Annotated in this window: 30 protein-coding genes and 11 pseudogenes (1 of these 41 cut by a window edge); 19 read left to right on the plus strand and 22 right to left on the minus strand. The window is 53.3% G+C overall.

The annotated features are described in order from the left end of the window. Both umuC (FS690_RS15490) and umuC (FS690_RS15495) read left to right on the plus strand, forming a co-directional pair. Positions 1-117: pseudogene (gene umuC / locus FS690_RS15490) on the plus strand (translesion error-prone DNA polymerase V subunit UmuC); its annotated part reaches 924 nt to the left of the window's first position; the annotation flags it as partial. Between the two features lie 46 nt (positions 118-163). Next, positions 164-1,204 (plus strand): annotated as a pseudogene (gene umuC, locus FS690_RS15495) (translesion error-prone DNA polymerase V subunit UmuC); the annotation flags it as partial. 139 nt (positions 1,205-1,343) lie between these two features. Here the strand turns inward: umuC (FS690_RS15495) and cobA are convergent. From cobA to FS690_RS18675, 9 genes and pseudogenes are all read right to left on the minus strand, one after another. Further along, a complete protein-coding gene (gene cobA, locus FS690_RS15500) occupies positions 1,344-2,174 on the minus strand; it encodes a uroporphyrinogen-III C-methyltransferase (RefSeq protein WP_065647956.1) in 831 nt (276 codons plus the stop codon). Beyond that, positions 2,171-4,792, minus strand: a complete 2,622-nt coding sequence (locus FS690_RS15505) for a nitrate reductase (RefSeq protein WP_065647955.1) — start codon at positions 4,790-4,792, stop codon at positions 2,171-2,173. The genes cobA and FS690_RS15505 overlap by 4 nt, the downstream gene beginning before the upstream one ends. Next, positions 4,789-8,862, minus strand: coding sequence for a nitrite reductase large subunit NirB (gene nirB, locus FS690_RS15510; RefSeq protein WP_075050706.1), 4,074 nt, complete (start codon positions 8,860-8,862; stop codon positions 4,789-4,791). Before nirB ends, FS690_RS15505 begins: the two co-directional genes overlap by 4 nt. A 10-nt stretch (positions 8,863-8,872) precedes the next feature. Beyond that, positions 8,873-9,661 (minus strand): ABC transporter ATP-binding protein, encoded by a 789-nt coding sequence (locus tag FS690_RS15515; protein ID WP_065647954.1) that lies wholly within the window; start codon positions 9,659-9,661, stop codon positions 8,873-8,875. Positions 9,662-9,671: 10 nt separating this feature from the next. Continuing rightward, on the minus strand, positions 9,672-10,544 hold the full coding sequence (ntrB, locus tag FS690_RS15520; RefSeq protein WP_065647953.1) for a nitrate ABC transporter permease: 873 nt from the start codon (positions 10,542-10,544) through the stop codon (positions 9,672-9,674). After that, the gene (locus FS690_RS15525; RefSeq protein ID WP_065647952.1) at positions 10,544-11,806 is read right to left on the minus strand and encodes a CmpA/NrtA family ABC transporter substrate-binding protein; all 1,263 of its coding nucleotides are present in this window, start codon (positions 11,804-11,806) and stop codon (positions 10,544-10,546) included. The genes ntrB and FS690_RS15525 overlap by 1 nt, the downstream gene beginning before the upstream one ends. Positions 11,807-12,068: 262 nt before the next feature. Next, entirely contained in the window at positions 12,069-13,292 is a 1,224-nt protein-coding gene (locus tag FS690_RS15530; RefSeq protein ID WP_145339872.1) for a nitrate regulatory protein, read from the minus strand. 567 nt (positions 13,293-13,859) lie between these two features. Next, positions 13,860-14,119: pseudogene (locus tag FS690_RS18575) on the minus strand (ABC transporter permease); the annotation flags it as partial. Further along, complete coding sequence (locus FS690_RS18675; protein ID WP_342039321.1) at positions 14,082-14,318, minus strand: ATP-binding cassette domain-containing protein; 237 nt, start codon at positions 14,316-14,318, stop codon at positions 14,082-14,084. The pseudogene FS690_RS18575 and the gene FS690_RS18675, both read right to left, overlap by 38 nt. A 373-nt stretch (positions 14,319-14,691) precedes the next feature. Between FS690_RS18675 and FS690_RS15545 the strand changes: the two are divergent. Continuing rightward, positions 14,692-15,021 (plus strand): annotated as a pseudogene (locus FS690_RS15545) (hypothetical protein); the annotation flags it as partial. Between the two features lie 712 nt (positions 15,022-15,733). Next, a pseudogene (locus tag FS690_RS15555) lies at positions 15,734-16,282 on the plus strand (DUF4113 domain-containing protein); the annotation flags it as partial. A gap of 191 nt (positions 16,283-16,473) precedes the next feature. Here FS690_RS15555 and FS690_RS15560 read toward each other — a convergent pair. The 3 genes from FS690_RS15560 to FS690_RS15570 all read right to left on the minus strand — a co-directional run bounded on the left by FS690_RS15560 (position 16,474) and on the right by FS690_RS15570 (position 17,631). Continuing rightward, entirely contained in the window at positions 16,474-16,773 is a 300-nt protein-coding gene (locus FS690_RS15560; RefSeq protein WP_145339873.1) for an XRE family transcriptional regulator, read from the minus strand. After that, positions 16,770-17,129 (minus strand): type II toxin-antitoxin system RelE/ParE family toxin, encoded by a 360-nt coding sequence (locus tag FS690_RS15565; protein ID WP_065647947.1) that lies wholly within the window; start codon positions 17,127-17,129, stop codon positions 16,770-16,772. The genes FS690_RS15560 and FS690_RS15565 overlap by 4 nt, the downstream gene beginning before the upstream one ends. A 229-nt stretch (positions 17,130-17,358) precedes the next feature. Next, the gene (locus FS690_RS15570) at positions 17,359-17,631 is read right to left on the minus strand and encodes an antitoxin (RefSeq protein WP_065647946.1); all 273 of its coding nucleotides are present in this window, start codon (positions 17,629-17,631) and stop codon (positions 17,359-17,361) included. Positions 17,632-17,821: 190 nt separating this feature from the next. Here FS690_RS15570 and FS690_RS15575 point away from each other — a divergent pair, with 190 nt between their 5' ends. After that, positions 17,822-19,159, plus strand: coding sequence for a hypothetical protein (locus FS690_RS15575; RefSeq protein ID WP_255471506.1), 1,338 nt, complete (start codon positions 17,822-17,824; stop codon positions 19,157-19,159). Beyond that, positions 19,156-19,794, plus strand: a complete 639-nt coding sequence (locus FS690_RS15580) for a LysE family translocator (RefSeq protein ID WP_065647944.1) — start codon at positions 19,156-19,158, stop codon at positions 19,792-19,794. The genes FS690_RS15575 and FS690_RS15580 overlap by 4 nt, the downstream gene beginning before the upstream one ends. Here the strand turns inward: FS690_RS15580 and FS690_RS15585 are convergent. Then, positions 19,765-20,583, minus strand: coding sequence for an AraC family transcriptional regulator (locus tag FS690_RS15585; RefSeq protein WP_145339874.1), 819 nt, complete (start codon positions 20,581-20,583; stop codon positions 19,765-19,767). The two genes, FS690_RS15580 and FS690_RS15585, sit on opposite strands and share 30 nt — an antisense overlap. A 988-nt stretch (positions 20,584-21,571) precedes the next feature. Between FS690_RS15585 and FS690_RS15590 the strand changes: the two genes are divergently transcribed. The 4 genes and pseudogenes from FS690_RS15590 to FS690_RS15605 all read left to right on the plus strand — a co-directional run. After that, positions 21,572-22,780 (plus strand): AAA family ATPase, encoded by a 1,209-nt coding sequence (locus tag FS690_RS15590; protein ID WP_065647942.1) that lies wholly within the window; start codon positions 21,572-21,574, stop codon positions 22,778-22,780. Beyond that, entirely contained in the window at positions 22,777-23,751 is a 975-nt protein-coding gene (locus FS690_RS15595) for a ParB/RepB/Spo0J family partition protein (protein WP_065647941.1), read from the plus strand. The genes FS690_RS15590 and FS690_RS15595 overlap by 4 nt, the downstream gene beginning before the upstream one ends. Before the next feature lie 1,253 nt (positions 23,752-25,004). Further along, positions 25,005-26,033: a RepB family plasmid replication initiator protein gene (locus FS690_RS15600; RefSeq protein ID WP_145339875.1), complete on the plus strand. Its 1,029-nt coding sequence runs from the start codon at positions 25,005-25,007 to the stop codon at positions 26,031-26,033. A 765-nt stretch (positions 26,034-26,798) separates the two neighbouring features. Further along, positions 26,799-27,434 (plus strand): annotated as a pseudogene (locus FS690_RS15605) (IS3 family transposase); the annotation flags it as partial. Positions 27,435-27,486: 52 nt separating this feature from the next. Here FS690_RS15605 and FS690_RS15610 read toward each other — a convergent pair. Then, a pseudogene (locus FS690_RS15610) lies at positions 27,487-28,181 on the minus strand (IS1 family transposase). A gap of 318 nt (positions 28,182-28,499) precedes the next feature. Here FS690_RS15610 and FS690_RS15615 point away from each other — a divergent pair. Both FS690_RS15615 and FS690_RS15620 read left to right on the plus strand, forming a co-directional pair. After that, positions 28,500-29,795 carry an MFS transporter gene (locus FS690_RS15615; protein WP_065648041.1) on the plus strand — a complete coding sequence of 432 codons (1,296 nt, stop codon included), beginning with the start codon at positions 28,500-28,502 and terminating at the stop codon, positions 29,793-29,795. 47 nt (positions 29,796-29,842) lie between these two features. Next, positions 29,843-30,607, plus strand: coding sequence for a substrate-binding domain-containing protein (locus FS690_RS15620; RefSeq protein WP_370512315.1), 765 nt, complete (start codon positions 29,843-29,845; stop codon positions 30,605-30,607). Here the strand turns inward: FS690_RS15620 and FS690_RS15625 are convergent. Beyond that, the gene (locus FS690_RS15625; protein WP_094111216.1) at positions 30,582-31,481 is read right to left on the minus strand and encodes a LysR family transcriptional regulator; all 900 of its coding nucleotides are present in this window, start codon (positions 31,479-31,481) and stop codon (positions 30,582-30,584) included. The genes FS690_RS15620 and FS690_RS15625 overlap by 26 nt on opposite strands. Positions 31,482-31,729: 248 nt before the next feature. Between FS690_RS15625 and FS690_RS15630 the strand changes: the two genes are divergently transcribed. Continuing rightward, on the plus strand, positions 31,730-33,181 hold the full coding sequence (locus FS690_RS15630) for a sugar porter family MFS transporter (RefSeq protein WP_065647936.1): 1,452 nt from the start codon (positions 31,730-31,732) through the stop codon (positions 33,179-33,181). A gap of 4 nt (positions 33,182-33,185) precedes the next feature. Here the strand turns inward: FS690_RS15630 and FS690_RS15635 are convergent, their stop codons facing one another. Further along, complete coding sequence (locus FS690_RS15635; RefSeq protein WP_071882943.1) at positions 33,186-33,356, minus strand: DUF2256 domain-containing protein; 171 nt, start codon at positions 33,354-33,356, stop codon at positions 33,186-33,188. A gap of 263 nt (positions 33,357-33,619) precedes the next feature. Here FS690_RS15635 and FS690_RS18680 point away from each other — a divergent pair. Beyond that, positions 33,620-33,772: pseudogene (locus tag FS690_RS18680) on the plus strand (Rpn family recombination-promoting nuclease/putative transposase); the annotation flags it as partial. A gap of 110 nt (positions 33,773-33,882) precedes the next feature. Further along, positions 33,883-34,068, plus strand: coding sequence for a hypothetical protein (locus tag FS690_RS18685; protein WP_065647935.1), 186 nt, complete (start codon positions 33,883-33,885; stop codon positions 34,066-34,068). A gap of 765 nt (positions 34,069-34,833) precedes the next feature. Here the strand turns inward: FS690_RS18685 and FS690_RS15645 are convergent. Together FS690_RS15645 and FS690_RS15650 are read right to left on the minus strand one after the other, a co-directional pair. Then, positions 34,834-36,171 carry a cytochrome c gene (locus tag FS690_RS15645; RefSeq protein WP_065647934.1) on the minus strand — a complete coding sequence of 446 codons (1,338 nt, stop codon included), beginning with the start codon at positions 36,169-36,171 and terminating at the stop codon, positions 34,834-34,836. Continuing rightward, positions 36,164-36,808 (minus strand): annotated as a pseudogene (locus FS690_RS15650) (GMC oxidoreductase); the annotation flags it as partial. The gene FS690_RS15645 and the pseudogene FS690_RS15650, both read right to left, overlap by 8 nt. On the opposite strand from FS690_RS15650, the gene FS690_RS15655 reads away from it, so the two are divergent. Beyond that, positions 36,800-37,309 (plus strand): DNA-binding protein, encoded by a 510-nt coding sequence (locus FS690_RS15655; RefSeq protein WP_065647933.1) that lies wholly within the window; start codon positions 36,800-36,802, stop codon positions 37,307-37,309. The pseudogene FS690_RS15650 and the gene FS690_RS15655 sit on opposite strands and share 9 nt — an antisense overlap. A 32-nt stretch (positions 37,310-37,341) precedes the next feature. After that, positions 37,342-37,482: a hypothetical protein gene (locus tag FS690_RS18395; protein ID WP_167350660.1), complete on the plus strand. Its 141-nt coding sequence runs from the start codon at positions 37,342-37,344 to the stop codon at positions 37,480-37,482. A 510-nt stretch (positions 37,483-37,992) separates the two neighbouring features. Here the strand turns inward: FS690_RS18395 and FS690_RS15665 are convergent. Then, the gene (locus tag FS690_RS15665; RefSeq protein WP_065647931.1) at positions 37,993-38,496 is read right to left on the minus strand and encodes a cytochrome b; all 504 of its coding nucleotides are present in this window, start codon (positions 38,494-38,496) and stop codon (positions 37,993-37,995) included. Positions 38,497-39,304: 808 nt separating this feature from the next. Continuing rightward, positions 39,305-39,562: a DUF2614 family zinc ribbon-containing protein gene (locus FS690_RS18690; protein WP_145339876.1), complete on the minus strand. Its 258-nt coding sequence runs from the start codon at positions 39,560-39,562 to the stop codon at positions 39,305-39,307. Between the two features lie 64 nt (positions 39,563-39,626). Here FS690_RS18690 and FS690_RS15675 point away from each other — a divergent pair. Continuing rightward, positions 39,627-40,323, plus strand: a pseudogene (locus FS690_RS15675) (IS1 family transposase). Between the two features lie 10 nt (positions 40,324-40,333). On the opposite strand, the gene FS690_RS15680 reads toward FS690_RS15675, so the two are convergent. After that, a complete protein-coding gene (locus FS690_RS15680) occupies positions 40,334-40,588 on the minus strand; it encodes a hypothetical protein (RefSeq protein WP_145339877.1) in 255 nt (84 codons plus the stop codon). Between the two features lie 69 nt (positions 40,589-40,657). Further along, positions 40,658-41,467, minus strand: coding sequence for a glycoside hydrolase family 75 protein (locus tag FS690_RS15685; RefSeq protein WP_145339878.1), 810 nt, complete (start codon positions 41,465-41,467; stop codon positions 40,658-40,660). A 347-nt stretch (positions 41,468-41,814) separates the two neighbouring features. Here FS690_RS15685 and FS690_RS15695 point away from each other — a divergent pair. Beyond that, a pseudogene (locus FS690_RS15695) lies at positions 41,815-42,400 on the plus strand (IS1 family transposase); the annotation flags it as partial.

Below are 42,400 nucleotides of genomic sequence, written 5' to 3' on the forward strand. Positions count from 1 at the left end.
GGAAATGTGTGGTTTGCCGGACAGGGAATTAACACTGAGTGGAAAATGAAGCGTGAAATGCTTAGCCCTGCCTGGACCACGCGCTGGTCAGACATTCCTAAAGCACGTGTGCTCTGAGACGATTATTAATTAAGCAGTTGAAACTGTATTCCACATAAACCATAGTCTCAGCCAGCGTGTGATGACTGCTCTGGAAGAGCTGACGCCTCGTGTCGAGCAGTACAGTATTGATGAAATGTTTCTCGTTCTGACGGGAATAAACGGATGCGAAGACTTTGAGCACTTCGGCCGGCGCCTGCTCGCGCATGTGCTGGCCACAACCGGACTGACCGTCGGCGTGGGCATGCGGCCGACAAAAACCCTAGCGAAATCAGCGCAGTAGGCCAGTAAAGAGTGGAAGCAGTTCCGCGCCGTGCTCGCACTTACGCCGGGCAATCCGAAACGCACCGAAACACTGCTGGCCAATCAGCCCGTGGAGGAAGTCTGGGGCGTTGGCCAGCGCATCGGTAAAAGACTGAACGTCATGGGCATCAGCAGTGCCCTGCAGCTGGCGCGTGCGCACCCTGCCCTCATTCGCAAAGCCTTCAACGTGGTGCTGGAGAGAGCCGTACGCGAACTGAACGGCGAGTCATGCATTCCGATCGAGGAGCTACCGCCAGCCAAGCAGCAGATTTGCTGTTCAAGATCCTTTGGCGAACGCATCACCTCAAAAGTGGCCATGCAGCAGGAGCTGTGTCAGTACGCCACGCGTGCGGCTGAGAAGCTCCTATGCGAACGACAGTTTTGCAGGCGCATCAGTGTCTTTATCAGAACCTCGCCACATGCTGTTAACGAGGTGTTTTACGGCAACACGGCCGGTGAAAAGCTGACGCTGCCCACGCAGGATACGCGCGACATCATTGAAGTGGCCATGCGCAGTTTGGACCGCATCTGGCTGGAAGGCCGCCGGTACATGAAAGCCGGTATTATGCTTGATGAGTTCACGCTAGACGGCGTGAGTCAGCTTAACCTCTTTGACGACGTACAGCCGCGGGCTAACAGCGCACAGCTGATGAAGGTACTCGACGGCATCAACCAGTCCGGGCTGGGTCACGTGTGGTTTGCAGGACAGGGAACTAATACTGAATGGAGAATGAAGCGGGAAATGCTCAGCCCTTCCTGGACTACACGCTGGTCAGATATTCCTGTTGCACGTATATTGTAACCCGACCTGATAAGCTAAATGGCTATTTCTAGGGTTGAATGTGTATTCCACATAATAAGCGCTGGGTGTAATATTGGTTTTGACCGTCTCATCCCCTACCCGAAAAAATCGTGTCCTCCTTCCTTCGGTACGATAAGCATCAGTGCGCTGCAATATCACTTAACGCCAACTCCCCCTCATGAGCTGCGATTAGATCGGTACGGTAATAGCGCACCACGTCGCCCACAATCAGTAACGACGGCGACACCGGTTTTTGCTGATCAACAGTTTCGGGCAACCCGGCCAGCGTGGTGATCAGCACCCGCTGGTTCTGACGCGTACCGTTCTCAATAATCGCCACCGGCGTTGCCTCTCTGCGGCCATATTCCTGCAACCGGGCGCTAATCACGCTGCTCCAGCTCAACCCCATGTAAAAAACCAGCGTCTGATTGGTCGCGGTCAGCGCCGCCGCATCCAGCTGTGGTTCGCCGCTGCGCCCGTGTCCAGTGATAAAGCGCAATGACTGGGCACAGTCACGGTGCGTCAGCGGAATGCCGCTGGCAGCCGCACAGCCCACTGCGGCGGTAATACCGGGCACCACTTCGCAGACAATATTCGCCTGCTGCAGGCTGACCATCTCTTCACCGCCACGGCCAAAGATAAAGGGATCGCCGCCTTTTAAACGCACGACATTGCGCCCGCTGGCAGCCAGGTCCACCAGCAGTTGATTAATCTGAGCCTGCTTCAGGCCATGATGACCCGGCTGTTTACCCACGTCGATACAGAGTGCACTGCTGGCGACTTCCGCCATCACCGCTTCGCTGACCAGGCGATCATAGACCACGACATCCGCACGTTGCAGCAGGCGCAGCGCCTTGACTGTCAGTAGATCCACATCCCCCGGTCCGGCCCCTACCAGCCAGACTTTGCCAGGGCTGGACGCGTTGTCCGGCGCCAGCAGTTTATCTAAGGGGTTGATCGCGTCCATCATTCTTCCTCCGGTACAGCAACAGAAAGCAAAAGGTGTTTTAGCTCCGGCAGGCATGAGCCGCAGTTGGTACCACAGCTGAGTGCGTTACCCAGTGCCTGGGTGCTGTGACAGCCCTGTTTAATCGCCTGTAAGATGGTGTTTTCCCCGACGCCAAAGCAGCTACAGATCGTCCGGCCAGCCACGGCACGTTGTGCCGATTGTCCCGCCAGCAGAGCATGCCGGTCCGCCGCATTCACAGGTGCCAGGCGAAAAGCCTGCGCAACCCAGTCATGATTGATCTCGGGTAAAGACGCGCCTGCATAAAAGACCAGGTGCAGCTCACCGTTACGCCAGGCCAGCAGGCGGTAAAGCGGTTCCGCCGCATGAGCGGTTTGCAGTTGCAGCCCGGCCAGCGGGATCGTTGCCATGAGCCACTGTTCTGGCGAACCGTCTCCAGCCACGCTAAAGCGTTGCACGCCCTCATAGGGTGTTCGCGCCCAGTAGCGCAGCGCATCAGGCGGGCTTGCGTCGCGCTGCCAGAGCCAGCCCTGCCAGCTGGCGTTGAGCGGGTGGATACGCACAGCGGTTTGTTTAAATGCAGGCTGTGCCGAGACTGGACAGCGGGTTGAAGCCACCAGTCCGCCAACCGTGCCCTGCAGGCTGAACTGTCGGTTCCAGTGCATAGGGACAAAGATCTCACCGCGCCGCAGACCGCTGTCCAGCGTCACACGCACCGTCATCCAGCCCGCATCGGACTGCACCCGTGCCAGTGCGCCCGCGCATAGGCCATAGCGTTGTGCGTCCTGCGGATGCAGGGCTGCAAATGGCTCATCACAGTGCTGCATGAGCCGGGGAACCAGGCCGGTACGCGTCATGGTGTGCCACTGATCGCGGATCCGTCCGCTGTTCATTAATAACGGGTAAGCCGTTTCGCACACCACTGGCTGCGGCGTGGCCGGTGGCAACAGGTGGGCTTTACCATCAGGATGGTAAAAGTGCCGGTCGCTAAACAGCCGGGCGCAGCCCTCGGGATAACGAGCGTTGATTGGCCACTGTACCGGCTTCATCGCATCCCACTGTGCGTCGCTCATACCGGCCAGACCGCTGATATCAAAGGCGCGCTGGCCGTTATTCTCAAACCCCGACAACGCCGCATGTTCGCGGAAGATGGCTGCCGGATGCGGCCAGGTAAAGCCTTCATGAAAGCCCAGACGCTGGGCGACCTGCGCGAGTAACCACCAGTCCGGTTTAGCTTCTCCGGCCGGAGGCATAAACGCGCGCTGACGGGAAATCCGGCGTTCAGAATTGGTCACGGTGCCGTTCTTTTCCCCCCAGCCCTGCGCGGGTAGCAAAATATGCGCAAAGGCGGTGGTATCCGTTTGCGCCAGCACGTCTGACACAATTACCAGCGGACAGGCAGCCAGCGCCCGGGCAATGCGATTGCCTTCTGGCATCGAAACCGCCGGATTGGTGCCCATAATCCACACAGCTTTGATTGCTCCACGGTCAATGGCGTCAAACAGATCAACCGCCGTCAGGCCGGGCTCACGCGCCATACGCGGACTGCGCCAGAAACGCTGTAAACGGTCGCAATCTTCTGCGGTGAAACTCATATGCGCCGCCAGTTGGTTGGCCAGCCCCCCTACTTCCCGCCCGCCCATCGCATTCGGCTGTCCGGTCAGCGAAAACGGGCCGCAGCCGGGTCGGCCAATCTTGCCGCTCAGCAGGTGCGCATTGAGAATAGCATTGTTGTTGTCACTGCCGCTTTGTGACTGGTTAATGCCCATGCACCATAAGGTCAGTACGCGCTCATGCCGGGCGAACAACTGGTAGAACGCAGCGATCACCTCCTGGCTGATATCACAATGGGCTGCCACCGCCGCACCATCCCACTGCCACGCGGCCCGTAAGGTTGTGTCTACACCGTCCAGATGCGGCAGCATCGTGGCGTCAATGCCGTCATGCTGTTCCAGCCAGTGCAGCAGGCCCGAGAACAGGGCCGGATCGCTGCCCGGCCGGAGCGGTAAATGCAGATCGGCGAATTCACAACTGGCCGTGCGGCGCGGATCGATAACCACAACCTGCATCTCAGGGCGCTGCGCTTTTGCCTGTTTCAGGCGCTGAAACAGCACCGGATGGGCCCAGGCGGCGTTCGAGCCGACAAGAATGACTACCTCGGCCTCATCCAGATCCTCGTAACAGCACGGTACGGCATCCGCCCCAAATGCCCGTTTATAGCCTGTCACCGCGGAGGCCATACACAGGCGTGAATTGGTATCGATGTTGGCGACGCCGAGAAAGCCTTTCATCAGCTTGTTAGCCACATAGTAATCTTCCGTGAGCAACTGGCCGGAACCGTAGAAAGCCACTGCCTCCGGGCCATGCGCATCGATAATCCTGCGCAAACCATCAGCCGCGGCATCCAGTGCCGTCTCCATGCTGACCCGCTGGTGATGAAGCTGAGGATGCAGCAACCGTCCGGCCTGTGTCAGGGTTTCGCCCAGTGCCGCGCCCTTTACGCATAGCCGCCCGGCATTCGCCGGATGACGGGTATCGCCACTGACCTGAGGCGACGCGCTCTGCGGCTGCGTGACCTCGACGCCGCAGCCCACCCCGCAATAAGCGCAGGTAGTTTTCATGATGCCTGCGCCATCAGGTTAAGCGGACGGTTTGCGACCCAGACCTGGCCGTCCTCCAGTTTAACCGGCCAGCAACGCAGCTGATGCTGGGGATTATCAAGGCTCTGTCCGTCACGCAGGCGTACACGCTGTTTGTAAAGCGGCGAGATCACCACCGGCTCCCCCGCAACATCACCAAGGATACCGCGTGACAGTACGCTGGCTTCGCTGCCCGGCTCACGATCCTCCAGCGCATAACAGTCATCACCCATGCGGAATAAGGCAATACGGACGCTGCCAAGACGGGCTCCGATGCCGGCCTCTGGCGGAATGGCCTCCAGTGGGCAGATTTCGCTCCAGGGTTCGGCGGGCAGATGCATCAGGGGAATACCACTGGCCTTGTGTGGCTGGCGCTGTCCGCGCACGCGTGCATAGTGCAGCGTTTCATCCGGCTGGTCGCTGTTCACTGTGGCGGTAAACAGCGCACGTCGCGAGGGATCGGCCAGCGTGGTCTGCCATTCGCATTGCCAGGTGTCCACCACCTGTTGCATTTCCTGTTCCAGCGTGGCGGCGATCCCCAGGCTGTCATGAATCACCACCTCACGCAGGTAGTCCAGCCCGCCCTCCATGTTATCCATCCAGACGCTGGTACGCTGCAGGCGATCCGCCGTGCGCACGTAGAACATCAGAAGCCGGTCGACGTACTGGATTAGCGTGTCATCGTCCAGATCGCTGGCAAACAGTTCCGCATGGCGCGGCTTCATGCCGCCATTGCCGCAGACGTACAGGTTCCAGCCGTTTTCCGTGGCGATGACCCCGATATCTTTACTTTGTGCTTCCGCACATTCGCGGGTGCAGCCGGACACCGCCATCTTGATCTTATGCGGTGCGCGCAGGCCCTTATACCGGTTCTCCAGCGCGATGGCGAAGGCGGTAGAATCCTGCACGCCATAACGGCACCAGGTCGAGCCGACGCAGGATTTCACCGTACGCAGAGATTTTCCGTAGGCATGACCGGTTTCAAAACCGGCTTCCAGCAGGGTTTCCCAGATAGCAGGCAGCTGGTCCAGCCGCGCACCAAACAGATCGATACGCTGGCCGCCGGTAATTTTGGTATAGAGATCGTAACGCACGGCCACTTCGCCGATAGCAATCAGGCCCTGTGGCGTGATCTCGCCCCCCGGCACGCGCGGTACGACCGAATAGGTGCCATCTTTCTGGATATTGGCAAAGTAACGGTCATTCGTGTCCTGTAACGGTAAATGTGCCGGTTTCAGCAGGTAATCGTTCCAGCACGAGGCCAGTAGCGACCCCACCAGCGGTTTGCATACCTCGCAACCACAACCCCGTCCGTGGCTGGCCAGCAGATCGTCAAAGGTTTTGATGCCATTAATACGGATCAGGTGATACAGCTCCTGACGAGAATAGGCGAAGTGCTCACAGATGTCTTTTTTAACAGCGACGCCCAGGTTTTCCAGCTGAAGCTCCATCACCTGTTTTACCAGCGCGGCGCAGCCGCCACAGCCTGTTGCGGCTTTGGTGCAGCTTTTTATACTGGCCATATCGCCACAGCCACTCTGCACTGCATGGCAGATATCGCCTTTACTGACGTTATGGCAGGAACACACCTGGGCACTGTCCGGCAGCGCAGCGACGCCCAACCCTTTGGCCGGCGCGCCATTCAACGCAGGCAAAATCAGCGCTTCCGCTGCCGTCGGCAGCGGCATGGCGTTTAACATCATTTGCAGGAGCGTGGCATAGTCGCTGCTGTCTCCCACCAGCACGCCGCCCAGCAGTCGTGCATTGTCGGCGCTAACCACGATCTTCTTGTAAATGCCTTTTGGCCCGTTGGCCCAGTGGTAGCTCAGGCTGCCCGGCGTTTTGCCGTGCGCATCGCCAAAGGAGGCGACTTCTACGCCCAGCAGCTTCAGTTTAGTGCTCATGTCGGCACCGGTGAACTGCGCCGGTTCGGCCGCCAGATGCCCGGCCAGCACACGCGCCATCTGGTAGCCAGGCGCTACCAGGCCAAAAATCTGCCCGTTCCACAACGCGCATTCGCCGATAGCATAAATGTCGCTGTCACTCGTCTGGCATTGATCATTGATGGTAATGCCGCCGCGCGGCCCCACGCTGATGTCGACGCTCCGGGCCAGCTCATCACGCGGGCGGATACCGGCAGAGAACAGCACCAGATCTGTGGCCAGCTCGCCGCCATCGGCAAAGTGCAGCACCAGACTGCCGTCAGGCTGGGTGGCAATCTGTTCGGTCTGCTTCGAGGTATGCACCGTCACGCCCAGCGAGTCGATCTTTTGCCGCAGCATCAGCGCCCCGCCGTCATCCAGTTGCACGGCCATCAGGCGCGGCGCAAACTCAACCACGTGCGTCTCCAGCCCCAGCTGCTTCAGCGCATTGGCGGCTTCCAGCCCCAGCAGCCCGCCGCCGATCACCACGCCGCGCTGACTCTGGCGGGCACAAGCTGCGATGGCATCCAGATCGTCCAGCGTGCGGTAGACAAAGCAGCGCCCGGCGTCATGGCCGGGTACCGGTGGTACAAAGGCGCGGGAGCCGGTGGCCAACACCAGCTTATCCCAGGCCAGCTCACGTCCCGCGCTGTCACGCAGGCTGCGCTGCTGGCGATCGATCGCCTCTACCCGGCAACCGCTGCGCAGTTCAATTGCGTTCCGGGTAAAAAAATCCTCGCTCACCAGCGACAACTCTGTTGCCGTTTTACCGGTGAAATACTCAGAAAGGTGAACCCGATCGTAAGCCTGATAGCGCTCTTCGCCGTAGACCACAATGTGATAATGCTGATGCAGGTTACGGGCGACCAGCTGCTCCAGAAAATGGTGGCTGACCATGCCGTGACCCACCACGGCTAATACAGGTTTCGTTTGGCTCATCACAGGGTTTCCTGCAGCCAGCGGCTGCGTTTCAGGTTCATCAAGGCCGAACAGCGTATTCACAGAAACCGGTCCGGCATTATGGAGTTGGTTCAGCAGCGCGCCACTTTGCTGGCAGTCGCCATACAGCAGCACGCCGTTCAGTCGGCCGTCTTTGAGGAACAGGCGGCGATAGTGCCCGGCGATCGGGTCAAAACTGGTGACAGACGGGGCTTCGCGAACGTCACCAGCGCTAAACAGGGAAATGCCGCTGACTTTGAGACGGGTGCCCGTGGCCGCACTGTAGAAATCTCCCTGAGGCCGATCGGCCAGTTGCGCCGCCAGAATCTTTGCCTGGGCCAGACAGGGCGCGACCAGACCGAAGGTCTCGCCGCTGATTTCACAACATTCGCCTACGGCATAAATTCCGGCGTGCGCAGTGCGCAACTGGCGATCCACCAGAATGCCGCGCTGACAGGGAATACCGGCGGCCTGCGCCAGGGCGATCGCCGGCTGGACACCAATGGCCATCACCACCTGCTGCGCAGCCAGCGCACGGCCATCATGGAGGATCACGCTATCCGTCCGGACCGCCGCAAGGCTGGCATTCAGTTCACAGCGAATGTCGCGCGCCCGGAGCTGAGCCAGCAGTAATTCCCCTGCCCTGATATCCAGCTGTCTGTCCAGCAAACGTGACTGACGATGAATCAGCGTGACCTGACGTCCCTGCGCCTGAAGTCCGGCGGCGGCTTCAATACCCAGATAGCCCCCACCGACCACCACTACCGGACCGTGCCCGGCCAGCAAAGTGTTCACATCCTGCAGCGTGCGAAACGTGCTGACATGCGGCAGGTCGCTGCCTGGAACAGACGGCCTGCAGGGCTGCGATCCGGTCGCCAGTACCAGGCGGTCCCAGTGCAGCAGGCGCTGGTCGGTGCGTAAGGTCCGCTCAGCAATATTCACCTGTTCCACCGTCTCTCCCACCCGCAATGTTATGCCGTGACGGTGATACCAGTCAGGGTCGTGGATCAGCGTTTGCTCAACGGTGGTTTCTCCGGCCAGCAGCGGCGACAACAGCACACGGTTATAGTTGCCGTGCGGCTCACGGCCAATCACAGTGATGTCGTAACGCATCGGCGCCAGCTGCAACAGAGTTTCTACCATGTGCATGCCCGCCATCCCGTTACCCGCAACCAGCAGCCGTTGTCTCATGGTGTCGTCCTTATGCCGCCGAAGTCTGTTTTTCGTAGAGAAAATGCAGCACTTTCTGGCGCAGCTGGTGATAACGCACGTCATCCGCCAGCGCCACGCGTGAACGCGGCCGGACCAGGTCGATCGTCAGGATATCGCCCACCTGCGCCGCCGGACCGTTGGTCATCATCAGTACCCGATCGGACAGCAACACGGCTTCATCCACATCATGGGTAATCAGGACGATGGTGGTGTTCAGCGCCTGCTGGATGCGCATGACGCTGTCCTGCAGATGCGCGCGCGTTAAGGCATCCAGCGCACCGAAGGGTTCGTCGAGCAGCAGCACGCGAGGTTTCATTGCCAGCGCGCGGGCGATACCGACACGCTGCTTCATGCCGCCGGAGATCTCGCTGGGGCGTTTATGCATGGCATGACTCATTTGCACTTGGTTCAGGTTGTGCTCGATCCAGTCACGCATTTCCGCCTTGTTCATCTTGCCTTTAAACACCTGCTCCACCGCCAGCTCAACGTTCTGATACGCCGTCAGCCAGGGCAACAGCGAGTGGTTTTGAAACACAACGGCGCGCTCAGGGCCGGGGCCGGTGACTTCGCGGTTATCGCATAACAGGACGCCGCTGGTAGGTCGGGTTAAACCGGCTATCAGGTTGAGCAGCGTGGATTTACCACAGCCGGAGTGGCCGATCAGGCTCAGGGTTTCCCCCTGATGAATATCAAAGCTGACATTATCGAGCGCCAGAAAATCGCCGCCGGAAGTGGTAAAACGCTGGCTGACCTGCTGTACACGAATGATAGGTTGCATAGTGTTCCCCTTATTTATCCCAGCTAAAGCGACGCGCCAGCAGCATCAGTCCCTGCTCCAGTAGCAGGCCGACGACGCCAATCAGCAAAATGGCAATCAGGATGTTTTCAACATTGAGGTTGTTCCATTCGTTCCAGATCCAGAAGCCGATCCCCAGGCCTCCCGTCAGCATTTCGGCAGCCACGATCACCAGCCAGGCGATACCAATCGACAGGCGGACCCCGGTCAGCACCGCAGGCAGAACGGCGGGAAACAGGATGCGGCGCAGGATGGTCCATTCCGACAGTTGCAGCACGCGCGCCACATTGAGGTAATCCTGTGGAATGCGCTGTACACCTTCTGCGGTATTAATAATCATCGGCCAGATAGAACAGATAAAAATGGTCCAGCTGGAGGCCGGTTCGGCGCGCTGGAACAGCAGCAGGCCGATAGGCAGCCAGGCTAGCGGGCTGACCGGACGCAGTAGCGCGATAACCGGATTGAACATGCGTGCCACAAAGGCAAAACGCCCCAGCAGAAAGCCTGCGGGAATCCCTACCAGCGCGGCCAGACCAAAGCCGATAGCGACGCGCTGCAGCGAGGCCAGCACATTCCAGCCGATGCCCTGATCGTTGGGGCCGTTGTTATATAACGGATCGGCGAACAGGATTTTCGCCGCTTCCCAGGTGGCGTACGGGCCGGGAAAGCCTTTGCTGGAAAGGGCCGCGATCTGCCAGATCAGAAGCAGAAGCATCACACCGCACAGCGCGGGAATGGCACGCTGCAAAATCGGACGCAGGCGCGCAGGCGAGCGCATCTTTTTTGGCGTGACCTGAAGGGGCACCACCGTGGCCCGGGTGGGCAGCGTCTCAGGCTGCGTCAGGGAGCGAGTCTGGCTTTTCATCACGACCTCTCTTTGTGGTTAATGGCAAAGCTGGCGGCGTAAACGGCAGGATTCGTGCCATCCCACACCTTGCCGTCGATCAGGGTGCTGCTGCGCATCTCACTGCCGGGCAACGTGATGTTGCCGACGGCGCTCGCTGCCTGTTTGTAGATATCAATTCGGTTGATCTGCTTTGCGACGCCCAGATAGTCCGGATCCTCGGTCAGCATTCCCCAGCGCTTCAGCTGGGTGAGGAACCACATGCCATCGGACAGATACGGGAAACTGACGCTGCCGTCATGGAAGAAGCGCATCGCATGCGGGTCCTGCCATTTCTGTCCCAGCCCGTTTTCGTACTGGCCGAGCATGCGACCCTGCAGAATCTCAGGTTTGGTGTTGATCCAGGCGCGTCCGGCCAGCACCTGCGCCGTTTCGCGGCGGTTATCATCGGAGGCATCGATCCAGCGTGCCGCCTCCAGGACAGCCGCCGTCAGCGCGCGCGCCGTATTGGGATTCTCTTTCACCCACGCGGCGCGGGTGCCAAGAATTTTTTCGGGGTGATCGGGCCAAATCTGCTGACTGGTAGCGACGGTAAAACCAATATCATCACTGATGGCGCGCTGATTCCACGGCTCGCCCACGCAGAAGCCGCTCATATTGCCAATCTTCATATTCATCACCATCTGCGGCGGCGGTACGACGACAGTGCGCACGTCATCAAATGGATTGATGCCGGCATTCGCCAGCCAGTAGTAGAGCCACATCGCGTGGGTACTGGTCGGAAAGGTATGCGCAAAGGTGAGACTGCCTTTGGCCTTGCTGTCGATGGTCTTTTTCAGGCTGGCGGCATCGGTGACCTTTTGCGCTTTAAGCTGGCTCGACAGGGAGATTGCCTGGCCATTGTTATTGAGCGTCATCAGGTTCGCCATCGCATGCTGAGGGCCGGCAACGCCCAGTTGCAGGCCATAGATCATGCTGTACAGGACGTGTGCCGCATCGAGCTCACCGGAGATCAGTTTGTCGCGGACGGCTGCCCAACTGGCTTCTTTACTGGGCTGTAGCATCAGACCATATTTTTTGTCGAAGCCTTTCACCGAGGCCATGACGACCGGCGCACAGTCGGTCAGTGGAATAAATCCCACCCGCACGGTGGCTTTTTCTGGCGCATCGGAACCCGCCGCCCATACGGCGTTGCGCAATCCCGGCAACAGCCACAGCCCGCCAGCGGCGGCGCTGGATAACAGCAGTTGACGTCGAGACAGTGAAACTGGCGATTTGCTCATTTTTTGCCACCCTCAGGAAATAAAAAAAGGCGTCCTCTCCACTGCTTTCACAGGGAGATGGACGCCTTTATCCAAAAGCACTCGCTTTACCGCCGTTGGCAAAGCAAATGCATACACTTAATAGGGTAAAGCAAACTGCATGCCAGCTTTGAAACGGCCCTGCGCGTGGCGATCAGGGCTTTCGCCGGGCTGCTTTCTTAACCGATTTTGCACGTTTGTGACGCAGACCACGCACAAGCATTGTGCAGCTAACGCTTTAGAGTTATCTCTTCATTGTGGCTGCCACCGTGACGATCGCCTGGGCGATTTCCGGTAGCCGTTTATTCTGATCCATCGCGCTTTTACGCAGCCGTTGCCAAGCGTGCTCTTCACTCAGCCCATGCTGCTGCATCAGCCAGGTTTTGGCCTGGTCGAGCAGTTTCCGCTCTTCCAGCGTGGCGCGCAGGGTGGCCAGCTCATTGGCCTGATGCTGTAAACGCTGAGACTGCTCCGTGATCAACGACAGCAGTGAACGACCTAGCTGGGGTGCCAGCCCGTCGCTGTTCAGCGCACCGGACTCGGTGGGCAGCCAGTCCACACCGGAGACATATAAAGTAAAATCGCAGCCTGACTGCGCCACATGCAGAGGTTCAGCTGCCTGATGCTGTGCCAGTGCGATCGCCTCACGGCAGCGCAACATCAGCGTGGCTGACAGCCGATCCTCCAGCAATTTCATTTGGTCGATGCGCTGTGACAGCAGCGAAAACCAGTGCAGCGCGCCACTGTCGTCCCGCCGACCGTCGGTACAGGCAATGCGTCGCAGTCGTTCAATTTCACGACTGGCCTGCGCCAGCGGCTGCCAGTGGTGTAAAACCGCCTCATCGGCAAACTGCTGGAAGGTCGAAAAGCTTTGTTCCTCTGCTTCAATTAAGGCCACCATGGCGCTGCGCTGCTCCGCGCTGAATTGTCCGGCAGCAAAGCCGGCCGCTCCCAGGGCGCGTTCCTGTCCCGTCAGCTCTTTGCCCTGCATAAAGCTGAACAGCGCAATGAGCGCGCGGGTAATGTCAGGATGGCTGGCGGTGTCGGCGGCCTCAAAGACCAGGTTCAGTAAGCTACGGATAATGGTACTGAACGCCGCAACGGCCTGCGCGTGCGCGATCTGCTGTTGCGTAATCTGCTGGCGCAACGCCGGTAATCCGGCCAGGGCCTGCAGCGCGGCGGCGATCAGGTTGCAGAAGCGGCTGTATCCCGGCTGGGCTTCAACCCTGGGTAAGGCCTGGCAAAAATCCCGTTGGCAGCGCGTCACATCCTGCTCACTGGCGAGCCGCTGCTCGCCGTAAAACTTGCCTTCTGAACATATCCACAGATTGCTCGCCCCCCGCTCGCGCTGAAGCTGATGCACCAGCTCGCTGACGGTGGTAATGAGTTTGCCGGTCTGGCGTAGGCGTTGCAGGCTGGCAATATCGCTTTGCCTTGAGGCCTGTAACCAACTCAGTGCGTCATCCATTGCTCCCTCACCCTTTGATGCGAAAAAGTGAGTCAAGCAAAAGCCATGCCGTTTTCTCATCACCTCTTTTCTCTCCGAGACTATTTGTTATCAACCCATCTGTCTTTGCTGTCACCAACGATGCAAAAGTGAGCTACCCCAGCGGTTGGAAATTAATACAGGGGGTTAACATGCTCTCCGGAAAGAGAGTAAATCACCTTTGAGAGTCGTATGTAATTATGTTCTGCACAAGCGGCGGAATGACAACCAGCAGCCGGGGGCGTGCCTCAGCAGTGACCGCGCTGACCAGCGTACCGCATGGCATGCCGCTGTACGAACTGATGCAGTGAACGGGACACTCAACGCCTTAGTCCACCATGAATACTCTGCGCATCCGCCCTACTCAACTGGCCGACTCGTTCGTCAGAGCAGACAGGGGCGCTCACATAATAAACATGCTGATTGATCACGTTCACGAAGCCGCCAGCCTGACCGGGCCCGCGACGTATTATGATATGGATGCTTCGTACTGCACTAACCCATTTTGGAGCAGCTATTAGCACCGGATGGCCTATATCGGCTGCAATTTCAACCTGTCTGAGGACAGCCCGCGCGGACTGATACAGGAAAGCATAAGCTAAAAATTAGCGCACTGATCGGCGCGAACACTACCCACCAAGCGCGTTCAGTATAGGGTAACCCCTCCGCCAGCAAACGGCCTCATTCCGGTGACGGCGGTGCTGCGCCAGGCCCAAAAATCCCAACGCTGATAAAGACAACGCAATACCCGGCACGCGCAGCATTGCATGCTTAACTAGTGGACGAGCCAATGCGGGTAGTGACGTGAACCGCACCATCAATACGGGTTTGGGCCGGTAACGTACCGGTGATGGCGCGCACGGTTAAGGATTTACAGCAGCCAGATGCGCCCAATAAGCAAACGCGCTCGCCACGTAGCAACGAAAAAGAGAGAGCGTGGACAATCGTTTTGCCATTCAAGGTAAGTGTCAGGTGCTCGGCTTCGAGAACCAGCACTGTTGTCAACATATAAGTATTCGACAATGACAGGTAAACTGGTATGTAATAACATATTAATATGATGCAGCTCACTGCAAAATATTTCTGCGCAACCCCCTCGCACGATGGCACGATGAATAGATGGACCTCTGGAAGAAACGCATGCACTACGGCGAGACGGGCACCAGCTTATTGCATTAAAAAGCGACGGATACACATCAATAGGCTCCTGTTAACACACGGAACTCCATTTTCTGAGAATGCACGCTGGGTTAAATAAGGAACCGTGATTACTTCTATAAAAGAATCGGTTGCACTGTTGATGCAGGAGTTACGCCAATGGAGGCATATGGAACCGAAAAACACTGCAGCAGAACCACTGGAATGACGGGGCTTAAGGCGACGCGCTGCACGCCGCTGGCTGACAGTGATGGATCAGATTACGGAAGATGCCAAATGCGAGGCCATTGCCCACCGCAGAGAGCGAAGTCTGGGTATGGCGGTCAATATCACGCCTAATGGTCGCAGAAGAGAAACACGGCTTCTGTATAAAATTCAGAGCCGTTTCAGTGATGTGTATAGATGCAGGGTAAATGGAGCTACCGTAAAAATAACAAAAGCCTTATCCGTACGGATAAGGCTTTTGTCCCGGCGTGAGAGGAATGATTGGACGGGTATACAGATCACACCAGGCAACTATTTAAATACAAAAACACGTTTGTGTTGTCAATAAAATAGCCTTGAAAAGGCTCAGCTCGAATGAGTCAAAATAATCGCCGGCTCTATGCCGCCCGCACCTGTAGCCTGCCTGTTTGTCAGGCAGCAGCTTAAGGCTGTCTAACAAACAGGCAGGGCCGTGTTAACTGAAAACCTCACCGTCTGTAACCCTGTCGATCTCCTTCAGCACCCAATACCTGTGGCATCCGGCACGCAGATGTTCCAGCAAAGACTGCCTTAGAACTCATCTTCACCAGGCCACAGCGTATTACCGCTCCGCAGCATTTGCAGAACGCTTTTGACGGTTTCCGGAGACTGAGTACCGAAGAAATTTAGGCAGAACATAAACATATAGAATTGTCTGTTGGGAGGGAGCTGAACAGACCCGCCAGAAAGAGGACAAATTCACTACTGGTTTCGGAGGCGGCAAAGCCTGCTGACTGAGAGTGTTTATCTTTCCGCACGTTGTCCGCACAGCCCATCGCCTCAGCGACCTCGAAGACAAGCCGGTGGGCCATATCCTGCAGATGCTTGATATCATCTTGGAGTGCCGGGATGTACCAGATGTCTCTGACGGGCTCAAGGCCGGTTGCAGCGGAGGAGACTGAGCTGACTGACGCCGCCAGAGGCGGCATTTTCCTCACCAAATGCTGATAACAGTGTACGCTAACTGAAATCAGGAAGATAAATGCTGTCCGTGTCAGCCGTTTCACCGGTAATGACCGGCCGGCCGGCGCACCGGCAAGAGGCTCAACCTGATGGGCATTTAAAACGCCCTACTGCTGGCGCGCGCACCCTGCCCTCATCCGAAAAAACTTCAGCGTAGTGATCGAACGCACCGTTCGCGAGCTCAACGGTGAATCGTGCATTCACCTCGAGGAGTTTTCGCCGGCGAAATAGCAGATCGTCTGCGGCCGGTCATTTGAGGAGCGCATCACGACAAAGGTGGTCACACAGGATACGCGGGACTTGATCGGGGGACGATATGATCGCTCGACCGAATCTGGCCTGACGGGCTATGCTTTATGAAGGCTGGCATTATACTCGATGACGTCACACCGAACGGCGTCAGTCAGCTGAACCTGTTTGATGAGGATAAGCCACGGGCAAACAGCGCGCAGCTGATGAAGGTGCTGGACGGCATTAATCAGTCCGGGCTGGGGCACATGTGGTTTGCCCGTCAGGGTGTCAGCAAAGAGTGGCAGATGAAACGTGAGATGCTTTCGCCGGCATGGACCATGCGCTGGGATGACATTCCAGTTGCCCGCATTTTATAGCCGGGCAAGCAAACGGAACATCGACTGTTTTTTTTCAGAGGGGTCTGTATGAAAAATTTTTTACCGGACAGGCCCCGAAGCCAGGCATCACACCCTTGTTTTGCGTTACTAACAGGGTCAGCGCTCACCGGCACTTGTCGAAAAAATGCGTCAGGCGCAATTCCGCTGACGCACCGGGATATCAGCATCACTCAGAGGGTAAAATCGACGTGCTCACCGCCCGGCATATTGACGCCAATTGTCAGCTGACCGCCAAGCGCCTCAACATAACGTTTGAGCGTGGCAATTTTCAGATCTTCACCGCGCCCTTCAATAGCCGCAACAGAAGGCTGTGCAATACCCATGGCTTCAGCCTGCTGCTTTTGGGTTTTCGACAGCGCCTCACGCAGTTTATACAGCTGAGAATCAAGTCGCATTGCCGCGACTTTTTCATGAACCTGCGTGAGTTCATCAGGTGTCAGATCAGCCATCAGTTCATCAAGCGTTTTCATTTCCCGCTCCGTTTCAGTTGGTCCAGATGTCGGTGGTACTCATTTTCCGCTGTTTTGATCATGGTCTTGTAGAAGCGCTTTTCATCTGCGCCTTCTTTATTACCCGCACACAGGACAATCGCTTTACGCATGGGGTCAAACACAAAGAACCCTCTTACGGGCCGCCCGTTGCTCTGCACCCTCAGTTCTTTCATGTTCGGGATTTTTGAGCCGTAAAGCGTATCCACATGCGGCCGGCCAAGATGCGGGCCTTCCTGCTTCAGGAGGTTCAGTGCGGCAAGCACATCCAGCTGCATCGCCCTGTCCTGCTCTCTGAGCCATTCCGCGAATAAATCCGTGGTTTCAACGATCCACACACGCCCACCTTTATATATTACAGTCTATACAGCATATATATCACAGTCTATTTTTTCAATACTGCGCTCTGTCTGCTATACCAACATCCTTTATCGCCAGGTTTTCATATCTGCGCAGGTGGCAGGCTGTATAAATGCAATATGCCCGACATCAGCCAGACTGAATACGCTCAGGGTAAGCGGCAGGCCCCGGCCTGCTAAACAGCGGGTCTGTCATGAACGCAGACCCTCAGATTAATTCTTTACCCTGCGGCGCGTCATTAAGTCCGTCGTGACTTTCTTCGTTGAGGTAGCTGATCTCATTCAGATCGATAACGGACAGCAGATGCGCCTGCGTTTTACGGCCGTGGGGCAGGCGTGAAGCCGGTGTCAGTGACACTGTCTCACCCTCAACGGTGACGTTAAGCCGGATGCCAGGCATCCAGCCGGCCCGGACAGCCACATCATCCGGAACCGTGATGACTAAAATACCGTTCTGCTGAAGTAATGTCAGGTCTGCCATATTTCTCCCCTTCTCCTCTCTGACAATGCGCACGGCGCCAGACAAACGATATCTGACTTTACTGTGAGGTTTGCTAAAGCCGGTTTTAGACAGTAACAAGACGCTGTCAGTAGCTGTATGCCTGCCCGTTAACGTGAACTGAGGCTACAGCGCAATTCTTTCCAATACCGAAAACATGCGGACTGGTTAAGTGAGTATCTCGTTAATCATTATGGAAGGGAATCTCATGTTTACGACACCATTCTGGCCTGCAGCTGATTCATATCACATCCATATGATGGATATTCCGCTGCCAGACTCACTTTCTCCGGCTGTGCTGGACCTTATTCATCAGGCTACCCGGCTTGCCGATGCAGCAAATCATATTCATCCGGTTGCCACGCGAACCGGTACCACTTTACTTCAGTCCGTCGAAGAAAAGCTCAGCATTATCTGTTTTAAGCTCGCCCGGGAATTTGCCGACCCGGACACCCGAAAAGCATTGCAACTGCGCGCTGATGTGCTTTCAGATCCCCGTACCGCAGGCGAACTGCTCCCGCAGATAGCCGGTCTTGATGAACAGGAACTGGTGCAGGGTATTGGCTATATGTCGACATGGGTGGGTAAATCCAGAGCACAGCATTACTCCGCATGGTTTGGATTACCTAATCGCGCCCTGCAGGAAGTTTCTGATGTGGTGGATGACCTTTTTTCAGATAACCTGACCTGGCTGCAGCGCCATATTGATGCACGGCTGATTGCCCTGCCCGGCTGCCGTTACAAAATCGTTGATCTGTTTGCGATTGCCGGCGAAGCCAACAGCTATCCCAAACACTTTGCTTATTTCTTCCCTGAAGACGAAGGCGTCAAGTACGCGCCTCAAAAATGCACCATCGTGTTTGCAAATACGTATCTTAACCTGTTCGAACGCTTCGCCCGAACCCAGGCCTCTCTGCTAGGCTGGCAACAAAACGTTATTCCGGAAAGCAGCATCTGTGCCCGTCACCTGATTACGTGGTTCAGAGGTCACGATTTGGGCCATTCCATTGTCATTGAAAAAATGAGGTTCGGCAGCCTGAGCAAGCTGGACCGATGGGGATCCATGGTCATCCAGGAGGCGCTGGCTGACGTGTTTGGTCTGCTGATGTGCCTCACAGAGGATACCCGTCAGGCACTGCAGCTGGATGAAACGCATCAGCTGAGGGTGTTTCTTCTAGAGATGCTTCGGTATCTGCGTCGTGGTCCTTGCGACTATCCCGATGCCGGGGCGGCGTATATTCAGCTTAAATGGCTGACGGAACATCAGTGCCTGTACTGGAATGGAACCCACTATGAAGTGGATCTCGCCGCGGTTAAACCGGCTTTAACCGCGCTGGCCAGTGCAATGACATTCTCCGTTCTTCAAGGTGATACCGGAAAAGCCGGGGAGTTCCTGCAACGTTATTCACCGCATCATCAGCGTGAAGAAGCTGCAATGCTGCTCAACCGGCTTGGCAAAACGGTCGACATGATTGAATACGACCAGAAGATAAAAGGTTTTCTATTATGATCGAATTCTCAAACGGCTTTTTACTGAGTTTATCGCTGTGTCTTGATATCGGCATTGCCAATATCGCCATGATCACCCTTGCCATGCAGCGCGGGTATTTCCATGGGTTCTGGCTGGGTATGGGCACCTGCGTCGGTGACCTGGCCTATGCATTACTGGCGCTGGCAGGCATGGCAGTGCTGCTTCAGTATGAAGTGGTCCGCTGGGTGCTGTGGATAGGCGGTGGAGCCCTGCTGTTATGGTTTGCCGGTAAAATGCTGGTGGCCGCATACCGAAAAGCAGCAGAACTTAATGTCAGCGAATCTCATCAGGCTCGCCCACTCCTGCGGGAGTTCGGACGGGGTGTTGTACTAGCCATGTCCTCGCCCACAGCCATCTTGTGGTTTGCCACCGTGGGCGGTGCGCTGATTTCGCGGATGGGTCATCATAGCCTGACTGGTACATCGTGGTTTCTGAGCGGGTTCTTTATAGCGGGTATGTTCTGGACATGCGTGCTTTGCCTTGTCGGGAGCTTCGGCGGCAGGATGCTGGGTCAGCGGCTGCTTAAATATTCCTACATCGCCTCGGCCCTTATCTTCAGCTATTTTGCGCTCTATGTCATTGTATCAGGATACCGGGAATTTATGGTGGCCTGAGCAGACCTGCGAAGCATAATGATGGGGCGTCGTCCCCATCACTTTTCGAAAGGCATTAATGAAATGACTCTGATCGTAAAAACCCAGCATTATTGCCGCATCAAGCGGATAAACGTTTCTGCGAAGTAAGTCTCGAGCGTGATGCAGGCGAAGCTGCATATGGTACTGCAGGGGCGGCATACCCGTATGCCGGGTAAAGAAGCGCACAAGATGATATTTACTCAGCCCCGCCATCTGCGCAAGCCTATCCAGCTGGGGTTTAACGCTGAGATTTTCTCTCAGGTATTCAATCACAATGTTGAGCCTCTGTTCGTCATTGCCCTGCAGAAATGCCGGGGTCGCCAGCAGTTCGCCGCACAGCAACATCAGCTCCTGCTCTTCATTTGCCCCTTCACCTTCGCGCGCGGAAGCCGCAAACCGGTACAGCGCATTAAACAGTCGTCTGTTTTCAATAATGCCTTCGCGCAGAACGGGCGCATGGCTGTCGCTGCGTATACTGTCCTCATCAGCCAGCAGTTTCATGACGCTCTGGGGCATGTGCACGCTGATAAAATCAACGGACTGACTGTCAAAACGCGACGCCTGAATGGTCCCCGGATTATATAAAGTCACCTGCCCACTCTTAACGTACGTGGTTTTACCTGCCAGCCAGATTTCCTCCACACCTGTTAGGTTGGCGCTAATGACGTACTCATCATGAAGATGTTTTGGAAAGCCAGCATTACAGGCACTGACGCGGGAGCATTCCACGCCATTGCGGCTAAACCACTCTGCAGACTGTAGCGACAAAATAATGGGCCTTATGCAGTAATAGTGAATGATTATTAACGTTTACTAAACCATTCCCCGCTACTTTTTTCAACTCTCCGCGGCAAAGCTTTCACGGTGCCTGAACGTCCAGGACACTGACCAGCATCCTTGCGGGGAATGCTGAGTCGGTATTTTACGTTCGGAATTTCTTCCCTTTAGTCTGTATAAAAGAGGGCAGGGCAATGCCCAGCTTTCAGCGATGAATTTGGCAAGCGAACAGGTGAATTCAAAAGGTGGTGTGCCCATACGTTCATCTGCAGCCTGACAGCAGGCATTCTCTCCCTGACTGCGTGAAGAGCTGACAGTCAATCCGATTACATGTGTTGCAATACAGTCAGCGGCCATAATGCCGGGGCGGTCGCCTTTGCGAAACTTCGTGTCTGGTCAGTATCCGTTGCTATGTTCATGAGTAGGACACACCTGCACGTTATCGTCGCAGCGGTTAAACAGGCCAGCGTGCTGAGCCATGACCTGATCAGCTTTCCACTTCTTCTATGGATTCAACAAGTCTGGGGCTGAATGCAGTATCTGTTGGCAGTGAATCAGCGCCCGGCTACTTTTCACTGCCCGTAATGCTTACTCATCGTGGCCTTATAACTGCGTGTGTCCATCCATCTGACAATCAGGTTAAAATTCTGTTCAAACCGTGAGTGAGCAGTAAACCACATGGGAATTTCACATTGAAATAAATCCATAAAAATATTTTAAATCAATTAGTTAAAATTGAAATTCGCATGGGAATTTCATTCTGCTTTCAGACCCAGATATGTGAGATGCAAAACAGGGAAAGGGCAGGGGCTTGCGGCATTTCACCCGCTGCCTTTTAGCTGATCCCCCGTAAAAGCAGAACAAGAGGCGACAAGTTCATACCACCTGCTCTGTACAACTTTTTATTGAATACAGAAAAATGTTGCACAAAGCATTCATAAATGTACACTGGCGAAATTAATTGTCAGTGGAGCGGATGATGAAAAGTAACTACGGTGGAGTGGATGAAACTGCGCGCAGAGCGAATGCTATGTTGCGCAGTATGAGTGATGACATTATCGATAAGCGCCAGGAATTCGGTCTCGATCAGTTCTATCAGACGTTCACACGTAATGCCGTGGCCAACCTGCCTAAGCTCAGCCGCCGTGCTGTTGAGCAGGCCATTGAAGAAATGGAATCCAAAGGGCATGTATTTGGCAAAAAGGATGCCGGTAATGCGAAACATTACGCGCTGACTGTTCAGGACGTTGTAGATATCTACGCTCACCGGAAGGTGCCAAAATACCGCGACATCCATAAGGGCGAAGGCCCGTTTGTGATCTTCGTCGTCAATCTCAAGGGTGGGGTGTCCAAAACGGTCAGTACCGTGACGCTTGCTCATGGATTACGCGTTCACCCTGACTTACTGCAGTATGATTTGCGCAATCTGGTTATCGACCTAGATCCGCAGGCATCCAGCACCATGTTCCTGAATCAGGCAAACAGCATCGGGTCGATTGTCGAAACCGCCGCTCAGGCCATGCTGAATGATCTTGATGCGCAACAGCTCAGAGAACAAATCATCAAGCCAACCATCATTCCGGGTGTGGATATTATTCCGGCTTCCATTGATGATGGGTTTGTGGCCAGCCAGTGGGATCGCCTGGTTCAGGAACACCTGCCCGGCGTACTGCCTTCTGAAGTTCTGCGCCGAAACATTATCGACAGGGTGGGAAGCGACTATGATTTCATCTTTGTCGACACCGGGCCTCATCTTGACGCATTCATGCTTAATGCCATTGCGGCAAGCGATCTGCTTCTCACGCCAACACCGCCCGCGCAGGTGGACTTCCACTCAACCCTGAAATATCTCACCCGCTTACCCGATATGCTGGAGCAACTGGAAGAGGAGGGGATTACACCGCGTATAAAAGGAAATATCGGCTTCATGTCCAAGATGACGTCCAAACGTGATCATGAGATGACTCACGGGCTGGCCCGGGACGTGTTTACGTCTTACATCCTGGACGCCACGCTGCCCCGACTGGATGGGTTTGAGCGCTGCGGGGAAACGTTCGACACCATCGTCAGTGCCGATCCACAGTCATATCCGGGCAGTTCAGAAGCGCTTAAAAATGCCAAACGTGAAGCCGAACGCTTTACACAGGCCGTGTTTAAACGGATTGAGTTCGTCAGAGGGATGCAATAATGAAAGAACTGAAGAAAATGGGACGCACCCTGGGTAACTCCAGCTTCAGCAAAATGCTGAGCGAAACGGAAAGTGCCCGTACTTTTACCCTTAAATCCGGTGCCACCGCACGGTTTACGCTTAGCAAGATTCTGCATGATGACATCGAAACGCAGACTTACGTGGATGCCACGATTAACGGCCGCGATCAGGCCTTTTTAACTGAAGAATCCGTCAGCGATATTTCACGCACCATTAAACTGCAGCAGTTCTTTCCGGCTATTGGCCGTGAGGTAGACGGGCATATTGAAGTCCTGGACGGTTCACGCCGCAGGGCCGCGTGCCTTTACAGCGGTATGCCATTTGAAGTGTTAGTGACGAAAGATGAGCTGTCGCTTTCAGACGCCCGGCAGCTGGCCATCGACATTCAGACGGCAAAAGAGCACACACTGCGTGAACTAGGTAATCGCCTTAAGCTGATGTACCCGGAGCATATGAATCAGTCTGACATTGCTGCTGCGGAAGGGCTGTCGCCGGCAAAAGTCACGCGTGCTTTTCAGGCGGCGTCGGTACCCGATGAAATGATTGCGGTCTTTCCCTCCGCCGGCGAGCTCTCTATTAACGACTATAAGACCTTACTGGATATTGCAGAAAAAGCGGCGAGCAGGCAAATCAGTGTCCAAGAACTGGCAGAGGGCGTGCGCGAACGTATTGCGCATGATGCGCTCACTGAGCTCGATGATCCGGCTGTTAAGGCAAAGATTATTGGTTACTTTCGTGCAGCCAGTGCTGAACCTAAGTCAGCGCGTGATGCGAAAAAAGTCGTGACCGAAAAAATAGCGGAATTCAGCGATAAAAAGCAGTTTGCGCGGAAAAAAACGGACGCCGAAAAGCGTCTTGTGACGTATGAGTTTTCGCGTCTTCCTGCGGCCTGGCAGGCAGAGCTGGATGATGCGGTGAAAGCCGTAATTGAAAAGATGCTCACAAAATAATTTTCAATCCAGTGTGCAAAAGAAGGGGAGTTACTCCAGTGAGTATCTCCCCTTTTTATTGGATACCCACCAAAAAACCGCTCTAACTTACTGTTATGTCTCGCCAATATGGGAAAATTTCAACCTGAAATTCCCATCATTGAATATCCTGATTCTGCACGGCTTAGTCTTCACAGTTGACTCAACTGCCCAATCTGCCTGGCCCTGAATCCCTAACGTTCAGCTTATAAGAATTATCGATCAAACATGCAGAAGTGATAGGGAAACTCATAATGACTACTTTCCACTTAAGACGCCACATGGTCTGTTAACTGGAACCGCTGTTCGTTGCCCACGTCTTGAATCATAGGAGGAGGTATATCTGTAGCGTCTCAACGTACAAATTAATGCGAAGAACTTGTCCGATAGTTGTGGTGGCTGTGCTGATAACGTTGCTTTCAATATCTTATAGGTCTGTGCAAAAAACACACAATCAAGCCTGATAAAATAAAAATATTATTTAATAACAGTTTCTTAAAAAATAAGTGGGAGCATTTTTAGCATACCTTTTAGCAGTCCTATACGACCAGGGTTTTTATATGCGAGCATAATGTTGGCTCCTCATCCTGTGACATTATTGCTGAGTAATCGCTTAAAAGGGAATGTATGACGAACTGGTAGTGAGCACAAAACACCTCAGACAATTTCAGAGAGGTCTCTCATCACATTTCTTTCATAGAGTGAGGGTGAGACCCCATAGCACCTCAAGGCTTTCACCAGCACATAAATGCAGGCTGGCTAAGAGTGGCTACAGCGACGGTTTATCTGCAGCAGAGATCGGCTGTAAATGACCCGTTGATGATGGCGCGAGTATGCCTGTTAAGCAGAAAGCCCTTAGAGTTATCCACTTATCCACGCGATAGATCCCAATAAATTGATCCTAATGAGATCCTTTATAGATCCCAAAGAGATCCCCGATCGCCGCAGGCCGCACCAGCTCTGGCCTGAAGAGGGGTCCGCATAAGCTATAACAAGTAAAATATAAGCTATACAGAGATCACAATAAGCTATAGAAAGTAAAATATAAGCTGTAATTAGGAAAAGACATAAGCTATAGTGAGTTTATCGCTCATTTCCCGTTTTGATTGTGGATAACTAATCTGATTGCTTGTCAGAGGGTTACTTCGATCATTGGCGAGTTGTTATCTAACAATTCACAATCCGGATCGGTTGATCATGCTCAACGATCCTCTGAAACGTGTGCAGGAACGCTTGTGGCCAGCGACAATCTTGACTTAACAAAGCTTTTTGAAGAAAAAGACACAAAATCCGGGGAAATCGTAACCCTGACGCCGAATGCCAATAATACCGTGCAGCCGGTGGCACTGATGCGCCTGGGCGTATTTGTCCCTACGCTTAAGTCGTTAAAAAACAGCAAGAAAAACACCTCTTCAACAACCGATGCCACCGAGGAGTTGACGCGCCTGTCTCTTGCGAAAGCAGAAGGTTATGAAAAGGTTGAGATAGTCGGCCCGCGCCTGGATATGGATAACGATTTCAAGACCTGGGTCGGGATCATCCATTCCTTTGCAAAGCACAAAGACAAGGTCATTGGCGACAAGGTACAGCTCTCATTTGTAGAGTTTGCCAAGCTCTGCGGCATTCCCTCAAGTCGCTCCTCAAAGCAGCTCAGAGAGCGTATCAGCCCGTCTTTGAAGCGTATTGCCAGCACTACCATCTCTTTCTCTTCAAAAAGCGGCGACGATGCAAAAGAATACATCACGCATCTGGTCCAGTCTGCTTTTTACGATACCAAAAAGGACATTGTTATCCTGCAGGCTGACCCGAAGCTTTTCGAGCTCTACGAGTTTGATCACAAGGTGTTACTGCAGCTCAAGGCGATCAACGCGCTTAAACGCCGTGAGTCCGCTCAGGCGCTCTATACCTACATTGAAAGCCTTCCCAAGAACCCGGCCCCTATCTCACTGGCGCGCCTTCGCGAAAGGCTGAATCTGCGCTCTCCTGTGTTTTCGCAGAACCAGACAGTGCGCCGTGCGATGGAGCAGCTCAAAGAGATTGGTTATCTGGACTATAGCGAAGTTCAGAAGGGACGCAGCGTCTACTTCCAGGTCCATAATCGCTATCCAAAGCTCAGAGCGCCCAACACGGAGCAGCTGGAAGTACCGAAGGCAACAACGAAAACAAAAGAGCCACTCGATCCGCAACTGCAGGAAAAGATTGAACTTCTGGATAAGCTCGGTATTTCACTTCAGGATCTGGAAAAGATTTTTAAGTCTCAGTAACAGATAAGCTGTGATGAGTGGTTCTCTTATCAGGAGAGCAAAGAATTAATGAGGCTGTAAGTACAGTCTTATAGTAACTCTCTGAATTTTATTAATTTTAGAAAAACTACTCACTACAGCTTAGCTCTGTGGTACAAAGGGCGCGTTTTACTCCTTATAGCTTATATCTATGCGCTGAGGAGTCGAGGTCACTCACTATAGTTTATATAACCTCTCCCCCTGAAGACTCTTACTCACTACAGTTTATAAAGAACGCAAATTGCCGCTTATTCCACTCACTATAGCTTATGCAGTGATGGCGAGTAGCTGATTACTCACTACAGCTTATGATTAACAAGTCAGAGTCTTTCTTACTTGAGATTATCCTGCTGATTTTTAATGGTTTATATGCATTTCCGGCTTCTCAGCTATAAAATAGCAGAACTCACATTACTTCCTATAGCTTATGTTTACTCACTACAGCTTATGATCAAGCCATAACATCCACTCCTTATAGCTTATATAAGCTGTAAGGAGTGATAGTTCTCACATATAACCACTCATGATAGGCGATGAACGTCATGGCAGACAATTACCTTGAATCTGCAAAGCCAGGAAATCGCAGAAACTGAGCTCGTGAGGAAATCAGTGTGCTGGCAGGTTTCTCTTTCAGGATACGCACGTGTCCGTGCCAGCCCGGCATGGCCTTAGTGCAGGCGTCTCGTTGAGAACAGAGTTTATTTATAGACAGGCAACAATCTTGCTTTCCGTCTGCCCCGTGACACTGGCAGACTCATGAAAGAGCTGGGGCTGGTCAGTTGTCAGCAGCCGACTCACCGGTATAAGCGTGGGGGGCATGAGCACGTTGCTATCCCGAATCATCTTGAGCGACAGTTCGCCGTAACAGAGCCAAACCAGGTGTGGTGCGGTGATGTGACCAATATCTGGACAGGTAAATGCTGGGCGTACCTCGCCGTTGTCCTCGACCTATTCGCAAGAAAACCAGTGGGCTGGGCAATGTCGTTCTCGCCGGACAGCAGGCTCACCATGAAAGCGCTGGAAATGGCATGGGAAACTCGCGGTAAGCCCATGGGGTTAATGTTCCACAGCGATCAGGGCAGTCATTATACGAGCAGGCAGTTCCGGCAGTTACTGTGGCGATACCGAATCAAGCAGAGTATGAGCCGGCGCGGAAACTGCTGGGATAATAGCCCAATGGAGCGCTTCTTCAGGAGCCTGAAGAACGAATGGGTGCCGATGACGGGCTACGTAAGCTTCAGCGAAGCAGCTCACGCTATAACGGACTATATCGTTGGGTATTACAGCGCGCTCAGGCCGCATGAATATAACTGTGGGTTACCACCAAACGAATCGGAAAACCGATACTGGAAAAACTCTAACGCGGTGGCCAGTTTTAGTTGACCACTTCAGTATACAGTTATCAATGCCATAACTTACGGGTAATGACTCCAACTTACTGATAATGTTTTATGTTCAGATAATGCCCGATAACTTTGTCATGCAACTCCTCCGATTTTGAGAATGACAGTGACTTCCTGCTCAGCCTTGCCAGATGCTGCCTCAGATTCAGGTTATGCTGCTCAATTCGCTGCGTATATTGCTTGCTTATAACGTGCAGCTTTCCCTTAAGGCGTGATTCATACAGCGGCTAGCCGTCCGTCATCCATATCACCACGTCAAAGGCCGACGGTAGGTTCATAAGACGTTCCAGCATGGCCATAGTGCGTTCTCCGAATACACGGGCCACAACTGTCCTGCGTATCCTGTCATACGTGTAAAACAGCCAGCGCTGGCGTGATTTCGCACTGACCTAGCCCCACTGTTCGTCCATTTCAGCGCAGACAATCACATCACCCCCGGTTGTATACCCGAGGTTACTGACTGTGGCCCGAGTTTTTCAAATGGCGGAAAATGGTGTTGAGGCCCACGTCCATAATGCGCTGAGGGCCGGCATCCGACGCCATTCATGACCATATCAATAATCTTCTGGTGTGTACCGAGCTGAGAAGCGGTGTAACTAAACTGCAGTTACCATGTTTTACAGCAGTGAGAGCAGAGATAGCGCTGATGTCCGGCAGTGCTTATACCGTTACGCACCACACCTTCAGTAGCTGAACGGGAGGGACAACTGATGGCAAGAGAAGCCACTGGAGCAATTCAAAAAACACCATCGTGCACTAAATCAGTAAGTTGGTAGCATTACCAGCTTTTGAGTGTAAAAGTTTGGACTTTAGGCTTGAAGCTGGTCACAAAGCTGATGTATCTCCTTTCAGCCTGAATATTCCTGACATGATGCTTACAAATATTTAACAACCTAATATATAAAATGATTTTCAGCTTCGGGTCTGTATTAATGCATGTAACGCATCAGTGCATGAGTTTATTGCGCTTATTAACTCTATTTTTCTGATCCAGTCTTTCGTGACAGGCGCAACGATAAAGCGCCCATGACAATTGGAGATTCTGATGCATTCCTTTACCTCACCCATGACCACCCGTTCGCGTATCAGTGCCATACTGCGCGTGACATCCGGTAACTTTCTGGAGCAGTTCGATTTTTTTCTCTTTGGCTTCTACGCCACCTATATCGCCCATACCTTTTTTCCGGCCAGCAGTGAGTTTGCCTCACTGATGATGACCTTTGCCGTCTTTGGCGCCGGTTTTCTGATGCGTCCTATCGGCGCCATTGTACTTGGCGCGTACATCGACAAAGTGGGCCGTCGTAAAGGGCTTATCGTCACGCTCTCTATCATGGCGGCGGGCACATTCCTGATTGTACTGATCCCCTCTTATCAGAGTATCGGCCTCTGGGCACCCCTGCTGGTGCTGACCGGCCGTCTGCTGCAGGGTTTTTCAGCAGGCGCTGAGCTGGGCGGTGTTTCGGTCTATCTTGCTGAAATTGCCACGCCGGGACGAAAAGGGTTTTACACCAGCTGGCAGTCTGGCAGTCAGCAGGTTGCCATTATGGTTGCAGCCGCAATGGGCTTTGCCCTGAACGCTGCGCTGGAGCCGGGTGAAATCAGCAGCTGGGGCTGGCGTATCCCGTTCCTGTTTGGCTGCCTGATCGTGCCGTTTATCTTTATTCTGCGTCGCAAGCTGGAAGAGACGCAGGAGTTTACCGCGCGCCGTAAACATCTGGCGATGGGTGAGGTATTTAAAACGCTGCTGAGCAACTGGCCGGTTGTGATTGCGGGCATGCTGATGGTGGCGATGACCACTACCGCGTTCTATCTGATCACGGTTTACGCGCCCACCTTCGGCAAAAAAGTATTGATGCTCAGCGCATCAGATAGTCTGCTGGTCACGCTGCTGGTGGCCATTTCTAACTTTCTCTGGCTGCCGGTGGGCGGTGCCCTGTCTGACCGCTTTGGCCGTAAGCCAGTGCTGGTCGCGATGACGCTGCTGGCGCTGGCAACCGCTTACCCGGCGCTGACCATGCTGGCGGCGGTACCAAGCTTCTCTATGATGCTGACGGTACTGCTGTGGCTTTCCTTCATTTACGGCCTCTATAACGGCGCTATGATCCCTGCTCTGACCGAGATCATGCCAGCTGAAGTGCGCGTGGCGGGCTTTTCACTGGCTTATAGCCTGGCGACCGCGGTCTTTGGCGGCTTTACGCCGGTTATCTCCACTGCGCTGATTGAGTATACCGGTGATAAAGCGTCGCCAGGCTACTGGATGAGCTTTGCCGCAATTTGCGCGCTGCTCGCCACGCTCTATCTCTATCGTCGTCGCGCACTGACGCTGCAAACCGCACGCTAACAGGGAATGAAATAATGTATAAACCGATTCTGAGCCTTACTGCAATCATGCTCGCTTCGTTCAGCACCAACGTGCTGGCGCAGGATGTCAGCGTGATGATCTCCGGCGGCTTTAAAGCTGCACTGGAAAAACTGGCACCCGTCTATGAAAAACAGAGCGGTAACCATCTGGTAGTTATCCCCGGCCCCTCTATGGGGAAGACGCCGCAGGCTATCCCTAACCGCCTGGCACGCGGTGAACAGGCTGATGTAGTAATTATGGTCGGTGATGCGCTGACGCATCTGCAGCAGGATAAGCGCATTGCCGCCGGCACCCGCCAGGAGCTGGCAGACTCGCCGATTGGTATCGTGGTAAAGCAGGGCGATCCGCTGCCGGCGATTAAAACCGATGCTGAGCTGCGTACGACACTGCTTAGCGCAAAGTCTGTCGCCTATTCAGACAGCGCCAGCGGCCGCTATGTCAGTAATGAGCTGTTTAAAAAGCTGGGGATCGATCGGGAGATGCAGACAAAAGCGCAGATGGTGGAGCGCATTCCGGTCGCCTCGCAGGTGGCGCAGGGACGTTACGCCATTGGCTTCCAGCAGGTCAGCGAGCTGCTGCCGGTGCCGGGTGTCAGTTTTGCCGGTGAGCTGCCGGCAAATGTGCAGTACATTACCCGCTTCGCCGGCGCGGTAACGGTAAACGCGCAGCATCCCGATGAAGGTAAAGCGCTTCTGAGTTTCCTGGCCTCTCCGCAGGCGCAGAAAATTGTGACCGCAACCGGTATGCACAGCGTAACCGCGACCGCTAAGCAGGGTGATACTGTTCAGTAATGAGCTTCTCCAGCTCGGCGGCAACGTATGACTGAATACGGCCACGACGGCGAATCAGACCCACGGATCGGGTCACCACCGGATGCGTCAGCGGTATCTGCGCCAGTAAGGAGTGTCCTGAGGAGGGCATCGACATCGCCGGCACTGCCGCAATACCAATGCCCGCCTCGACCATGCCTAACAGGGTAGTGACGTGGCGCGTTTCACAGATGCTGGGCCGGGCCGGAATGATATGCGCCAGCGCCTGGTCGAGCAGGGAGCGGTTACCTGATACCTTATCCAGCCCGATATACTCCTGCTGAAAATACTCCTCCCAGCTCAGTGATGATCGGCGCGTCAGCGGGTGTTCGTGCCGGCAGGCCGCAACATACACATCCTCTTCCAGCGGTAAAAATTCAATGGCTGGCGGCAGGCTTTTCGCAAAGCAAATCCCGAAATCCGCCTGGCCGCTGCTGACCGCCTCAATAACATTGCCCACGCTACTGTCGATAATTTTGACCCGCACCCGCGGATAGCGTGCGCGAAAGCGCCGGATCACTTCAGGCATAAAGTAGTACGCAGCCGAAGGCACTGTCGCGACCGTCACCAGACCGGTGCGCTCCTGGCTTACCTGATTGATGTCAGCCAGTACCGCTTCCACGTTTGCCAGCAGCTGTTCAGATCGCTCAGCAAAGCTCTGGCCATAGAGCGTCAGCATAACGCGACGCGTTGTGCGGTCAAAAAGCCGCGTGCCGAGCGCCGCTTCCAGTTTTTCAATCCGGCGGCTCAGCGCAGATTGCGACAGGCAGATCGACTCTGCTGCCAGGCGAAAGTTGCCATATTCCACCAGCGCGCGGAACGCATAGAGGTCATTAAGATCAAAATTCACGGGCATCAGGCAGCATCCTTTCAGGCAGTGCAGGGTAAGGTATCGGCCGGCACGGGCGTACCGGAAACGGATACAGCAATATGATTGCGCCCGGCTTACAGAGGCAGACGGCATACCTTACTGGTTTAGTACCGGGGACCCGCTGCTTTTAACGAATTATGTGATTCAGATCCCATTCCGAAAATCGCTCCTATACTCATACCTTTCTTTACACAGCAACGTGCTGTGTGTGCCATTTAAACAGGGATGCAGCTATGCAAAACTCTTCTCAAGACTCGCCGGACGACGGCGGCGCGCTTAATTTCACCGTTCAGCAACGACTGTTTTTTGTGGTGCTGGTGGCCACAATGGGAGCCCTCGCATACGGCTATGACACCGGAATTATTTCCGGCGCACTGCCCTATATGACACTACCTGCCGCACAGGGCGGGCTTAACCTTACGCCTTTTACCGAAGGGCTGGTGACATCCTCCCTGACGTTTGGCTCCGCGGTAGGTGCGTTTCTCAGCGGTTACGTTTCCGATCGCTTTGGCCGCCGTATTACGCTGCGCAGTCTGGCGCTGCTGTTTGTCGCCGGCGCCTTTGGTACCACGGTAGCCCCCGATATTGAAATCATGGTGGTAATGCGGTTTATACTCGGCATTGCCGTGGGCGGCGGTTCATCGACTGTGCCGGTGTTTATCGCTGAGATCGCAGGACCCAAGCGTCGTGCGCCGCTGGTAAGCCGCAATGAGCTGATGATTGTTTCAGGCCAGCTGCTGGCTTATATCGTCAGCGCGGCGATGAGTCTGCTGCTGCACGATCCGAAAATGTGGCGCTATATGCTGGCGCTGGCAATGGTACCGGGCGTACTGCTGTTTATCGGCACTTTCTTTGTCCCGGCGTCGCCGCACTGGATGGTCGCGGAGGGCCGCCTCAGTGAAGCGATGCGCATCATGCGTAAGCTGCGCGAAAACCCGCGCGAAATTAAAGCTGAAATGAAAGAGATGCGCGAAAACGCCCGTATGGCACGACAGGGGCCCGCGGCGCGTGAACTGCTGAAAGAGAAGTGGATTGTCCGTCTGCTGCTGATGGGCTGCGGCATGGGCATTGTGCTGCAGTTTACCGGCGTCAACGCCTTTATGTACTACACGCCGATTATCCTGAAGAGTACCGGCATGGGAACCAGCGCCTCGATTGCTGCGACCATCGGCAATGGTGTAGTTTCCGTACTGGCGACGTTTGCCGGTATCAAGGCAATCAGTCACTTTGGCCGACGCAAAATGCTGATGACAGGGTTATGTATTGTGATTGCAATGCAGCTGGCGCTGGGCGCGGTGCTGGTATTTATGCCGAACAGCATGACGCAGAGCCTGCTGGCGCTCGCCTGTATTCTGGTATTTCTGTTCTTTATGCAGATGTGCATTTCACCGGTATACTGGCTGCTGATGTCAGAACTCTTTCCAATGCAGGTACGCGGCGTACTGACCGGCTCGGCGGTGGCTTTTCAGTGGATCTGTAATGCGGCAGTGGCCTTTGCCTTTCCGCCTCTGCTGTCGCTAGTGGGTAACAACGCCTTCTTTATTTTTGCCGCTATCAATGTCGGATCGCTGATTTTTGTCGCGCTGGTGCTGCCGGAAACGCGTGGCAAGTCACTGGAGCAGATTGAAGCGCACATGCGGGAACGGTTTGGTGACAAGCGCCAAGAAACGGCGCCTGCAAACTAACCCCTTATGACTCTGCTGCTGTCCGTGCCGCTTTCGCGGCGCGGCGGCAGCGTTCAGAGCAGTACTGTACCTCGTCCCAGTTTTTCTCCCACTTTTTGCGCCACGTCATGGGTTTGTGACACTGTTTACAGTAGCGCACAGGCAGAGCCTGTTTGTTACCTTTAAAATCTTTCACGCGTGATCTCCCTGTAGTTACCCTTTACTGCGCTGGCGGATAGTAATCCGGTATTGATGCGTAGTTATTATTGATAGTATTTATAAATAACGCTTTGATACTCTTTTATATTTGGTTGGGGCAGTCGCTAAAGAATGGCTAAAAAATATTTGTCTGACAGAGTGCGCCGTCAATTTGAGAAATATATCAGGCTTCAGGAAGTCTGCTTTGATTCAAGCCTCGTTAATATCATAGAAGCTCAGGGAAAATGCTCAGGTGACGCAATGAAGAACAACAACACGCCTGCGCCGCATAATGCGGTCTTCAAAACATTTCTCTCTCACCAGCAGACTGCGCGGGACTTTATGAAGCTACATCTGCCGCCTGCGCTGTTCGCGATTTACGACCCCTCGACGCTCAGGCTGGAGTCCGGCAGTGATGCACGCACTGGTAATATATATGCTCCAGGCGGGTGCCCCCCCCCCCCGATGCAGGCGGCTTTATCCGCTAACTGGCGCAGCGGGTACCACAACATGCAGATGAACTGATGACGATTGCACAGCAGCTTGAGCAGAGAGGCCGTCAGGAAGGTCGTCTGGAGGAACGAGAAGAAGGTTTACGGGAGGGCGTGCAGGAAGACAGCCTCGAGATCGCCCACAATCTGTTAAAGAATGGTATGAATATTCAGTCTGTTATGAGTGCAACTGGTCTGACTGATGAGATGAAGAGCTGAAGCAGTCTTGTCACTAAATAGCTGGAAATGGTCAAAATTAGCCAAAGTGATTTAATATAAAAAACACCACCCAGTTCGTATAATGCTATTTATGTTAAATTATGGGGTTCATCCCTAACGTTGCAATGTCTTCAAACGTACTGCTGGCCCATCAGGCTCAACCTGCCAGTTGCTCACTGTCCTGCTTGTCGTTGATGCCTGTTTGTTAATTTCGATAGCTTCTTGTGGTTAGCTGCTTTTGGCCAGTAAAAATCATTACACACTCTCATTGATAACTTCACTGTGTAGGTATGCACCCAATAAAATGCTTTGAAGCGCCTAGTCAGGGCTGCATCGTTATGTATGAGTATTTCATTTCTGTGTCTCAGATATCCACTATAGGCAGCAAAATCCGTTTTAACGATAAGCTGAAAACAGCCTTTGCTGCGCTGTTATTCACTAACACAATGTTTTATATATTTTTTATCAGTGTACTCATAAGATCTACAAGGCTTACTAACGGCGGTCTTCCCTCCATAGTGGTTACCTGTCACCTACAGTGGTTAAAGCGGGTTTTCAGTGTAGTGACCGTCAGCTGCGGCCTGTCCGAAAGTCTGTTGCGTAATTGTGAAAGCAGTAACTCCGCAACAGTGTAAGGCATACTTGAAGCAGATTTGTACCTTGCAATGTCATATTTACACCCTCATGTCTCGGTCTGTACAGAAAGCTTCCACCTGAAAATGTATAAAAAACCTCCGCTTCAGCGATGAAGCAGAGGCCCAGGATTTAGCGTTTAGCGGCGCGCTTTTTTCTGAGCCAGAACAGGCCCAGAATCAGTACCCCACCTGCCGCCGCCATGCCGACACGGGCAATCACCATCAGCGGCGACGTGTCTCCGCCCTTGCGCAGCGCCTGAACGCGCGCCGCGCTGATCGTTACCTGGCTGTGCCCGATATCCTGCATCACATAATTGGTGACCGCGGCCACCTGCCCGTCGCTTAACGAATCGACGAACCCTATCATTCCCTGCCCGTTTTCCGGCCAGACGCCCTGCAATACCGCCATTGCCACGTTATCAGCGGTGGGCTTATCCAGAACAGGATGGTGCTGCAGCGCCGGCAGGCCATTTAACCCCTGACCTGAGAGGTTATGGCATGACGCACAGTTGTCCCGATAAACCTGCTCACCCTCACTGAGACCTGCCAGAGACTGCGGCATATCATCGCCCTGCACCGGTGTCAGCGTTTTTGCAGTTGCCGGCTCGCTCACTGCCTGGGTGGCGGGAAGCAGATAGGTTGCAATCGCGTTACGATCGTCTGGTGTCATGCGTGAAAAGCTCTTATCGATTGCTTCCAGCATTGGCCCGCCAGCCGTGGCGCCGTTCGCAGCATGACCAGTCGCCAGATAATCTGCCAGCATCTTACGCGTCCAGTGGGCTTTGCCCTGCAGTGTTGCCGGGGTAATATCCGGCGCGTACCAGGTGCCAAGTGACGCACCCTGCAGATTCTTGTCCTGCTGTTCCGCCATCAGAAAGTTTCGTGGCGTATGGCAGGTACTGCAGTGGGTTAACCCCTGCACCAAGTAAGCGCCACGATTCCACGCTTGCGACTGGGTTGCATCGGGCTGGTAGACCATGTTGTCCGCAAACAACCAGTTCCAGGCAGCCATGCTGAAGCGCAGGTTAAACGGAAACGGCAGCGCGGTAGCCTCCGGGCGGATATCGACGGGCTGTACGCCATGCATGAAGTAAGCATACAGCGCTGCAACATCTTCGTCGGTCAGACGGGCATAAGCGGTATAGGGCATCGCCGGATAAAGCTGGCTGCCATCTCCACGGATGCCCTTACGCAGCGCGGCCGCAAACTGCGCTTCACTGTAATCGCCAATACCGGCGGTTTTAGACGGTGTGATATTGGTGCTGAAGATGATGCCAAGCGGACTCGCAATGGCATGACCACCGCTGAACGGCGCTTTACCCTCTTCGGTGTGACAGGCACCGCAGTCGCCTGCTATCGCCAGATATTCCCCACGCTTGATTAACGTACTCTCATCCGCCGCATACAATTGTGTGCATACTGCCAACAGCACACCCGCCGCCAGTCGCGTTCTCCAGGACTTACCCATGTTGCGTCTCCTGCAGGATTTTATCCGCGGTACGCAGCGCCAGCGCCATCGCGGTAAGCGTAACATTACAGGTTCCCACCGTTGGCATCACGCCGGTGCCGACCATAAACAGGTTTTCATGATCATGGGCGCGTCCCCACGCATCGGTCACGCTGGTCGCGGGATCGAGTCCCATAGAGAGCGTGCCGGTAATGTGCTGGCGATTGGAGAATTTGCCGCTTTTGCTGTGTTTTATACGGGTGGCGCCGAGACGGGCCGCAATGGCGTCATAGCACTCACGCGTTTTCTCTGTGCCTTTTATCACGTAGTCGTCGACATCCCAGTAGAGAGAAGGTGTAGGCAGTCCAAGCGCATCTTTGTTGGCGCTCAGCATGACGCGGTTGTTGGGATCGGGCAGCTGTTCCAGCGCATTTTTGATGCTGAGACGGCGTGCCGCACGAAAGCGGATCTCCTCCTGCAGCTTTTTGCCGAAATACCCTTCCGCCAGCACTTCTTTGGTGACAGAAGCCACCTGCGAGGCGTTGGAAATATCAATGCGGAACGGCGCATGTTCACGGCGAAAATCGCCGTCGCGGAACTGGCCGATTGAACAGGGGCTCACCGGTCCGCGTCCTGGCCAGATCTCCTCATCCACGTCAGTCTTGAGGATGCGCTTTTTACGAACGGCTGCAGCGATGCGATTATCTGTGCCTATGGCAAATCGGTTTATCTGGAGTTTGACCGCGAGGCTGAATCACTGGACATCGCCATCGCGTCTGCCGTAGATCACATTGAATCAGCCCGGATCGGCGCTATAGTCAGTTCTGTTGATTCCGCTCTTGTCGGACTCAGTGACATAGCTGCCAGTACTGAAATGTCCCGCCAGGCAATCAGCCTTTTTAAAGACGGCGCGCGTGGTAAGGGCGGCTTTCCTTCTCCGGTACAGCGCATCAAAAATCAGTTGCCGCTGTGGGACTGGGCTGATGTGGCTGAATGGCTGGCGGATAACGGACGGATTAAGGCCGGAAGTGAGTTGGCTGTTAATGCCCGTATACTCAGCAAATGGAATCTGGCGCTAAGAGCCAGCGCCTCGAAAGACTTTGCGGATATCGTTTCTCTCTCGGTCGCGCTGATAGAACGTCGTCGCAGCGCCTCATAATCGGAAAGAAATAACATGAGGAAGAAAAGGTTATGCAATCAAAACAAGATACTTCTATTAAGAAAATGACCGTCGCTGAGCGTAAAGCGGAAGCCATGCGTCAGCTTAAAGAGTCTTTTGACCTTGCAGAGCGCACAGGCACTTTACGTTACCGCGAAGCAAAAGCTGGTTAATCGTTGGCCTCCTCCAAAACCCGCTAAGGCGGGTTTTTTGTCCCTGTAATTTAGTCCTATAGCCGCCCGGTCAGTAGTAATTGCCTGGCCTCACTTATAGTGTCCTCGGCCCAGTCCCGGCTAAACCCCGGCATCGCATCAAACGCGCTGGCTATATCCGCTGGTATCGCGTCGATATATTCCAGCCCTGCCCGTGATACCTCCACCAGCTCTGAGGCGGCATGACGCAGTGCCAGTAGCTCAGCGGCCATCTTCTGCGTCATGGCGTGATTAGGTAATGCTCCCAACTTACTGAAGTTGGGAGCATTACCACGTTTTGCTTCTTATTAATCTTTCAGGCGTTAATGACAGACACCGAGCCCGGCCACCCTCGGGCTGGATGTCTGAAAAACGTCTGCAGTGGTCAGCCAGAGAGTAAATGTTTAAATCTCATGCCAGACCTGACAGTTTCTTAAACATTGCCACTGCCTGCACCTGACCGAAAAGGTCCAAACAATAAGGCATTCTGCTTCAGGGGCACATATTGCGTAATATATGTTTTCCGTTAAGTTGATGCTTTAAAACAGCCAGAATATGTCCGGCGATTAGCAGTGCAAGCGTCATGCACGCGAGAACGTGTACTTGATTAAAAAACGTAATGGCACTCACGCTATGCAGGGGTTGCGGCACGTGAAACATATGGAAGACATCGATAGCATGATTCATCATCAGCACGCCCGTTATCAGCACTACACTGATATTTGCATACAAAGCCAGATGCCCCAGATGCGCAATACGCTGTTCTCCCGGCGTTAACAGACTTTCTGCCGGACTGCCATGTCTGAAGAGATACCACACTCGTAATATAAAAAACGGGATAAACAGGGTTGTCAGGGAAACGTTAAAAAAACCTATCCACTCTTTAACAGGCTGATCGGGATGACAAAACGCCACATAAAATCCGCTCAGGGTTGCCCAGATTATAATAATGGCTGAAAGCCAGTGTAAAATAATTTGCTGTGTACTGTATTTCATTTTAAAAATCCGTTCTGAATTTCAGGCTCACAAACCTCTACAGGTGCGCACGCGCCCCGGCGAAGCTTACGAGAAATAGTCGTAAAGAAATATACAATTAAAGATATGCTTTAAGCATGAACATCAGGGATAAATGGTTCCGCTTAGCGTCGGAAATCATATCCAGACATTTTTTAAATAACAGTAAGGAAATTCCTGATTATCAGCGCTTATCTGGAAACTCGCCCAAGGACTTATTTTTCATGGCATAAATAATCAGCATTTATTTAAATGTTGAATGCAAAATATTCAGCCGCTTCGGTAATGGGTGGCCTGCTCTTTTGTTGGGATCTCGACTGTTTCACGTCCTGTCATATCTTACATCATGCCCTGAGGCGTTATGTTAAACGCACAGCGCTCGTCAATGTCCGCCCGGTGGGGGCCACTTGAAATTGAGTGCTGATTAATGAGCTTGATAAAAGCGCTCGGGCGGAGTGCGCAATACTTTCAGATAAAGCTGACCTCTGCCGTCATCACAGTTTTGATGCGCTAAAGCGATCGATCAGAGCATGACTGAGATCGGGTCCGTTGACCTGGTAATCATGCCAAGCCAACAGATTTCTCCGTGTTATACCTGAACATCTCAAGATGGAGTTAAGCATCCTGTCGTACAGAACTTATACGGTGCAGCGGACAGCTTAACCTGTGTTAACCCGCGTTTGCAGGTTTTCAGGCTGAATGAAGGATAACTGAACAGGAAGTGGCTGTAACAAACCTGGCTGACAGGAAAACACCTGAATAACGTTTCAGAACCTGCTAACCCACGCGATTACGCATCAGTCGCTCCTCGCGCCTGTAGCTTGGCATCGAACATTCCACTTTCCGCGCCATCTATAATCACCCTTCCGCATGTCAGGCAGTGACTTCCTCTTACGGCGGGTACCACCTTTTCAGGATCGTTTATATCCATGCACACATCACGTGTACCGTATAAAAACGACTCTTTCTGACAGCCTGGACATCGTGTCTGTATGACAAGAATAGCTAAGGGCGTTATGAGTGTGTAACAGATTTCTCTTTTTTGCATGCGGAAACGGGTAATGCTCCCAACTTACTGATTTAGTGTATGATGGTGATTTTGAGGTGCTTGCGTGGCTTCCGTTTCCATCAGATGTCCTTCCTGCTCCGCTACTGAAGGCGTGGTGCGTAACGGCAAAAGCACTGCCGGACATCAGCGCTATCTCTGCTCTCATTGCCGTAAAACATGGCAACTACAGTTCACTTACACCGCCTCTCAGCCCGGTACGCACCAGAAAATCATTGATATGGCCATGAATGGCGTCGGATGTCGCGCCAGTGCACGCATTATGGGCGTTGGCCTCAACACGGTTTTACGCCACTTAAAAAACTCAGGCCGCAGTCGGTAACCTCGCGCATACAACCGGGCAGTGATGTCATTATCTGCGCTGAAATGGACGAACAGGGGGCTACGTCGATGCTAAATCACGTCAGCGCGGGCTGTTTTACGCGTATGACAGGATACGGAGGACGGTTGTGGCGCACGTCTTCGGTGAACGCACTCTGGCCACACTGGAGCGTCTTCTGAGCCTGCTGTCGGCCTTTGAGGTCGTGATATGGATGACGGATGGCTGGCCGCTGTACGAATCACGCCTGAAGGGAAAGCTGCACGTTATCAGCAGGCGTTACACTCAGCGCATTGAGCGACATAACCTGAACCTGAAACAACATCTGGCAAGGCTGGGACGGAAGTCACTGTCGTTCTCAAAATCGGTGGAGCTGCATGACAAGGTCATCGGACATTATCTGAACATAAAACACTATCAGTAAGTTGGGAGCATTACCCACCTTCAGTACCTACGTTGTTACCTGTAGCGTCTTTAACAGAAACTTTCCCGTTAGTATCCCATGATCTGGCTATTTCAGGAGGAACATCAGGACAGTACATTAATCCAGATTTTTTGGATAAAATAATCCCGTTCCTTTGTGAACCATCACTTTGAACAATACTGACTGCTGACTTATCATCAATGCTCTTAGTTTGAATGCAACCTAATAAAATACTGCGACTGAGGGTTAGAATGATAGGTTTCATTTTAAATTCTCATATTGTAATTTCTGTTGTCAATGGCAGTTTTAAGTTGAATTTTTTGGCGCTATTTTTTCACATCATGCATGTTAGAATGTTTTCTTTTCCTCCAATATTCTCGACATGGCTGTCTGCAATCTTTTTCAATTCATCATACGAAAGTGGCCATGATGGGGACTTTCTTGATCCTGGGAATACTATAAAAACCACATCTCCCTTCGGTAATCCACTGCCGATACGTGCATTAGGATTTTGGCCTCCAAGTGATGATGCTAAAAACAAAGATATTTCTCCAAGACTAGCATTTTTAGGGCCAATGTCAGCTAAAATGAAAGGTGACGACTTACCAGTTTTAATATTAATCGCGTAACCAACGTCACCAAGTTTCCCCGTTCCTTTTCTCTTATAGAATTCACCGGGGATAGCAACGTATGGTATTTCTATAGGATTGACGTACTTACTTATGTCAGTGTCACGTTTTTTATTATCTTTAAGTGAAGTTTGGGATATAAAAAAGCCTTCGTAAATCCCGTCAGGTTGCACATAGCCTTCATCAGGTTTTTTCGGGTCTGGCAAAATTATTGACTTCCAATCCCCCCCTTTATATCCAGCATTTTGTAAGCAATCAACACCTATAAAATTTTTGTTAGTCCTACAGTTTTTGCCTTTGTCTTGGGGGTGATAGGCATTTGGTGCGCCATCAACATCTAATGAAAAACTGTTTATCTTAAATAGATATGAATCATTTTTTTTATGTTTTAATAGCGTGGTTTTATTGTATTTTGTCCATTCAATAAAGTCACACTCAGCGTTAGAATAAAATGGCATTGTTAGCATGCTAATGAGTAACGTGCGAATGAATTTGTATTTTGATGATGTAAGCATAATTTAAACCTCTCACCAAACAGCCTAAGGAACGTTTAAATTTATATAACCTACTTTAATATTCTTTGCCACTTGGTATTTTGTTTTTAGTTAACGGCAAAAGGAATTGATGTTGTTTTTTATGCATAAATAAACTGACTTACCATGACACTCGTAAGTTTCACCACCTTCTGAAAAATAGTGTTTTTGATCACATATTTTTTAACCCTCTCATGGTTCCATGTAACTTAAAGGATTAAGTCGTAATGCTTCAAACAAATGATCAGGCGCCAAGTGTGCGTATCGCATGGTCGGTAATGCTCCCAACTTACTGATTTAGTGTATGATGGTGATTTTGAGGTGCTTGCGTGGCTTCCGTTTCCATCAGATGTTCTTCCTGCTCCGCTACTGAAGGCGTGGTGCGTAACGGCAAAAGCACTGCCGGACATCAGCGCTATCTCTGCTCTCATTGCCGTAAAATATGGCAACTACAGTTCACTTACACCGCCTCTCAGCCCGGTACGCACCAGAAAATCATTGATATGGCCATGAATGGCGTCGGATGTCGCGCCAGTGCACGCATTATGGGCGTTGGCCTCAACACGGTTTTACGTCACTTAAAAAACTCAGGCCGCAGTCGGTAACCTCGCGCATACAACCGGGCAGTGATGTGATTGTCTGCGCTGAAATGGACGAACAGGGGGGCTACGTCGGTGCTAAGTCACGTCAGCGCTGGCTGTTTTACGCGTATGACAGGATACGGAGGACGATTGTGGCGCACGTCTTCGGTGAACGCACTCTGGCCACACTGGAGCGTCTTCTGAGCCTGCTGTCGGCCTTTGAGGTCGTGGTATGGATGACGGATGGCTGGCCGCTGTACGAATCACGCCTGAAGGGAAAGCTGCACGTTATCAGCAGGCGTTACACTCAGCGCATTGAGCGACATAACCTGAA

The sequence above is a fragment of the Pantoea sp. PSNIH1 genome (assembly GCF_007680655.1).
Classification (GTDB): domain Bacteria; phylum Pseudomonadota; class Gammaproteobacteria; order Enterobacterales; family Enterobacteriaceae; genus Pantoea; species Pantoea eucrina.

Excerpts from the sequence above, each read along its gene's own strand:
- FS690_RS15515 (WP_065647954.1), bottom strand. The coding sequence starts at position 9,661 with ATGCAACCTATCATTCGTGTACAGCAGGTCAGCCAGCGTTTTACCACT.
- FS690_RS18675 (WP_342039321.1), bottom strand. The coding sequence starts at position 14,318 with ATGTTGACAACAGTGCTGGTTCTCGAAGCCGAGCACCTGACACTTACC.
- FS690_RS15645 (WP_065647934.1), bottom strand. The coding sequence starts at position 36,171 with ATGGGTAAGTCCTGGAGAACGCGACTGGCGGCGGGTGTGCTGTTGGCA.
- FS690_RS15685 (WP_145339878.1), bottom strand. The coding sequence starts at position 41,467 with ATGCTTACATCATCAAAATACAAATTCATTCGCACGTTACTCATTAGC.
- FS690_RS15530 (WP_145339872.1), bottom strand. The coding sequence starts at position 13,292 with ATGGATGACGCACTGAGTTGGTTACAGGCCTCAAGGCAAAGCGATATT.
- FS690_RS15680 (WP_145339877.1), bottom strand. The coding sequence starts at position 40,588 with ATGAAACCTATCATTCTAACCCTCAGTCGCAGTATTTTATTAGGTTGC.
- FS690_RS18690 (WP_145339876.1), bottom strand. The coding sequence starts at position 39,562 with ATGCAAAAAAGAGAAATCTGTTACACACTCATAACGCCCTTAGCTATT.
- FS690_RS15625 (WP_094111216.1), bottom strand. The coding sequence starts at position 31,481 with ATGCCCGTGAATTTTGATCTTAATGACCTCTATGCGTTCCGCGCGCTG.
- nirB (WP_075050706.1), bottom strand. The coding sequence starts at position 8,862 with ATGAGACAACGGCTGCTGGTTGCGGGTAACGGGATGGCGGGCATGCAC.
- FS690_RS18685 (WP_065647935.1), top strand. The coding sequence starts at position 33,883 with ATGACGATTGCACAGCAGCTTGAGCAGAGAGGCCGTCAGGAAGGTCGT.
- FS690_RS15615 (WP_065648041.1), top strand. The coding sequence starts at position 28,500 with ATGCATTCCTTTACCTCACCCATGACCACCCGTTCGCGTATCAGTGCC.
- ntrB (WP_065647953.1), bottom strand. The coding sequence starts at position 10,544 with ATGAAAAGCCAGACTCGCTCCCTGACGCAGCCTGAGACGCTGCCCACC.
- FS690_RS15570 (WP_065647946.1), bottom strand. The coding sequence starts at position 17,631 with ATGGCAGACCTGACATTACTTCAGCAGAACGGTATTTTAGTCATCACG.
- FS690_RS15665 (WP_065647931.1), bottom strand. The coding sequence starts at position 38,496 with ATGAAATACAGTACACAGCAAATTATTTTACACTGGCTTTCAGCCATT.
- FS690_RS15525 (WP_065647952.1), bottom strand. The coding sequence starts at position 11,806 with ATGAGCAAATCGCCAGTTTCACTGTCTCGACGTCAACTGCTGTTATCC.
- FS690_RS18395 (WP_167350660.1), top strand. The coding sequence starts at position 37,342 with ATGCAATCAAAACAAGATACTTCTATTAAGAAAATGACCGTCGCTGAG.
- FS690_RS15505 (WP_065647955.1), bottom strand. The coding sequence starts at position 4,792 with ATGAAAACTACCTGCGCTTATTGCGGGGTGGGCTGCGGCGTCGAGGTC.
- FS690_RS15580 (WP_065647944.1), top strand. The coding sequence starts at position 19,156 with ATGATCGAATTCTCAAACGGCTTTTTACTGAGTTTATCGCTGTGTCTT.
- FS690_RS15620 (WP_370512315.1), top strand. The coding sequence starts at position 29,843 with ATGCTCGCTTCGTTCAGCACCAACGTGCTGGCGCAGGATGTCAGCGTG.
- FS690_RS15630 (WP_065647936.1), top strand. The coding sequence starts at position 31,730 with ATGCAAAACTCTTCTCAAGACTCGCCGGACGACGGCGGCGCGCTTAAT.
- FS690_RS15590 (WP_065647942.1), top strand. The coding sequence starts at position 21,572 with ATGAAAAGTAACTACGGTGGAGTGGATGAAACTGCGCGCAGAGCGAAT.
- cobA (WP_065647956.1), bottom strand. The coding sequence starts at position 2,174 with ATGATGGACGCGATCAACCCCTTAGATAAACTGCTGGCGCCGGACAAC.
- FS690_RS15560 (WP_145339873.1), bottom strand. The coding sequence starts at position 16,773 with ATGAAAACGCTTGATGAACTGATGGCTGATCTGACACCTGATGAACTC.